At 72.1% G+C, this 57,207-nt stretch carries 46 protein-coding genes and 2 tRNA genes (1 of these 48 only partly in view); 18 read left to right on the top strand and 30 right to left on the bottom strand.

The window, feature by feature from the left end; translation table 11 throughout:
• Positions 1–1,242: the end of an AfsR/SARP family transcriptional regulator gene (locus OG490_RS20845; protein ID WP_330297814.1), read on the top strand. 1,734 nt of this gene lie to the left of the window's left edge; only the last 1,242 of its 2,976 coding nucleotides appear in the window; its start codon lies beyond the left edge, outside the window; its stop codon occupies positions 1,240–1,242.
• A gap of 8 nt (positions 1,243–1,250) precedes the next feature.
• Here the strand turns inward: OG490_RS20845 and OG490_RS20840 are convergent, their stop codons facing one another.
• Entirely contained in the window at positions 1,251–1,478 is a 228-nt protein-coding gene (locus OG490_RS20840) for a hypothetical protein (RefSeq protein WP_330297813.1), read from the bottom strand.
• A gap of 378 nt (positions 1,479–1,856) precedes the next feature.
• On the opposite strand from OG490_RS20840, the gene OG490_RS20835 reads away from it, so the two are divergent.
• Positions 1,857–2,057 (top strand): hypothetical protein, encoded by a 201-nt coding sequence (locus tag OG490_RS20835; protein ID WP_330297812.1) that lies wholly within the window; start codon positions 1,857–1,859, stop codon positions 2,055–2,057.
• A gap of 327 nt (positions 2,058–2,384) precedes the next feature.
• Here OG490_RS20835 and OG490_RS20830 read toward each other — a convergent pair.
• The 11 genes from OG490_RS20830 to bldG form a co-directional block, all read right to left on the bottom strand.
• A tRNA-Thr gene (locus OG490_RS20830) sits at positions 2,385–2,458 on the bottom strand.
• A 105-nt stretch (positions 2,459–2,563) separates the two neighbouring features.
• Complete coding sequence (locus tag OG490_RS20825; RefSeq protein WP_330297811.1) at positions 2,564–4,132, bottom strand: alpha/beta hydrolase; 1,569 nt, start codon at positions 4,130–4,132, stop codon at positions 2,564–2,566.
• Between the two features lie 280 nt (positions 4,133–4,412).
• Complete coding sequence (locus tag OG490_RS20820) at positions 4,413–5,624, bottom strand: DNA polymerase III subunit delta' (protein ID WP_330297810.1); 1,212 nt, start codon at positions 5,622–5,624, stop codon at positions 4,413–4,415.
• Positions 5,625–5,725: 101 nt separating this feature from the next.
• On the bottom strand, positions 5,726–9,022 hold the full coding sequence (gene tmk / locus OG490_RS20815) for a dTMP kinase (protein WP_330297809.1): 3,297 nt from the start codon (positions 9,020–9,022) through the stop codon (positions 5,726–5,728).
• A 247-nt stretch (positions 9,023–9,269) separates the two neighbouring features.
• Complete coding sequence (gene topA / locus OG490_RS20810; protein WP_330297808.1) at positions 9,270–12,083, bottom strand: type I DNA topoisomerase; 2,814 nt, start codon at positions 12,081–12,083, stop codon at positions 9,270–9,272.
• A gap of 408 nt (positions 12,084–12,491) precedes the next feature.
• Positions 12,492–12,689, bottom strand: coding sequence for a hypothetical protein (locus OG490_RS20805; RefSeq protein WP_330297807.1), 198 nt, complete (start codon positions 12,687–12,689; stop codon positions 12,492–12,494).
• A gap of 120 nt (positions 12,690–12,809) precedes the next feature.
• Complete coding sequence (locus OG490_RS20800) at positions 12,810–14,309, bottom strand: DUF7059 domain-containing protein (protein ID WP_330300993.1); 1,500 nt, start codon at positions 14,307–14,309, stop codon at positions 12,810–12,812.
• Positions 14,310–14,643: 334 nt separating this feature from the next.
• Positions 14,644–15,210 carry a small secreted protein gene (locus tag OG490_RS20795; RefSeq protein ID WP_330297806.1) on the bottom strand — a complete coding sequence of 189 codons (567 nt, stop codon included), beginning with the start codon at positions 15,208–15,210 and terminating at the stop codon, positions 14,644–14,646.
• A gap of 188 nt (positions 15,211–15,398) precedes the next feature.
• Entirely contained in the window at positions 15,399–17,825 is a 2,427-nt protein-coding gene (locus tag OG490_RS20790; RefSeq protein ID WP_330297805.1) for a sodium-translocating pyrophosphatase, read from the bottom strand.
• Positions 17,826–18,392: 567 nt separating this feature from the next.
• A complete protein-coding gene (locus OG490_RS20785; RefSeq protein ID WP_330297804.1) occupies positions 18,393–18,833 on the bottom strand; it encodes an ATP-binding protein in 441 nt (146 codons plus the stop codon).
• A 103-nt stretch (positions 18,834–18,936) separates the two neighbouring features.
• The gene (gene bldG / locus OG490_RS20780) at positions 18,937–19,278 is read right to left on the bottom strand and encodes an anti-sigma factor antagonist BldG (protein ID WP_066931187.1); all 342 of its coding nucleotides are present in this window, start codon (positions 19,276–19,278) and stop codon (positions 18,937–18,939) included.
• An 81-nt stretch (positions 19,279–19,359) separates the two neighbouring features.
• Between bldG and OG490_RS20775 the strand changes: the two genes are divergently transcribed.
• The gene (locus OG490_RS20775; RefSeq protein WP_330297803.1) at positions 19,360–21,813 is read left to right on the top strand and encodes a DEAD/DEAH box helicase; all 2,454 of its coding nucleotides are present in this window, start codon (positions 19,360–19,362) and stop codon (positions 21,811–21,813) included.
• A gap of 888 nt (positions 21,814–22,701) precedes the next feature.
• Here OG490_RS20775 and OG490_RS20770 read toward each other — a convergent pair.
• From OG490_RS20770 to ssd, 7 genes are all read right to left on the bottom strand, one after another.
• The gene (locus OG490_RS20770; RefSeq protein ID WP_330297802.1) at positions 22,702–23,187 is read right to left on the bottom strand and encodes an Rv3654c family TadE-like protein; all 486 of its coding nucleotides are present in this window, start codon (positions 23,185–23,187) and stop codon (positions 22,702–22,704) included.
• Positions 23,184–23,537 (bottom strand): TadE family type IV pilus minor pilin, encoded by a 354-nt coding sequence (locus tag OG490_RS20765; RefSeq protein WP_330297801.1) that lies wholly within the window; start codon positions 23,535–23,537, stop codon positions 23,184–23,186. The genes OG490_RS20770 and OG490_RS20765 overlap by 4 nt, the downstream gene beginning before the upstream one ends.
• Complete coding sequence (locus tag OG490_RS20760; protein ID WP_330297800.1) at positions 23,524–23,721, bottom strand: DUF4244 domain-containing protein; 198 nt, start codon at positions 23,719–23,721, stop codon at positions 23,524–23,526. The genes OG490_RS20765 and OG490_RS20760 overlap by 14 nt, the downstream gene beginning before the upstream one ends.
• Positions 23,722–23,796: 75 nt before the next feature.
• The gene (locus OG490_RS20755) at positions 23,797–24,576 is read right to left on the bottom strand and encodes a type II secretion system F family protein (RefSeq protein WP_330297799.1); all 780 of its coding nucleotides are present in this window, start codon (positions 24,574–24,576) and stop codon (positions 23,797–23,799) included.
• Complete coding sequence (locus tag OG490_RS20750; RefSeq protein ID WP_330297798.1) at positions 24,576–25,463, bottom strand: type II secretion system F family protein; 888 nt, start codon at positions 25,461–25,463, stop codon at positions 24,576–24,578. The genes OG490_RS20755 and OG490_RS20750 overlap by 1 nt, the downstream gene beginning before the upstream one ends.
• Entirely contained in the window at positions 25,460–26,608 is a 1,149-nt protein-coding gene (locus OG490_RS20745) for a TadA family conjugal transfer-associated ATPase (protein ID WP_330297797.1), read from the bottom strand. Before OG490_RS20745 ends, OG490_RS20750 begins: the two co-directional genes overlap by 4 nt.
• Positions 26,605–27,738, bottom strand: a complete 1,134-nt coding sequence (gene ssd / locus OG490_RS20740; protein WP_330300992.1) for a septum site-determining protein Ssd — start codon at positions 27,736–27,738, stop codon at positions 26,605–26,607. The genes OG490_RS20745 and ssd overlap by 4 nt, the downstream gene beginning before the upstream one ends.
• Positions 27,739–28,247: 509 nt before the next feature.
• Between ssd and OG490_RS20735 the strand changes: the two genes are divergently transcribed.
• Positions 28,248–29,120: an HAD family hydrolase gene (locus OG490_RS20735; RefSeq protein ID WP_330297796.1), complete on the top strand. Its 873-nt coding sequence runs from the start codon at positions 28,248–28,250 to the stop codon at positions 29,118–29,120.
• Between the two features lie 727 nt (positions 29,121–29,847).
• Here OG490_RS20735 and OG490_RS20730 read toward each other — a convergent pair.
• The gene (locus OG490_RS20730) at positions 29,848–30,729 is read right to left on the bottom strand and encodes an oxidoreductase (RefSeq protein ID WP_330297795.1); all 882 of its coding nucleotides are present in this window, start codon (positions 30,727–30,729) and stop codon (positions 29,848–29,850) included.
• A 109-nt stretch (positions 30,730–30,838) separates the two neighbouring features.
• On the opposite strand from OG490_RS20730, the gene OG490_RS20725 reads away from it, so the two are divergent.
• Complete coding sequence (locus OG490_RS20725; protein WP_330297794.1) at positions 30,839–31,900, top strand: ATP-binding protein; 1,062 nt, start codon at positions 30,839–30,841, stop codon at positions 31,898–31,900.
• On the opposite strand, the gene OG490_RS20720 is transcribed toward OG490_RS20725, so the two are convergent.
• The gene (locus tag OG490_RS20720; RefSeq protein WP_330297793.1) at positions 31,854–33,182 is read right to left on the bottom strand and encodes a hypothetical protein; all 1,329 of its coding nucleotides are present in this window, start codon (positions 33,180–33,182) and stop codon (positions 31,854–31,856) included. The two genes, OG490_RS20725 and OG490_RS20720, sit on opposite strands and share 47 nt — an antisense overlap.
• Before the next feature lie 234 nt (positions 33,183–33,416).
• Here OG490_RS20720 and OG490_RS20715 point away from each other — a divergent pair, with 234 nt between their 5' ends.
• From OG490_RS20715 to OG490_RS20695, 5 genes are all read left to right on the top strand, one after another.
• The gene (locus OG490_RS20715; RefSeq protein ID WP_330297792.1) at positions 33,417–35,864 is read left to right on the top strand and encodes a SulP family inorganic anion transporter; all 2,448 of its coding nucleotides are present in this window, start codon (positions 33,417–33,419) and stop codon (positions 35,862–35,864) included.
• A 199-nt stretch (positions 35,865–36,063) separates the two neighbouring features.
• Positions 36,064–38,061, top strand: coding sequence for an acetate--CoA ligase (gene acs, locus OG490_RS20710; protein ID WP_330297791.1), 1,998 nt, complete (start codon positions 36,064–36,066; stop codon positions 38,059–38,061).
• A 236-nt stretch (positions 38,062–38,297) separates the two neighbouring features.
• A complete protein-coding gene (nhaA, locus tag OG490_RS20705; RefSeq protein ID WP_330297790.1) occupies positions 38,298–39,731 on the top strand; it encodes a Na+/H+ antiporter NhaA in 1,434 nt (477 codons plus the stop codon).
• A gap of 66 nt (positions 39,732–39,797) precedes the next feature.
• Entirely contained in the window at positions 39,798–40,256 is a 459-nt protein-coding gene (locus OG490_RS20700; RefSeq protein WP_330297789.1) for a phage holin family protein, read from the top strand.
• Positions 40,253–41,221 carry an alpha/beta fold hydrolase gene (locus OG490_RS20695; protein WP_330297788.1) on the top strand — a complete coding sequence of 323 codons (969 nt, stop codon included), beginning with the start codon at positions 40,253–40,255 and terminating at the stop codon, positions 41,219–41,221. The genes OG490_RS20700 and OG490_RS20695 overlap by 4 nt, the downstream gene beginning before the upstream one ends.
• 369 nt (positions 41,222–41,590) lie before the next feature.
• Here the strand turns inward: OG490_RS20695 and OG490_RS20690 are convergent, their stop codons facing one another.
• The 3 genes from OG490_RS20690 to nth form a co-directional block, all read right to left on the bottom strand.
• The gene (locus OG490_RS20690; protein WP_330297787.1) at positions 41,591–42,793 is read right to left on the bottom strand and encodes a MarP family serine protease; all 1,203 of its coding nucleotides are present in this window, start codon (positions 42,791–42,793) and stop codon (positions 41,591–41,593) included.
• A gap of 13 nt (positions 42,794–42,806) precedes the next feature.
• Positions 42,807–43,598: an NUDIX hydrolase gene (locus OG490_RS20685; protein ID WP_330297786.1), complete on the bottom strand. Its 792-nt coding sequence runs from the start codon at positions 43,596–43,598 to the stop codon at positions 42,807–42,809.
• Positions 43,599–43,775: 177 nt separating this feature from the next.
• Complete coding sequence (gene nth / locus OG490_RS20680; RefSeq protein WP_330297785.1) at positions 43,776–44,582, bottom strand: endonuclease III; 807 nt, start codon at positions 44,580–44,582, stop codon at positions 43,776–43,778.
• A 398-nt stretch (positions 44,583–44,980) separates the two neighbouring features.
• On the opposite strand from nth, the gene OG490_RS20675 reads away from it, so the two are divergent.
• Both OG490_RS20675 and OG490_RS20670 read left to right on the top strand, forming a co-directional pair.
• The gene (locus OG490_RS20675) at positions 44,981–45,655 is read left to right on the top strand and encodes a Crp/Fnr family transcriptional regulator (protein ID WP_330297784.1); all 675 of its coding nucleotides are present in this window, start codon (positions 44,981–44,983) and stop codon (positions 45,653–45,655) included.
• 142 nt (positions 45,656–45,797) lie between these two features.
• Complete coding sequence (locus OG490_RS20670) at positions 45,798–46,607, top strand: nucleotidyltransferase domain-containing protein (protein WP_330297783.1); 810 nt, start codon at positions 45,798–45,800, stop codon at positions 46,605–46,607.
• Here the strand turns inward: OG490_RS20670 and OG490_RS20665 are convergent.
• The 4 genes from OG490_RS20665 to OG490_RS20650 all read right to left on the bottom strand — a co-directional run bounded on the left by OG490_RS20665 (position 46,604) and on the right by OG490_RS20650 (position 49,170).
• Complete coding sequence (locus OG490_RS20665) at positions 46,604–47,455, bottom strand: MBL fold metallo-hydrolase (RefSeq protein WP_330297782.1); 852 nt, start codon at positions 47,453–47,455, stop codon at positions 46,604–46,606. The genes OG490_RS20670 and OG490_RS20665 overlap by 4 nt on opposite strands.
• The gene (locus tag OG490_RS20660; protein ID WP_330297781.1) at positions 47,452–48,369 is read right to left on the bottom strand and encodes an NUDIX hydrolase; all 918 of its coding nucleotides are present in this window, start codon (positions 48,367–48,369) and stop codon (positions 47,452–47,454) included. The genes OG490_RS20665 and OG490_RS20660 overlap by 4 nt, the downstream gene beginning before the upstream one ends.
• 169 nt (positions 48,370–48,538) lie before the next feature.
• A complete protein-coding gene (locus tag OG490_RS20655) occupies positions 48,539–49,009 on the bottom strand; it encodes a RidA family protein (RefSeq protein WP_330297780.1) in 471 nt (156 codons plus the stop codon).
• A complete protein-coding gene (locus OG490_RS20650) occupies positions 49,006–49,170 on the bottom strand; it encodes a DUF4177 domain-containing protein (protein ID WP_107089134.1) in 165 nt (54 codons plus the stop codon). The genes OG490_RS20655 and OG490_RS20650 overlap by 4 nt, the downstream gene beginning before the upstream one ends.
• An 84-nt stretch (positions 49,171–49,254) precedes the next feature.
• Here OG490_RS20650 and OG490_RS20645 point away from each other — a divergent pair, with 84 nt between their 5' ends.
• Both OG490_RS20645 and OG490_RS20640 read left to right on the top strand, forming a co-directional pair.
• Positions 49,255–50,235, top strand: coding sequence for an ArsA family ATPase (locus tag OG490_RS20645; protein ID WP_330297779.1), 981 nt, complete (start codon positions 49,255–49,257; stop codon positions 50,233–50,235).
• Positions 50,232–51,536, top strand: coding sequence for an ArsA family ATPase (locus OG490_RS20640; RefSeq protein WP_330297778.1), 1,305 nt, complete (start codon positions 50,232–50,234; stop codon positions 51,534–51,536). The genes OG490_RS20645 and OG490_RS20640 overlap by 4 nt, the downstream gene beginning before the upstream one ends.
• Before the next feature lie 58 nt (positions 51,537–51,594).
• Here OG490_RS20640 and OG490_RS20635 read toward each other — a convergent pair whose 3' ends face one another.
• On the bottom strand, positions 51,595–51,945 hold the full coding sequence (locus OG490_RS20635; RefSeq protein ID WP_330297777.1) for a WhiB family transcriptional regulator: 351 nt from the start codon (positions 51,943–51,945) through the stop codon (positions 51,595–51,597).
• 386 nt (positions 51,946–52,331) lie between these two features.
• On the opposite strand from OG490_RS20635, the gene OG490_RS20630 reads away from it, so the two are divergent.
• Entirely contained in the window at positions 52,332–54,617 is a 2,286-nt protein-coding gene (locus tag OG490_RS20630; protein WP_330297776.1) for a transglycosylase domain-containing protein, read from the top strand.
• Positions 54,618–54,702: 85 nt separating this feature from the next.
• Here the strand turns inward: OG490_RS20630 and OG490_RS20625 are convergent, their stop codons facing one another.
• Positions 54,703–55,164 (bottom strand): GatB/YqeY domain-containing protein, encoded by a 462-nt coding sequence (locus tag OG490_RS20625; RefSeq protein WP_330297775.1) that lies wholly within the window; start codon positions 55,162–55,164, stop codon positions 54,703–54,705.
• Positions 55,165–55,345: 181 nt separating this feature from the next.
• Here OG490_RS20625 and OG490_RS20620 point away from each other — a divergent pair, with 181 nt between their 5' ends.
• The 3 genes from OG490_RS20620 to OG490_RS20610 all read left to right on the top strand — a co-directional run bounded on the left by OG490_RS20620 (position 55,346) and on the right by OG490_RS20610 (position 57,110).
• A complete protein-coding gene (locus tag OG490_RS20620; RefSeq protein ID WP_330297774.1) occupies positions 55,346–56,284 on the top strand; it encodes a metallophosphoesterase in 939 nt (312 codons plus the stop codon).
• 22 nt (positions 56,285–56,306) lie between these two features.
• Entirely contained in the window at positions 56,307–56,981 is a 675-nt protein-coding gene (locus tag OG490_RS20615) for a Pr6Pr family membrane protein (RefSeq protein ID WP_330297773.1), read from the top strand.
• Between the two features lie 55 nt (positions 56,982–57,036).
• Positions 57,037–57,110, top strand: a tRNA-Pro gene (locus OG490_RS20610).
• Positions 57,111–57,207 lie beyond the last annotated feature (97 nt).

Below are 57,207 nucleotides of genomic sequence, written 5' to 3'. Positions count from 1 at the left end.
GCCGAGGACCTGCTCGAATCACTGGTCGACGCCGCCATGCTGGAGGCGCCCGTACCCGGCCGCTACCGCTACCACAACCTGGTCAGGGCCTTCGCCCTGCAGCTCGGCGAGGACGCCGGTGCGAGCGCCCTGGCGCTGGCCCGGTTCCTGGACTTCCTGCTGGCCGGCGGCTGCTCGGCGTTCCAGCAGATGGTGCCGGGCGACCCGGTGGGCGTCTTCCTCGCCGCGAGCCCCGTCCCCGGTCCGCTGCTGACGGACCTGGCCGACGCCCGGGCCTGGGTGACCACGGAGTTCGACTGCGTCTCCAACGCGGTGATGCTGGCCGCCCGCGCCCCGGCGGGCAGCGACCCGCGGATCCTGCGCGCGGCCACCGACCTGGTCATCGCGCTCAGCCCGTTCGGCAAGGACATCCCCTACGGCCAGCTCGCCGCGGCGGCGCGTACGGTGGCCGAAGCGGCGGCGCTGCGGGGCGACGACCACGCCGCGGGCCGGGCCCGGTTCGTGTGCGGCAACGCCGCATTGCAGAACACCCGACTGGAGGAGGCCGAGGAGCAGTCCCGTCTCGCGGCCGAAGCCTGCCAGCGGGCCGGAGACACGGTCATCCTCCGCCAAACCCTCAACGATCGGGGCTTGATCGCACAGTTCCAGCACCGCTACGAGGACGCTGTGCGCTACTACGACCAGGCGATCGGCCTGGCCAGGGAGCTGGGCCAGCGCTCGGGCGAACTGGCGACCATGCTCAACGCGGCGCAAGCACGCCTGCGGAGCGGCCGTGCGGAAGAGGCCCTGCTGGTCTGCGAAGAAGCACTCGTGGCACTGCAAGCAGTGTCCGACCACCACGGCATCGCGTACGCCCTGTGCGTACAGGGCCTGGCCCTGCACGAGTTGGGCCGTCATGCGGACGCCGTCTCCAGCTACACCCGCTGCCTGGACGTGTGCGCGGCGGCGAGCATCAGGGGCCAGGAGGCGCAGGCCCGGTTCCGTCTCTCGGACACGCTGCGGGCCATGGGCAGGGCCGACGAGGCTCTGATCCAGGCCGGGCGGGCCCTGTTCCTGTGCGAGGAGCTGGGCTCCGAACGCGATCAGGGGCATTCCCTGCTGGCCCTGGGGCGCACCCTCTGCGACCTCGGCGACCAGGAGGCGGCCCTGGCGCGGGCCCGTCAAGCGTACGCGGTCTTCACGCGGCTGGGTCTTCCCGAAGCCACGCAGGCGAAGGAACTGATGGCAGCCCTGGAGGGCTGACCGAAGGCTCAGCCCTTGCTGTTCCACTCGGTGGGGCTCTGGCCACCACCCGCACCGCCCGAGATCACCGTCGTACCGGGGGCGACCGGCGCCGTCGTCCCACCGGTCGCCCCATCCGCCCGGACCTCCACGTCCGCCGAACCCACGGTGAGCACACCGGCCAGCGCGGCGGCGCATCCGGCGGCAGCAACGGCGGCGGTGGTGCGGACGATCAGGGACTGGAAGGAGAGCTTCACTTGAGTCACCGTTCACTCGAGGGGCTGATGAGTGAAACTCTCGCAATCGTCGATCTACGCCGGATAGACGCCGAATCCCGCAACCCCTATATCCCCCCTGGGACACCCCCTCGGACGAACGCCCCGCTCACACATCGCTCACGCACGTGATCGGCGCCCGAGAGCGGTAGTTACGGGCAGTCAGCATGCCAATCCGCTGATCAATCTTCACAGTGGACTGCCCCTCGGGGGCCCGGATCATTGCCACTCTCGCCACCGCGGCCACGCGATGCGCGAGAACGCATCCCAGACGCTGCCCCGCTACGGCAAGCGCGCACATCAACATCAACGGCGTGCGCCGGGTCAGCCAGTGCCACCACATCACGAAGTGAGCCACTCATGACCGCCGAGCCCACCCCCGAAGACCCCGCCTGGAAAACCAAACGCCGCCGCGCCGCCATCGCCGAGTCCTTCGCCTTCTTCCCCGGCCTCCCCCACGTCATCGGCTGGGGCGCCATCATCACCTCCCTCGCCGTCGGCGGGCTCGCCCGCTGGGCATGGCAGTCCCGCATGACGAGAAAACACATCGCCCCCAGGTGAGGCCCCACCCCTCCACCTGGAGGGGACGCCGACTTCGCGGCCCGGGCACCCGCGAGGCCGTGGAGCTGCTGGCGACGGTACTGAGCCAGTGCTCGAGCACCAACGCCAGGACGATCAGAAGCGGCATGCGGCTGCGGACGAACTCACGGCTTCGAACCAGGAGATGGGGCTGATCCGATCCCGCGGCGTTCACCGTCGTCCGGCCGATGACCCGCGCCCCCCACGCTCACGCAGGAGCCCCTCCGGCATCAGCACGAAGGGGCTCCTCCTTGAACGGAAATAGCAAAACCCCCAGGTCACGGCGAGTGAGTCCTGAGGGTTCTACAGAGCCGCCTTCGGGATTCGAACCCGAGACCTACGCATTACGAGTGCGTTGCTCTGGCCAGCTGAGCTAAGGCGGCACCGCTGGGAAGACAAGAATTTCCTTGGAAGGAGGCTCTCATCAGCAGCGGCGCCAAGTCTACAGGGTTAAACGGGGTGCCCCGAACCGGCCTCCGGGGGGTGGGTCAGCACTTCTTGCCGGCCGTCGGAGGGGTGCCCTCCAGGAGGTAGCGGTTGATCGTCGAGTCGATGCAGTCGCTGCCGCGGCCGTAGGCGGTGTGGCCGTCTCCGTCGTACGTGAGCAGGACGCCCGAGTCGAGCTGGCCCGCCAGGGCCTGGGCCCACTTGTACGGGGTCGCCGGGTCGCGGGTGGTGCCGACCACCACGATCGGCGGGGCGCCCTTCGCGGTCAGGGCGCGGGCCGTGCCGGTGGCCTTGACCGGCCAGTACGTGCAGTTCAGCGAGGCCCAGGCGAGGCCCGCGCCGAAGACCGGGGAGGCCTTCTCGAAGGAGGGCAGCGCCTTGTCGACCGCCTCTGGGCCGTCGAAGGCCGGAGGCTGGTCCAGGCAGTTCACCGCGGCGTTCGCGGACATGAGGTTGGCGTACTTGCCGTCCGGCTCGCGCTCGTAGTAGCTGTCGGCGAGCGCGAGGAGGCCGTTGCCGTCGCCGTTGTTCGCGGCCGTCAGGGCCTCGCGCAGCTGCGGCCAGGCGTTCTCGTCGTACAGCGCGGCGATCACCCCGGTCGTGGCCAGGGCCTCGCCGAGTGCGGGGCGGGCCCGGTCGGTGGTGGGGACCGGCTGGGCGTCGACCTTGCGGAAGAACTCCTTCAGCCGCTGCGCCACCGCGTCCGGGCTGCCCTGGCCGAGCGGGCAGTCGGCCTGCTTCGCGCAGTCGGCGGCGAAGGCGCGGAAGGCCGTTTCGAAGCCCTCGGTCTGGTCCCGGTTCAGTTCGAGCGCGGGGCGGGACGGGTCCATCGCCCCGTCCAGGACCAGCCGGCCGGCGCGGCTCGGGTAGAGGTCCGCGTACGTCGCCCCGAGGAACGTGCCGTACGAGGCCCCGACGTAGTTCAGCTTCTCGTCGCCCAGGGCCGCGCGCAGCACGTCCATGTCGTGGGCCACGTCCACGGTCGAGACGTGCGGCAGGACCCGCTGCGAGTGGGCCTGGCAGGCGGCCGCGAACTCCTTGAAGGCCGCCACGAGCAGGGCGCGCTCCGCCGCGTTGTCCGGGGTCTGGTCCACCTGCGTGTACTTGTCCATGGCCTGGCCGGTCAGGCATTCCACGGGGCTGCTGCGGTCCACGCCGCGCGGGTCGAAGGAGACCATGTCGTAGGCGGCACGCACCTGCGCCGGGTACCCGATGCCGGCGTAGGCCTGGAGGTATCCGATGCCGGATCCGCCCGGACCGCCCGGGTTGACCAGGAGCGAGCCGAGCCGCTTGCCGGGGCCGGTGGCCTTGTGGCGGGCCACCGCGATGTCGACGTCGCCGGCCTCGGGGTGCTCGTAGTCCAGCGGGGCCTTCATGGTGGTGCAGTCGAAGCCGGGAACACCGCAGTCGCGCCAGCTCAGCTTCTGGTCGTAGTACGAGCGCAGCGCGGCCGGGGTCGCGGCCGCGGGGGCCGAGGGGGCGGCGGAATCCCCGCGGGAGGACGCGGCGGCCTTCGGGCCCCCCGAACCGCCCGAAGTGCATCCGGAGAGCAACAGCCCCGCGGCGGCGATCACGGTCCCGGTGGTGCGCAGCAGGCGACTGGTGTCCATCCCCGGAGCCTACGGCCTGCGGGGGTCCCGGAGGCTTCGGGCCCCACGCCGGGCGGCGGACCGCCGCCCGGGGGCGGCCCTGCGTCCCGCACGGACCGACGGGGTCCCGGAGACACCCTCCGGACCGCTCGAACGGGTGAATCCGCCAACGGCAGGTGCAGCCCCGCGGAGTCGTGGAGAGCCCTGTGGAGTCACGGGGAGCCCTGTGGAGTCACGGGGAGCCGTGCGGGGTCGCGATCCCGGCCCACCCGCCCGGCCCACCCCGCCCGGGTCGGCCGCCTCAGCCCGCGCGCAGGGACATGGTCATCGCCTCGACCGCGAGCAGCGGGGCCACATTGCGGTCCAGCGCCTGTCGGCACGCGATGATCGCCTCGATGCGCCGCAGGGTGCGCTCGGGGCCCGACTCCCGGGCGATGCGGTCCAGGTCGTGCCGTATCTCCTCGTTCGCGATGGCCAGCGAGGAGCCGAGCTGCAGGGCCAGTACGTCGCGGTAGAACCCGGTGAGATCGGTGAGGGCCAGGTCGAGGCTGTCGCGCTGGGTGCGGGTGCGGCGGCGCTTCTGGCGGTCCTCGAGCTCCTTCATCACGCCCGCCGTGCCGCGCGGCATCCGCCCGCCCGTACCGGCTCCGGCGCCGAGCGCGGACCTCAGCTCCTCGGTCTCCTTGGTGTCCACCTCTTCGGCGACCTGCTTGGCGTCCTCGGCGGCGGCGTCCACCAGCTCCTGGGCGGCCTTGAGGCAGCCGCCCACGTCATCGACGCGCATCGGCAGTCTCAGCACGGTGGCCCGCCGGGAGCGGGCCGCCTCGTCGGTGGCGAGCCGACGGGCCCGGCCGATGTGGCCCTGTGTCGCGCGGGCCGCGGCCTGCGCCACGCTCGGCTCGATGCCGTCGCGCCGGACCAGCACCTCGGCGACGGCGGACACCGGCGGGGTGCGCAGCGTCAGGTGCCGGCAACGGGAGCGGATGGTGGGCAGCACGTCCTCCAGCGAAGGCGCGCACAGCAGCCACACGGTCCGCGGCGCGGGCTCTTCCACTGCCTTGAGCAGGACGTTGCCCGCGCCTTCCGTGAGCCGGTCGGCGTCCTCCAGGACGATGACCTGCCAGCGCCCGACGGCCGGGGAGAGCTGCGCCCGGCGGACCAGGGCCCTCGTGTCCTTCACGCCGATCGACAGCTGATCGGTGCGCACGATCTCCACATCGGCGTGCGTACCGATCACGGTGGTGTGGCAGCCGTCGCAGAACCCGCAGCCCGGCTCACCGCCCAGGGCCCGGTCGGGGCTGGTGCACTGGAGGGCGGCCGCGAAGGCGCGGGCGGCGGTGGACCGCCCGGAGCCGGGCGGTCCGGTGAACAGCCAGGCGTGCGTCATCTTCGAGGAGGCCGGCGGCTCCGTCCCCGCCTCGATGGCGGTGACCAGGCCGTCGGCGTCGCGGGCGGCGGCGGCCAGCTGCGTCTGGACCCGCTCCTGTCCCACCAGGTCGTCCCATACGGGCATCCCGCCCACCGCCTTTCCCTCGACTACCGTCCGTGCCTACTGCTCACCCAGTGTGGCGCCCCCCACTGACAATCCCTGCCGACGGTCCCCGCCGACACCCGTCAGCGACGGCGCGGACCGCGGCCCTGTTCGTCCTCGTCGTCCCGGCGCGGGCCCAGCAGCTCGTCCGCCAGCGTGGGCAGATCGTCCAGCGGGGTCTCCTCCGCCCAGTCCGAGCGCGCCCGGCGCGGCCGCCCGTCCTCGCCGAGCTGGGGCAGCTCGCGGGTCGCGTCGTTGCCCGCGTCCCGGAAGATCCCCGGCGGCACCCGGTCGGCCGGGTTCTCCGCGGGGCGCTGGGCCGTGGGCCTGGACGCGGAGTGCGCGGCCCGGTTCGGCCGCGTGGCCGCCTGGCCGCCCTCGGAACCTACGGCAGGCAGTACGGCCGTCTCGTCGGCCGGGCCCGTCGCGCGGACCGGCGGCAGCACCGAAGTCTCCGCGGCCGGGTCGGTCTTCGGAACGGGGACCGTCTGGGTGACGTCGTCCGGCTGCACGACCCGCTTCACCACCGGGGTCTCGACCGTCAGGGCCTCGTCCGGGTGCGGTTCCTTGCGCATGCCCACCTTGGACGCGGGCACGGCAGGGGCAGCGGGCGCAGGGGCAGCGGGCGCAGCAGGAGCCACGGGGGCCACCGGTGCCACGGGCGCGACAGCCGCCGGAACCGACGCCGGAGCCGCCGCCACCGGAGCGGACGCGGCTGCCGCGGCTGCCGCAGCAGCCGCCGCCGCGGCCTTGGCCGCCATCTCGGCCGCGGAGGCCTCGGCCAGCCGCCGGGCCTCCTCGGCCTTCAGCAGGGCTTCCTCGGCACGCCGCTGCTTCTCCAGCCGGCGCTCCTCGGCCTCGGCACGCAGCCGCGACTCCTCTTCCTCCTGCTTGCGCAGCCGCTCCTGCTCCGCGGCGCGGGCCTTCGCCTCGGCCTCCAGTCGCAGTCGCTCGGCCTCGGCCCGCTCCCGGGCCTCTTCCTCGGCGCGCAGTCGGGCCTCGCGCTCCAGACGCGCGGCCTCGGCCTCCGCCGCGATCCGGGCCTCCTCGGCCTCGCGGGCCTTGCGGGCTTCCTCCTCGGCCAGCAGCCGGGCCTCTTCGGCCTTGCGCGCCGCCTCTTCCTCGGCCTTGCGCCTGGCCTCCTCCTCGGCGCGCCGACGGGCCTCCGCCTGCGCGGCCACCTCGGCCTCCGAGAGCGGGAGCATCCGGTCCAGGCGGTGGCGTACGACGGTGCTGACGGACTCGGGGTCCTGGCCCGCGTCGACCACCAGGTACCGCCCGGGGTCGGCCGCGGCCAGCGTCAGGAATCCGGCGCGCACCCGCTGGTGGAACTCCGCCGGCTCCGACTCCAGCCGGTCCGGCGCCTCCGTGAACCGCTCCCGGGCCGCCTCGGGCGACACGTCGAGCAGCACGGTCAGGTTCGGTACGAGGCCGTCCGTGGCCCAGCGCGAGATACGGGCGATCTCGGTCGGGGACAGATCGCGGCCGGCGCCCTGGTAGGCCACCGAGGAGTCGACGTAGCGGTCGGTGATGACGACCGCGCCGCGCTCCAGGGCGGGCCGTACGACGGTGTCCACGTGCTCGGCGCGGTCGGCCGCGTACAGCAGGGCCTCGGCGCGGTTCGACAGTCCGGCGGAGGACACGTCCAGGAGGATCGAGCGCAGCCGCTTGCCGACGGGGGTTGCCCCGGGCTCTCGCGTGACGACGACCTCGTGGCCCTTGTCGCGTATCCACTCGGCCAGCGCCTGCACCTGGGTGGACTTGCCGGCTCCGTCGCCGCCCTCCAGGGCGATGAAGAACCCGGCGTCGGAAGCCGCCTGCACGGGCTCTCCGCCGCGCAGCGCCTCGCGCAGGTCGCGGCGCAGCGGTACGCCGCTGCGGTCGTCGGCCTTGGCCAGGACGACCACGGCGACGGGCAGCAGCAGGGCGCCGACCAGCATCAGCGTGAAGGCCGCTCCGCCGTGCGCGAAGACGACCTCGCCGCCGGCCAGCCGGTGCGGACCGATGCCGGCGGCCAGCAGCGGGGCCGCGACGGCCCCGACGGCCACGGCCACCCGGACGACGGCCTGAAGGTGCTCGGTGACCCGGGCCCGGCGGAACTCCTCGGTCTCCTGGTCCAGCAGGGTGTGCCCGGTGTTGGCGGCGACACCCGCGGCGCTACCGGCGAGCAGCGACAGGAACAGCACGGTCGCGGTGTCCGGGACGAGCCCGGTCAGCAGCAGCGCGAGCCCGGTCACCGCGATGGCCAGGGCCAGCAGCCGGCGCCGGGACAGCGCGGGCAGCACCTTGCCGGCCTGTGTGGCGCGGATGCCGAGGCCGGTGCCGCCGAGCAGGGCCAGTACGAGCAGCGAGAACGCGGCCGCTCCGCCACCCAGGTCGGCGGCGTGCAGGACGGCCACGGCGGCGGCGGAGGCGATCGCTCCGGTGACGGCCGCGCAGGCGAGGACGAGCAGCGGGATGGCTCCCGTACGCCCCTTCTCGGGCCGGTCCCCCGCCTTGGGGGCGCGCAGCCCCTCCAGCGGGGAACGCGGGCGCGGGGTCTTCGCGCCGGGCAGCACCAGCGGGAGCAGCAGCGACACGGAGGCGGCGAAGAGGCCGGAGGCCACGTACGAGCCCAGCGCGGCCTGGTTCTCGGCGAACCAGCCGATGCCGAGGCCGAGGGCCTTGCCGACCAGGGTCGCGGCGAGCAGCAGGGCCGCGGCGGCGGGCATGGCCGCGAAGGAGGTGCGCAGGTTCAGCCGGCGCAGGGTGTCGAGGTGGTCCGGCAGCGGCCGTACGGTCGCGCCTTCCGGCGGCGGGGCCGGCAGCAGCGCGGGCGCGGCGCTGTCCTTGGCCAGTGCCCACAGCCGCTCGGCGGCTCCCGAGACGAAGACGGTGGCGAGCAGGGCGATCAGCGCCTGGTCGGGAATCCAGTCGAGCCACAGCGGGGCGACGACGAAGAGGCCGAGCCGCAGGCCGTCGGCGCCGATCATCGTCCAGCGGCGGTCCAGCTTGCCGCCGGGGGCGGTGAGCTTGGCCAGCGGGCCGAGGAGGACGGCTCCGAACAGGACGGTGGCCAGCATCCGCACGCCGAAGACGGCGGCGACGGCCAGGGCCCAGCCGGTGTATCCACCGCCGAAGGCGTCCTGCTCGACGGCTGCCTGGAAGGCGAGCAGCACCAGCACCAGCAGGGCCAGGGCATCGCCGATGCCGCTGACCAGCTGGGCGCTCCACAGACGGCGTAGCCGGGGAGTGCGCAGCAGCGCGCGCACCGCGCGCTCGCGGGAGTCCGCGGCGAGGGCTTCGTCGTAGGTGGGAGCGGGGGTGTGCGGGGTGTTGGGGGTGGTCTGGGCGGTGGCGGTGGTGGCGGTCACGACCGTTGGCTGCTCGGCTCGCGTCATCCGCCCAGCCTATCCGCTGCGCTTGGCCGGTGCGGTGGGCTGTGGACAAGGTCCGGTGTGACCCCAGACCCACCTTCCGGGCCGCGGCCCGGGCGCTCGTGTCGGCCGCTGCGCGGGGCTGCTCCCCGCCCCGCCCTTCCACCGTTCCCCGGGGCTCCGCCCTGGACCCTGCGCCTCAAACGCCGGCGGGGCTGGGAGCGGCACCCGAGAGCGGGGCCCGTGCGCATCGCACGGGCCCCGTCGGCGACTACTCGTCCGCCGGAGCGGCGGCCGCCTTCTTGGCCACCGTCTTCTTCGCGGTCGTCTTCTTCGCGACGGTCTTCTTCGCCGCCGTCGTCTTCTTCGCGGCAGCGGTCTTCGTCGCCGTCGCCTTCTTCGCGGGGGCCTTCTTCGCCGCGGCCTTCTTCGCCGTCTTCTTGGCCGGGCCCTTCGCGCGCTTCTCCGCGAGGAGCTCGTAGCCCCGCTCCGGCGTGATCGTCTCGACGTCGTCCTCGCGCCGCAGCGTGGCGTTCGTCTCGCCGTCCGTCACGTACGGGCCGAAGCGGCCGTCCTTGACGACGACCGGCTTCTCGCTGACCGGGTCGGTCCCCAGTTCCTTCAGCGGCGGCTTGGCCGCGGCCCGCCCGCGCTGCTTGGGCTGCGCGTAGATGGCGAGGGCCTCGTCCAGCGTGATCGCGAACAGCTGGGCCTCGGTCTCCAGCGACCGCGAGTCCGTGCCCTTCTTCAGGTACGGGCCGTAGCGGCCGTTCTGGGCCGTGATCTCCACGCCTTCGGCGTCCACGCCCACGACCCTCGGAAGGGACATGAGGCGCAGGGCGTCCTCGAGGGTGACGGTGTCCAGGCTCATCGACGCGAACAGCGAGGCCGTCCGCGGCTTGACCGCGTTCTTGCCGGTCTTCGGCGTGCCCTCGGGCAGGATCTCCGTCACGTACGGCCCGTAGCGACCGTCCTTCGCGACGATTTCGTTCCCGCTGATCGGGTCCTTGCCCAGCTCGAACTCGCCGCTCGGCTTCGCGAAGAGCTCCTCCGCGTACTCCACGGTCAGCTCGTCCGGGGCCAGCTCCTCCGGGACGTCCGCGCGCTGGTGGCCCTCGGAGTCCTTCTCACCGCGTTCCACGTACGGCCCGTAGCGGCCGACCCGCAGCACGATGCCCTCGCCGACGGGGAAGGAGGAGATCTCCCGGGCGTCGATCGCGCCCAGGTCGGTCACGAGTTCCTTCAGGCCGCCGAGGTGGTCGCCCTCGGCCGGTACGACCTCGCTCGCGTCCTCCGAGCCGAAGTAGAACCGCTTCAGCCACGGCACGGACTGGGCCTCGCCCTGCGCGATGCGGTCGAGGTCGTCCTCCATCCTGGCCGTGAAGTCGTAGTCGACGAGCCGCCCGAAGTGCGTCTCCAGCAGGTTGACCACGGCGAAGGACAGGAAGGACGGCACCAGGGCCGTGCCCTTCTTGAAGACGTATCCGCGGTCCAGGATCGTGCCGATGATCGACGCGTACGTCGACGGGCGGCCGATCTCGCGCTCTTCGAGCTCCTTGACCAGCGAGGCCTCGGTGTAGCGGGCCGGCGGCTTGGTCGAGTGGCCGTCGGCCGTGATCTCCTCGGCCGACAGGGCGTCGCCCTCCGCGACCTGCGGCAGGCGCTTCTCGCGGTCGTCGAGCTCGGCGTTCGGGTCGTCCGCGCCTTCGACGTAGGCCTTCATGAAGCCGTGGAAGGTGATGGTCTTGCCGGACGCGCTGAATTCGGCGTCACGGCCGTCGGAGGAGCGGCCGCCGATCTTCACGGTCACCGAGTTGCCGACCGCGTCCTTCATCTGGGAGGCGACGGTGCGCTTCCAGATGAGCTCGTACAGCCGGAACTGGTCGCCGGTCAGGCCCGTCTCGGCGGGAGTGCGGAAACGATCACCCGAGGGGCGGATCGCCTCGTGCGCCTCCTGGGCGTTCTTGACCTTGCCGGCGTAGACGCGCGGCTTCTCCGGCAGGTAGTCGGCCCCGTAGAGCTGCGTGACCTGCGCACGCGCCGCCGACACCGCGGTGTCGGAGAGCGTGGTGGAGTCCGTACGCATGTAGGTGATGAAGCCGTTCTCGTACAGCTTCTGCGCCACCTGCATCGTCGCCTTCGCACCGAAGCCGAGCTTGCGCGAGGCCTCCTGCTGGAGCGTCGTCGTACGGAAGGGGGCGTACGGGGAGCGGCGGTAGGGCTTGGACTCGACCGAGCGGACCGCGAACGAGGTCTCGGCCAGCGCGGCGGCCAGCGCCCGCGCGTTCGCCTCGTCGAGGTGCAGCACCTCGCCCTTGAGCTGTCCGGTCGAGCCGAAGTCGCGGCCCTGCGCGATGCGCTTGCCGTCGACCGTGTTCAGGCGGGCGACCAGCGTCGAGGGGTCGGAGGCGTCACCGGCGCGGCCGGTGGAGAACGTGCCGGTCAGGTCCCAGTACTCGGCGGAGCGGAAGGCGATGCGCTCGCGCTCCTTCTCCACGACCATGCGGGTGGCCACCGACTGGACGCGGCCCGCCGAAAGCTTCGGCATGACCTTCTTCCACAGGACCGGCGAGACCTCGTAGCCGTAGAGGCGGTCGAGGATGCGGCGGGTCTCCTGGGCGTCGACCATGCGCTGGTTGAGCTCGCGCGGGTTGGCGACGGCGTCGCGGATCGCGTCCTTGGTGATCTCGTGGAAGACCATCCGGTGGACGGGGACCTTGGGCTTGAGGACTTCCTGCAGGTGCCACGCGATGGCTTCGCCCTCGCGGTCCTCATCGGTGGCGAGGAAGAGTTCGTCCGACTCGGCCAGCAGCTCCTTGAGCTTCCTGACCTGGGCCTTCTTATCGGCATTGACGACGTAGATCGGCGCGAAGTCGTGTTCGACGTCCACTCCGAGGCGACGGACCTCGCCGGTGTACTTGTCGGGAACCTCGGCCGCGCCGCTGGGGAGGTCGCGGATGTGCCCGACGCTCGCCTCGACGACGTACCCCGGGCCGAGGTAGCCCTTGATCGTCTTCGCCTTGGCAGGGGACTCGACGATGACGAGTCGGCGGCCGCCCTTTGCGGTCTCGCTAGTCGGGGACAACTTGGCTCTTCTCTCCGGTCGGCACTCGGTCGCAGTACGGCGACGCTGCGGAGTGTGACGGTACAACCCGCCCCCGTGTCAAACGGCAGAAGCCCGCAACGGCCACTCGAACGGTAACCCGACAAGTGCCATTTCTGCCGCCCGGATGCCACGGCGGACCCTCGGCGATCACCGGGCGGAGTGGCCAAAGGGCCGTCTGGCCCCGCCCCCGCACCCCTCTTCACGTCGGGGTTTACGGCCTGACGCGCACCTCGGAGGGAACCTCGGCGAAACCCGGCGCGCCGCTCGCGAGCGTGCCCGCGGTACGGCCGGGCCCGCGGCCGCGGCCGCGAGGCCGCCGGCCGGGCTTCACGAAGGCCCGGGCTTCACGACCGCCCGGGCTTCACGACCGCCCGGGTCGCCCCGGCGTCACAGTCGCCCGAGGCACCAGATGCCGAGGGCCAGCGACACCGCGCCGGCGAGCAGCGCCAGCGGTACGGCAATGACGGGGCGCACGCCCTCGGCCACCGGCGCGCCGTGCCGGGCGCGCGCCCCCGTCCAGACCAGCAGAGCGGCCCCGAACAGCAGGAACACGGTCGCCGCGAAGATCGCAGGTCCGTCTTCCATGCCGTTCCCCTCAAGCCCCTGGGCCGCTCTCGGGATCCCCCCGGATCCCGCTGAGCAGGAGCCTGCCAGCCGGGGGGATACACCAGGCGAACCCCGGGTTACATCCTGGTTCCGACTGCCCTACGCCCCCCGCTCCCCGCCCGGCTCCGCCACCGGCTCCGTCACCGGCTCCAGGAACCCCTGCTCCACCAGCATCCGGATCGCCTCCGGCGTGCGGTCCCGCAGCACCACCGGGTCCTGCGCCATCAGCTGCGCGATGGCGTCCAGAATCCGACCCGCGCTCAGTGATCCGTCACACACCCCGGCGAAGCCGGCGCCGACCGTGTCGACCTTGGTGGCGCGCCGCATCCCGCGGTACTGCCGGAGCACCACGTGCTCCGGATCCTCCGCCCCGGGCGCCCCGACCTGCTCCTGGACGACCTCCTCGGTCAGCTGGAAGTAGCCGGTCAGCAGGGCCGCGTCGTCGTGGTCGCGGAGGTAGTCCTGCCGGGCGAAGTGCGCCACGACGGTGTCCCCGAGCGGCTGTTCCACCGAGTGCGGCCACTCCTCCACCACGATCGACGGCTCGGCCGCGTCGCTGCGCCGCAGCGTGATCCAGCCGAATCCGACGGCCTTGGTCTTGCGGGCCTCGAACTCGTCCAGCCAGTCCTCGTAGCGCCGCGCGTACTCGGCGGGATCGGTGCGGTGGTCGCCCGCGTCGCGCAGCCACAACTCCGCGTACTGCGTGACGTCCTGCACGTCACGCTGCACGATCCAGGCATCGCAGCCGCGCGGCACCCAGGCCCGGACCCGGTCGTGCCAGTCCTCGCCGTCCACGTGCTGCCAGTTGCCGAGGAACTGCGCGTACCCGCCCGGGTTGAGCCGGGCTCCGGCCTCCTGGACCAGGGTCCGGCACAGGTCGTCGCCGCCCATCCCGCCGTCCCGGTACGTCAGCCGGGCTCCGGGGGAGATCACGAACGGCGGATTCGAGACGATCAGGTCGTACGTGGCCTCGCCGACCGGCTCGAACAGCGAACCGGTGAGCAGCTCGGCCTCCGGGGCCCCCGACAGTGCGAGCGTCAACCGGGTGAATTCCAGGGCCCGGGGGTTGACGTCGGTGGCCGTCACCCGGGTGGCGTGCTGGGCCGCGTGCAGCGCCTGGATCCCGGATCCGGTGCCGACGTCGAGGGCCGAGCCGACCGGGGTGCGGACGGTGATCCCGGCGAGCGTGGTGGAGGCGCCGCCGACCCCGAGGACCACGCCCTCCTCGCGACTGCCGATCCCGCCGGCCCCGCCGACGGCGCAGCCGAGGTCCGAGACGATGAACCAGTCCTCGCCCTCGGGCCCGCCGTACGGGCGCACGTCCACGGTGGCGTGCACCGTGTCCCCGCCATCGGCGGCCTGCTCGCGCCGCAGCCAGCCGTCGGCCAGCGCCGCTTCGACGGGCAGCGCGGCCGAGGCGTGCACGTACGGCACCGGCTGCTGGAGCAGGAAGAGCCGCACGAGGCTGGCGAGCGGCCCGTCGCCGCCGCTGCGCGTGGCGCGCAGTGCGGGGACCGTCTCGCTGCGGGCGAGCGCGGCATAGGCGGGGGCGCCGAGCAGTTCGAGCAGCCCGTCGGCGGTGAAACCGGCGTCGAGCATCGCGGCGCGGAGCCCGGCGGCGCCGTCGGACGAGGGGAGGCGGGCGGGCAGACCGGAGGGAAGGCTGGTGGTACTCACCCGCCCATTGTGGCCGCTGTCACCGGCATTCCCCGCGCCACACGGCCTTCGGCGTGGACGGCCGCCGCCGTCGGAGCCGCCGTCCGGGCGCGCCGCCGCGAAGGGACCCCGGGCGCACGCAGTTCCGTACGGCCTACGGAGCCTCGTGCGCCCCGGAACGCGCCGGGGCGGCCGGAGCCCCGAGGGGTTCCGGCCGCCCTGACGGCCGACGCCGTCGCGGACAGGTCCGCGGCCGCGACCGGGACTTCGACTACGGCTACGACTTCGACGGTGACGGCGTCGTCACCTGGCAGCCCTTCTGGCTGTTCATCGACTTGTCCAGACCGCCCGCCTTGAGCTGGTCCAGGGCTTCCTTGCCGCCCTTGGTCGCTTCCTCCAGGCCGCCCGCCACGTCCTTGAGGCCCTCGGCGAACTTGCCCTGGTCCTTGGGGTCGAGGGCGTCCATCTTCGTCTTCAGGGCCGTGTAGCCCTGCGAAGTCGCCTCGAAGCCCTTGACCGCCGCGCTCTGAGTCTTGTCGCCGTCCTTGACCGGCGGAACACCCGCCCCCTGCAGGGCCGTACCCATCGACTTGTACGACTCGGACATGGTCCCGAAGGCCGCCGAGTCGGTCGACTGGACCTCCTCGGGCTTGCTGCTCTCGGTGGCCACCCGCTTGATGTCCGCGTTGGCCTGCTCGATCTTCTTGAGCTCTGGCTGCCAGCTGTCGCAGACCTTCTTCGCCCAGGCGTCGGTCTTCTTGTCGCCGTCGTCCCCGCCGCAGCCGGACAGGACGAGCATCAGCACCGCACTGCCCGCCATGGCGGCCGCAAGCTTCTTGTTCACCGGATTGGTCCCTTCGAAGACTCTCGGCCCGGAAGATACACGCCCGCCATCCGGGAAACGCAAAGGCGGACGGACGGCGCGTCAGTCCGCGCCGCCTGTCCGCCATTCGGGCGTACGATCGAGTCCGACCGTGGTATGCGAGTACCCGTCAGGTCCTCAAGACCTCAGAGCCTCAGCCCCTCAAGGCCTCAGGAGGAGATCACCGCCGCCGGGTCGGCCTGCTGGCCCACCCGCTCGGCCGGAGCGCTCCCGCCCTCGCCCTCGCCTTCGCCGTCGTCGCCGACCGCGATGCCGCGGCGCTTGGAGACGTAGACCGCACCGACGATGACGCCGATCGCGAGGACCGCGACGACGGCCCGCACGGTCGCGCTGGCGTCCGTGCCGTAGCTGAACTGCACGATCGCCGGGGCGATCAGCAGGGCCACCAGGTTCATGACCTTGAGCAGCGGGTTGATGGCCGGACCGGCGGTGTCCTTGAACGGGTCGCCGACGGTGTCGCCGATGACCACGGCCGCGTGGGCCTCGCTGCCCTTGCCGCCGTGGTGCCCGTCCTCGACGAGCTTCTTCGCGTTGTCCCAGGCGCCACCGGAGTTGGCGAGGAAGACCGCCATCAGGGTGCCGCAGCCGATGGCTCCGGCGAGGAACGAGCCGAGCGCGCCGACGCCGAGCGAGAACCCGACGGCGATCGGGGTGAGGACGGCGAGCAGGCCGGGCGTGGCGAGTTCGCGCAGCGCGTCCTTGGTGCAGATGTCCACGACGCGCCCGTACTCGGGCTTCTCGGTGTAGTCCATGATCCCGGGGTGCTCCCGGAACTGGCGGCGCACCTCGTAGACCACCGCGCCGGCCGAGCGGGCGACGGCGTTGATGGCGAGGCCCGAGAACAGGAACACGACCGCGGCGCCCAGGATCAGGCCGACGAGGTTGTTGGGCTGCGCGATGTCCAGGCTGAGGTTCATCGACTTGGCGTCGGCGCCGACGGACTTGACCGCGTTGGCGATGGCGTCGTTGTACGAGCCGAAGAGCGCGGCCGCGGCGAGCACGGCGGTGGCGATGGCGATGCCCTTGGTGATGGCCTTGGTGGTGTTGCCCACCGCGTCCAGGTCGGTCAGCACCTGCGCGCCGGCGCCCTCGACGTCGCCGGACATCTCCGCGATGCCCTGGGCGTTGTCGGAGACGGGCCCGAAGGTGTCCATGGCGACGATGACGCCGACGGTGGTGAGCAGGCCGGTGCCGGCCAGCGCGACGGCGAAGAGCGCCAGCATGATCGAGGTGCCGCCGAGCAGGAACGCCCCGTAGACGCTGAGGCCGATGAGCAGCGCCGTGTAGACGGCGGACTCCAGGCCCACCGAGATGCCGGCGAGGATGACGGTGGCCGCGCCGGTCAGGGAGGACTTGCCGATGTCCCGGACGGGACGGCGGCTGGTCTCGGTGAAGTAGCCGGTGAGCTGCTGGATCAGGGCCGCGAGCACGATGCCGATGGCGACGGCGACCAGGGCCAGGATCCGCGGGTCGCCGGAGTGGTTGGCGATCGCGGCGTCGTCGACGCCGGCGAGCTCCTTGTAGGTGGCCGGCAGGTACGCGTAGACGGCGATCCCGACGAGCACCAGCGAGATGACGGCGGAGATGAAGAACCCGCGGTTGATGGCGGTCATGCCGCTGCGGTCGGTGCGCCGCGGGGAGACCGCGAAGATGCCGATCATGGCCGTGACGACCCCGATGGCGGGGACGATCAGCGGGAAGGCCAGTCCCAGGTCACCGAAGGCGGCCTTGCCGAGGATCAGGGCCGCCACGAGGGTGACGGCGTAGGACTCGAAGAGGTCGGCGGCCATTCCCGCGCAGTCTCCGACGTTGTCGCCCACGTTGTCGGCGATGGTCGCGGCATTGCGCGGGTCGTCCTCCGGAATGCCCTGCTCGACCTTGCCGACCAGGTCGGCGCCGACGTCGGCGGCCTTGGTGAAGATGCCGCCGCCCACGCGCATGAACATGGCGATCAGGGCGGCTCCGAGGCCGAAGCCCTCCAGGACCTTGGGGGCGTCGGCGGCGTAGACGAGCACGACGCAGGAGGCGCCGAGCAGGCCGAGGCCGACCGTGAACATGCCCACCACGCCGCCGGTGCGGAACGCGATCCGCATGGCCTTGTGGGAGACCTCGGTCAGGTCCTTGGCGGGCTCGCCCTCGGCGGGTGTGGCCTCTCTCGCGGCCGCGGCGACGCGGACGTTGGCGCGGACCGCGAGGCGCATGCCGATGTAGCCGGTCGCGGCGGAGAAGAGGGCGCCGACGAGGAAGAAGGCGGAACGTCCCGCCCGCTGCGTCCAGTCGTCGGCGGGGAGCAGGAAGAGCAGGAAGAACACGACGACGGCGAAGATGCCGAGGGTGCGCAGCTGACGTCCGAGGTAGGCGTTGGCGCCTTCCTGGACGGCGGCCGCGATCTCCTTCATGGAGTCGGTTCCCTCGTCGGCGGAGAGGACCTGGCGGACCAGGATCTGCGCGACGACGAGCGCGGCGATGGCCACGCCCGCGATGACCATCACGATGAGCCGGTTGTCATCGGTGAGTACTGCGGATGCCAGGTCAGTGGTGCGACCGGGCGCAATGGGGGTGAAGAGCCCCGTCATTCGTCCTCCTTGACGTCATGAGCTCAAGATGTGGACGGATTGTAGGGAGCGCGACCCGATCAAAACAGTACGCGGGAAACGGAATTGGCCTGCACATGCTCCTCACCAATAGATCCGGTCACTCCATTACCCCCGAAAGTAGTAATGGGGCAAAGGCATTGACGCCTCGTCATCGATCTAGGAATTCGGGGGGAGCGGCGCCGCAATTGATCTACGACGACAGAAAAGGCCCTGCTCGGCAGGGCCTTGAATAAGATCAGAAGATACGTCGGCACGCGCGGCCGTTCCCTCCCGGAAGCCACCGGCCCGGGGCCTCCCCCGCTTTCCCGGCACCCACCCGGCCTCCCGCCGCCGGACGACCCCGCGCCGAAACTCACCGCACGGCACGCCGACCCGGCGGCTGCGCCGGCCCGGGCACCGGCCGGGGCACCGGGTCAGCGGGCGGCGTGAGGGCATGGCGTCAGGGCATGGCTTCGGAGCGTGACCTCGGGTCCAGGCGTCAGGGCATGGCAAAGCCCGGACCGTGGCGCGCCGGGGGCGCGACGGACCGGGCGGGCCCGTGCGGGCCTAAGCCAGCTCGGAGGTCCCCGAGACGGGCCACCTCATCCGGATGGTTCCGCCGGTCTCCCCGTTGATGACCTCGACGTCGTCGACCAGGCCGCTGATCACGGCCAGGCCCATCTCGTCCTCACCCTCGACGTCCGGGTCCAGGACCGCCTCGATCCCGGGCATGCCGCCGGACGGACCGCCGGCCGGTCCGGGCACTTCGTCGCCGACCTCGATGGAGAACACCTTCTCCTCCTCGGTCAGCACCACCCGGACGGGCGCGGTCAGCCCGTTGCTGCGGTGTAGTCCGACGGCGCGCGAGCAGGCCTCGCCCACGGCGAGGCGGACCTCGTCGAGGACGGCTTCCTCCACACCGGCCCGGCGCGCCACGGCGGCCGCGACCAGGCGGGCCGTCCGGACGTGTTCGGGCTGGGCGCTGAAGCGCAGTTCAACGGTGGCCATGCGCGTCCCCCTCGGACTACGGGCGTGCCTTACAGGGGCCCGGACCGCCTGTGGCCCGGTACCCCTCGCTCCTCATCGGCCGTACGCCGCCGAGAGCCGTTGGTCAGTCGGTGGCGTTGACCGCTTCCTCCACCGAGGTGTGGATCGGGAACACCTTGGTCAGACCGGTGATTCGGAAGATCTTCAGGATGCGCTCCTGGTTGCAGACCAGACGCAGCGAGCCCTCGTGCGCGCGGACGCGCTTGAGGCCTCCCACGAGCACACCAAGTCCGGTGGAGTCGAGGAAGTCCACTCGCTCCATGTCGACAACCAGGTGGTAGCTGCCGTCGTTCACCAACTCGACCAACTGCTCGCGCAGCTTGGGCGCGGTATACACATCAATCTCGCCACCGACCTCCACGACCGTACGGTCGCCGACAGTGCGAGTCGACAGGGACAGGTCCACGGATCCTCCAGCACCTTGCTATCGAGCGGCGCCCCCCAGGGGCCTCCCCACCCGAAGGTAGGCGAGGGATTGGCTGCCGCGATGGCATTCAATCACTTACCGGCAGGCGCGCACGACGCCTTGGGACCATTGTCCCGCACGCCGGTGACACACTCGGTTCCAATGGCCAACACTCACCGTCCCGGTCGGCCCACGGCACCCGAGGACGCCCGACCCACCCCCGGCACGGTCCTGGACCGGCTGTCACGGGGGTCTTCCCGGTCTGCGCGCATCACCCATACGGAGCACTTGCCCCCTCGGGAGGGTCGTCATGCAGTCTGGCCGGATCGCATCCGAACTGATGTCGTAGCCGCCATCCAGGCCGCCGGGATCGAACATCCGTGGGAACACCAGGCCGCGGCCGCCGAGCACGCCCTCGACGGCGAGTCCGTGGTCGTCGCCACGGGCACCGCCTCGGGCAAATCGCTGGCCTACCTCGCGCCCGTGCTCTCGGCCCTCGCGGACGGCGCCGAGGCCCCGAACGGGCGCGGCGCGACCGCCCTGTATCTGGCTCCTACCAAGGCCCTGGCGGCCGACCAGCGGCGCGCCGTGCGGGAGCTGGCCGGTCCGCTGGGCAACGCGATCCGCCCGGCCGTGTACGACGGCGACACCCCCGTGGAGGAACGCGAGTGGGTGCGCCAGTACGCCAACTACGTCCTCACCAACCCCGACATGCTGCACCGCGGGATCCTCCCGGCCCACCCGCGCTGGGCCTCCTTCCTGCGGGCGCTGCGCTACGTCGTGATCGACGAGTGCCACACCTACCGCGGGGTCTTCGGCTCCCACGTCGCCCAGGTCCTGCGCCGGCTGCGGCGGCTGTGCGCCCGCTACGGCTCCGATCCCGTCTTCCTGCTGGCCTCGGCCACCGCGAGCGATCCGGCGGCCGCAGCGTCCCGGCTGACGGGCCTGCCGGTGGTCGAGGTGGCCGACGACGCCTCCCCGCGCGGCGAGGTCGTCTTCGCCCTGTGGGAGCCGCCCCTGACCGACCTCAAGGGCGAGAAGGGCGCACCCGTACGCCGTACGGCCACCGCCGAAACCGCCGACCTCCTGACCGACCTGGTAGTCCAGGGCGTCCGGACGGTCGCCTTCGTCCGCTCCCGGCGCGGCGCGGAGCTGATCGCCGTCATCGCGCAGGAAAAACTCGCCGCCGTCGACCGCTCGCTGCCCGGGCGCGTCGCGGCCTACCGCGGCGGCTACCTGCCCGAGGAGCGCCGGGCCCTGGAGAGGGCCCTGCACTCCGGCGAGCTGCTCGGCCTGGCCGCCACGACCGCCCTCGAGCTGGGCGTGGACGTCTCCGGCCTCGACGCCGTCCTGATCACCGGCTACCCCGGCACCCGCGCCTCCCTGTGGCAGCAGGCCGGCCGGGCCGGGCGCTCGGGCCACGGCGCGCTGGCGGTGCTGATCGCCCGCGACGACCCGCTGGACACCTACCTGGTCCACCACCCCGAGGCCCTCTTCCAGCAGCCGGTGGAGGCCACCGTCCTGGACCCCGACAACCCGTACGTCCTGGCCCCCCACCTGTGCGCGGCGGCGGCCGAGCTGCCCCTGACGGAGCCGGACCTGGACCTCTTCGGCCCGGCGGCGCGCGAGCTGCTCCCGCAGCTCGAGGCCGCCAAACTGCTGCGCCGCCGGGCGACGGCCTGGCACTGGACCCGCCGGGAACGGGCCTCGGACCTCACCGACATCCGGGGCGGCGGCGGCCGCCCGGTGCAGATCGTGGAGGCCTCCACCGGCCGGCTGCTGGGCACGGTCGACGAGGAGGCCTCGCACACGGCCGTCCACGACGGCGCCGTCCACCTCCACCAGGGCCGCACGTACCTGGTGAAACACCTGGACCTGGAGGACTCGGTGGCCCTGGTGGAGGAGGCGAACCCGCCCTTCTCCACGACGGCCCGCGACACCACCGCCATCTCCATCCTGGAGACCGAGACGGAGATCGCCTGGGGCCGGGCCCGGCTCTGCTTCGGCTCCGTCGAGGTCACCAACCAGGTGGTCTCCTACCTCCGCCGCAAGCTGATCACCGGCGAGGTCCTCGGCGAGGCCAAACTGGACCTGCCGCCCCGCACCCTGCGCACCCGGGCCGTGTGGTGGACGGTGACCGAGGACCAGCTGGACGAGGCCCGGATCAACCCGGAGATCCTCGGCGGCGCCCTGCACGCCGCCGAACACGCCTCCATCGGCCTCCTCCCGCTCTTCGCCACCTGCGACCGCTGGGACATCGGCGGGGTCTCCGTCCCGCTGCATCCCGACACCCTCCTCCCGACGGTCTTCGTCTACGACGGCCACCCCGGCGGAGCCGGCTTCGCGGAGCGCGCCTTCCACACGGCCCGCGCCTGGCTGACGGCGACCCGCGACGCGATCGCCGCCTGCGAGTGCGAGGCGGGCTGCCCGTCCTGCATCCAGTCCCCCAAGTGCGGCAACGGCAACGACCCCCTCCACAAACGCGGCGCCATCCGCCTCCTCACCCACCTCCTCAAGGCCGCCCCCACCCCGTGACCCCGGGGGTCCCGGGCCTCCTGGCCGCTGGCAGAGCGGGGCCAGGCGGGGCGGGGCCCGGGTCGGGCGGAGCAGTTCCGGCGGGCCCAGCAGGTCAGCCGTGCGGGGCAACCCCGGCTGGCGTCCGACCGGGGCACCGGTGGGCGACCGAAGTGCCCCCAGGCGACCAGAGCGCCGGTGGGCGGCGAAGCGCAGGTAGGCGGCCTGACTGCCGGAGGGCGGCGAAGCGCCGGTAGGCGACCTGAGTGCCGGTCCGCGGCCGGAGCGTCGGTGCGCCGCTGAGTGCCAAGGTGTCGCCGGGCGGCCGGAAGGTCGCCAAGCGGCCGGGGTGTCGCTAAGCGGCGGAGGGTCGCTCGACGACCGAAGGCCGACGGGCGGCCGGGGTGTCGCTGAGCAGCGGAGGGTCGCTCTACGACCGAAGACTGGCGGGCAACCCGAAGGCCGGCAGGCAGCCGGGGTGTCGCTCGACGACCTGAGTGCCGGCGGGCGCCCCGAAGGCCGGTGAGCGACCCGAGTGCCGCCGGGCAGCCGGAGTGTCGCCGGGCGACCCGCGTGCGGCCGACGACCGGGGCGCCGGTGGGCGGACGTAGGGGCCGCTGCGTGTCGTGGTCCCCGTCTGCCGGAGGAGGCGCGGATGACCGCCCAGCCCGTCCTGCCGGCTCCGCCCACGTAGCCCGCGCGCCTTCTCGCCACGTTTGCCGCGCCCTGGACCGGCCGGGGCCGACAGGCTGCGCCCGCGGCGGCCGGCGGGCACCGCGCTGCTCGGACACCGGGCTTGTCACCGGCGAAGGCGAGGAGGTCCGCGTCCCCGTCCCCTGGCCGCGCCGATACGGCACCGACGCGGTGGCGCCCGTCCGGGACCCGGCCGTCTTCGCCGGAGTCCACGGCCTACGGGCCGTCGCCCCGGACGGCACCACCGACTCCGTGCACCCGTGGACCCTGGCCTGGGCCACCGCCTCGCCCGGGCTCCGCAGCCAGCGGCGGGCCCGCGCGGGAGTCCAGTTCCGGCGCGAAGGGGCCCGTCGGGGCGCGGGCCCGGATCTCCGCGACCTCGCCCGACACCACGCACCCGGTGACCCGAGCCCCCTGCGCCACCGCCACCCGTATCGCCGTGGCGCAGGCGGCCTCCGGGCCGTGGGCCCAGGTCGCCGCCGCGGCGAGGGCCGCCAGGTCCGCGGCCGCTGCGGCCCTGTGGCGGGCGACCACCGCCTGCCCGAGCAGGAGCACACCGCCGAACACCGCCACCAGCACGGTCGCCACCACGACGCCCCACACCGTCGCCGACCCCCGGTCCCGGTCCCGCGCCCATGGCCCCGCCCGGTCCCGCGCCCCCGCCTCCGCCCCGACTCGCGCCCACTGCCGGGCCCCGGTCATGGCGGTGGGCCTACGGAGTCTTCGGCCAGGGACGCGGCCTGGGCGGTGAGGCGGAGCGGCAGGGCGGCCGGGCCCGGGGCGGGGGCCGATACCTGGATCCGCCAGAGGTCGCCCGTGCGCGACAACTCCACCCGGGCGCCGGGCGGGGCGGCCGCCTCGGCCACCGCCACCGCCTCGTCCTCCGGCTCCGACCGGGCCGCCGCCCGGGCACCGGCCCGGGCCGCGTCCACACAACGGATCTGCGCGGCGGCCGCCATCAGCGCCCACACCAGCAGCGTCGCGAACAGCACCAGCGCCGGAATCACCAGGGCCGCCTCCGCCGTCACATATCCCCGGTCAGAACGGCGCATCGAGTGCCTTGCCGATGGTCGACTGGAGTGCCGTGGAGACCACTTCACTCGTCACCACCTTGTACAGGACCGCCGCGAATGCACACGCGGCGATCGTCCCCATCGCGTATTCCGAAGTCGACATTCCCGCATCGCCCGCACGACCCTGCAGCGCCGCCCGCACACGAAACCAGATGATCCTCATGACAAACCTCCTGTTGATTCAACTTCTTGACGTGATCTCGGATGGTGATCTCAGCTGTTTATTTCCGTCGCCATTTCAGCTGCCGGAGAGAAGACCGGAAGCCATGCCGATCACCACGGGCGCCACTCCGATCGCGAGAAAGGCGGGGAGGAAACAGAGCCCCACAGGCGCGGTGACCAGGACCGCCGCCCGCTGAGCCCTGGCTCCCGCCTGCCGCGCCCGGTCCGCCCTGAGCATCGCCGCGAGCCGGGAGACCGGTTCGGCCGCGGGAGCCCCCGTACGGGCCGAGCGCTCCAGGGATTCGGCCAGGGCGCGGGCGCCCGGTATCTCCGCCAACCTCCCCCACGCGGCTCCCGGTTCGCCGCCGAGCCGCAGCTCGGCCCCGGCGGTCGCCAGCCGCTCCCCCACCGGGCCGCCCAGCGAGTCCCCCACCACCTCGGCGGCGTCCACCGGCCCGGCTCCCGCCGCCAAGCAGGCGGCCAACAGGTCGGCGGCGAAGGGCAGCTGACGCTCCACCTCCCCCGGGTCCACCCCGGCGGGCGGCCGGGCCCGCGCCTGCCACCACCGGACCCCGAAGGCCGCCGCGCAGCCCGCCGCCACGCCCCCGAGCCCGCCGATCAGCACCCAGGCCGCGACCAGTGCCCCGACCGGCCCGGCCCAGGCCGCCGCCGCTCCCCGCAGCCGGGGTCCGCACCGTGGTGGCCGCCGCGGCGCCGGGTCCGGCGCGAGCAGGGCCGTGAGTCTGCGCCGGGCCGCCCGCTCCCGCATGCGCGCCGTCACCGCCGATGCCGTCCACAGGGCCGCCGCCGTGAGGCACGCGGCCGTCCCCAGCCTGTGGATCGCGATTGGGTCCATCACCGCTCACCGGCCCGGACGATGCTGCGGCACCACAGCAGTCCCAGCGCCTCCAGGGCCCCGCCCGCCAGCAGGCAGCCCCACCCGACCGGCGTGTGCAGCAGTACCCGCAGCGGGTCGGCCCCCAGCCCGGTGCCGATCGCCAGCCCGGCGACGGGCAGCAGGGCCAGTACCACCGTGGTCGATCTCGCTCCGGCCAACTGGGCGCGCAGCGACTCCTCCCGGTCCCGCTCGGCCCGCAACGCCCCCTCCAGCCGGTCCAGTCCGGCGGCCAGTCCCGCGCCGCCGTCCACCGAGACCCGCCAGCAGGCCGCCATCCCGGCCAGCCCTTCCGCTCCGGGTTCCCGCGAGGCCTGGCGCAGCGCCCCGGGGACGTCTCCGCCGAAGGCCGCCGCTGCCAGGACCCCGGCCTCCGCGGCCCCCGGACCGCCGGGGCCCGCCACCGTCCGGCGCATGGCCGCGGTCAGCGCCTGGCCGGGCTGGGCGCCCGAGCGCAGCTCCCCCACCACCGCTGCGCACAGGGACACCACCTCGGCGGCCCGCGCGGACCGGGCCCGCGCCCGCTCCCGGGCCCGCAGCCACCGGCGGACCAGCGGCAGCACCGCCGCCCCCGCCAGCAGCGGGATCACCGACCCGCCGAGCAGGGCCAGCGCCAGGCCGGCCGCGAGGCAGAGCAACTCCCGCCTGTGTGCGGCCCGGAGCCGTACGGCCACGACCAGCCGCTCCCAGCGCACCGACCCGCCGGGCGCCACCGGACCCGCGCCGGCCAGTACCGCCCTGGCCCGCCGGGACACCCGGTCGCCACCGGCCAGCGCCCAGGCGGCCGCCCCGGCGCACAGCACCCCGGCGAACACCGGCAGCGGCACCGCGGCCGCCTGGGCGCTCACCGGGCACCTCCGAGGAGCGGGCGCAGCCGCTCCCAGCCCCGCTCCCGTACGAAGCCCCGCGCGGCCCATCGCAGCGCCGGCACGGTGACCACGAGCCCGGCGGGATCCCGCTCCAGCACGTGCACCTCCGCGACCCGGCGCCGGCCGGCCCGGTCCCGTACGAGGTGGACCACCAGGGTCAGCGCGGCGGCCAACTGACTGTGCAGGGCGGCCCGGTCGAGCCCGGCTGCGGTCCCGAGGGCCTCCAGTCGGGCCGGGACGTGGGCGGCGGCGTTCGCGTGGACGGTTCCGCAGCCTCCTTCGTGGCCGGTGTTGAGCGCGGCCAGCAGGTCGGCGACCTCGGCGCCCCGGACCTCGCCGACGACGAGGCGGTCGGGCCTCATCCGCAGCGCCTGGCGGACCAGGTCGGCGAGGGTGACCAGGCCGGCGCCCTCCTGATTGGCCGGACGGGTCTCCAGCCGCACCACGTGCGGATGGTCGGGCCGCAGCTCGGCCGAGTCCTCTGCGAGCACGATCCGCTCACCGGGACCGACCAGTCCCAGCAGGGCGCTGAGGAGGGTGGTCTTGCCGGTGCCGGTCCCGCCGGAGACGAGGAACGACAGCCGGGCCTCCACCATGTCGCGCAAGAGCCGCTGACCCCCGGGCGGCAGTGTCCCCGCCGCCACCAGCTCCTCCAGCGTGAAGGCGCGCGGCCGCACGACCCGCAGGGACAGACAGGCCGAGCCCACGGCCACCGGGGGCAGAACCGCGTGCAGCCGGGTGCCGTCCGGCATCCGGGCGTCCACCCAGGGCCGGGCGTCGTCCAGGCGCCGGCCCGCGACGGAGGCGAGCCGCTGGGCGAGCCTGCGCACGGCCTCGGCGTCCGCGAAGGTCACCCCGGTGAGCTCCAGCCCGCCGCCGCGGTCCACCCACACCCGGTCGGGGGCCGCCACCAGGACGTCGGTGACCTCCGGATCGGCGAGCAGCGGCTCCAGCGGGCCCGCTCCGACCAGTTCGGACCGTAACGCGGCAGCCACGCCGAGCACCTCCGTATCGCCCAGCAGCCTGCCCTGGGCCCGCAGGGCCGCCGCCACCCCTGCCGGGGTCGGATCCACCCCGCTCTCGGCGAGCCGCTGGCGCACCGCGTCCAGGAGTACGGCGCTCATGCCGTCACCCCCTGGGCGGCGCCCAGTGCCCGCTGCCAGAAGCCGTCGCAGAAGCGGGCCAGGGCGCCCCGCCCGTGCGATCCCGGCGGCTCCCCGCCGGCGACCCGCCCCGGGAGCCCCACCTCGACCCGTACCTCACCGGCCAGCGGCACCCCCAGCAGTCCGGCGACCGTGTCCGGGTCGAGTCCGCCGGGCACGGGGCCCCGTACGACCACGCGGACGTCGCGGGCCACCATCCTGACTCCGGCCGCCACCCGGCCGGCCGCGGCCACCGCGCGCAGCTCGCCCGGCACCACCATCAGGACCAGGTCCAGCTGCGCGAGCACCTCGGCGACGGCTTCGTCGACCCGGCGCGGCAGGTCGACCACCACGACCCCGCCGCGGCGGCGCGCCGCGGCCACCACCGAGCGCACGGCGGCGGGCGGCACCACGATCCGGTCCCCGCGGTCCCAGCTGAGGACGCGCAAGGCGTGCAGTTCGGGCAGGGACTCCTCGAGGGCTCCGGCACCGACCCGGCCGCGCGAGCCCGCGAAGTCGGGCCAGCGGAGCCCTTCGGCGGTTTCGCCCCCGAGCAGGACGTCCATGCCGCCGCCGAGCGGGTCCCCGTCGATGAGGATGGTCCGCTCCCCGGCGCGGGCGGCCCGCAGGGCCAGGGCGCAGGCGAGGGTGGATGCTCCGGCGCCGCCGCTGCCGCCGATCACCCCGACCGTGAGGGCGGGCCGCCCGGCTCCTTCCACGACGTCGGCGATGCGGTCGACCAGCCAGCCCTCCGCGTCGGGGAGGGTGAGCACTTCCTCGGCGCCGATCTCCACGGCGCGCTGCCATACGTGGGGGTCGTCGGGATCCCGGCCGACGAGGAACACCCCCTCCCGCCGGGGCGCCCCGCGCACCCGCCCGGCGGCGTCGTCCCCGACGAGGACGAGCGGCGCGGACTCCCATCCGACGCCTGCCGCACTGCGGCCACTCCCGTCGTCACCTGCTCCGCTTTGCTCGGGCACCGCATGGTGCACATGCGGCTCGGCTCCCGCGGCGGCGCACAGCCGCAGCAGATCGTCGAGCAGCAAGGGGTCCTCGGTGATGATCAGCGGCCGTCCACCGCCGGGTACGGGCCCTGCGGTACCGGGATTCAGCCTGTCCCCGCCCGCGACCACGAGGTCCCGGACTTCACACGACTTCGATCCAGCCACGATCTCCGCCTCCTTCTCACCGCATATCCAGCGCCGCGGACTTCGCGGCCGGAATCACCGTGACGCGATCGGAGAAAAGAAGTGGATCTTGGTCGAAAACTGTGGACTCCCCGCCCATTGCGAATAACCCGCTCACCCCAACAGGTGAGTTCCGGAGCGCGCCGGAACCACTACGCACAGTCACGAGTTCGAGAGGGTGAGGGCCTTCGCCGCGCAGGCCCCGGACAGGGGAAGGGGCCTGAGGGATGATCACTTGGGGTCGAAGGCAGGGACGCAAACTGCGTCCGGACATGCGACGACCCCCGCCGGGGGGGAGAGCGGGGGTCGTCCCCACGGTCCGACTCGGGGGGGGAGGAGCCAGACCGGGTTAGCACGGTCGCGAACGATCCGTGACTTCCATGGTGTACCCGAGAGGCTTCTCAGGCAAACCCACGCGCCACACTTTACGCCGAATGGTGGGCGCATATGCTCGGGTCGTGGAAAATCAGCCCTTGCCGCACTCCGCGCCTCGTACCGCAGCCTTCTTCGACCTGGACAAGACGGTCATTGCGAAGTCGAGCACTCTGACGTTCAGCAAGTCCTTCTACCAGGGCGGCCTGATCAACCGACGGGCCGTGCTGCGCACCGCCTATACCCAGTTCATCTATCTGGCCGGCGGCGCCGACCACGACCAGATGGAACGGATGCGGGAGTACCTGTCCGCCCTGTGCAAGGGGTGGAACGTGCAACAGGTGCGGGAGATCGTCGCCGAGACCCTGCACGACCTCATCGACCCGCTCATCTACGACGAGGCCGCATCCCTCATCGAGGCCCACCACACGGCGGGCCGCGACGTCGTGATCGTGTCCACCTCCGGCGCCGAAGTGGTCGAACCCATCGGGGAGATGCTCGGCGCCGACCGGGTCGTCGCCACCCGGATGGTCGTGGGCGAGGACGGCTGCTTCACGGGCGAGATCGAGTACTACGCCTACGGGCCCACGAAGGCGGAGGCGGTACGCGAGCTCGCCGAGTCCGAGGGGTACGACCTCGCGCGCTGCTACGCCTACAGCGACTCGGCGACCGACATCCCGATGCTCGAAGCGGTTGGGCACCCGCACGCGGTCAATCCCGACCGAGCGCTGCGGCGGGAGGCGGTGGCGCGGGAGTGGCCGGTGCTGGTGTTCAACCGGCCGGTGCGGCTGAAGCAGCGGCTGCCGGGGCTGTCCATGCCGGCGCGGCCGGCGTTGGTCGCGGCGGCGGCGGTGGGTGCGGCGGCGGCTACCGCCGGGCTGGTCTGGTACGCGAGTCGGCGGCGGGCGCTTGCCGCTGCCGCCGCCTCTGCCTGATCCCGCCCGTCTGGGCCGCCAGGCCCGTCTGGCCCCGCGCCTCGGACCCCGGGTCCCGGCGCCTCGGACCCCGGACCCCCGGGTCCCGGCCCGTCCCGGCTCGCCCCGGATCACGGCCGGGGGCGGCGTTGAGCGTGGGGCCGGGGTCGGGCTGGGGTTGCCGCTGCGCGGGGCTGGTCCCCTACCCGCCCTTCCACCGTTCCCCGGGCTCCGCCCGGACCCGGTCCTCAAACGCCGGACGGGCTGGAGAAGACCTGGGGCTCCGCCCCGGACCCCGGTCCTCAAACGCCGGCGGGGCTGGGAGGGCGCGGGTGGGGCCGATTCAGGGCCGGAAGCAGGATGGGCTGACCTGCGGTGATATCGGGTGTCCGATATGCACGGGGATCTGCTGGAAAGCAAAGAAATGTGGCCAGGGGTTTCGCTCGGCTCCGAAGCGGAGTACAAAGGAGTCAACGGCCCGCGAGACCAAAGAACATCCGAGAGGATCATCTTTCAAACGCAGTAAGGCCCACGGACCGAAGCATGAACGCCGAGCACCCACGCGACGTCGACCCGTCGATTACGGGCCAGCCGCACCAGGTGACGGGCAAAGTTCCCGACCTGATGGGCAATTTTCGAGGACGCTTGGTAACTGGGCGTAAATGCCAGCGGCGACACCAGAGCAGTACGGGTGTCGCCGCAACCCATGTCCGGCCGGCCTCTGGTCTGAGACCTCAGGCCTAAGACCTCAGGCCGCGCCGCGCTGGAGCGCCTCGCAGACCGCCGTCGATTCGCGGGCTCCGAGGACGATCGCGCGGCCGCAGTGCGCGATCCACGCCGACATTCCCTCCGCAGTCCCCGAGACGTAGCCCTCGAAGGCCTCCAGGTAGGCATCCCGGCCCTGTTCGGCGTGGCCGACCTCCGCCGGGCAGATCGCCTTCGGGTCGAGCCCGCTGTTGATCAGCACGATCCGTTCCGCCGTCCGCGCCACGAGGCCGTTGTACGAGGTGAACGGGCGCAGGGCGAGCAGTTCTCCGTGGACCACCGCCGCCGTGATCAGTGCCGGGGCGGAGCCGCCCGCGATGATCAGGCGGGAGAGTCCGTCCAGCCGGCCCGCCACCTCCTCCGCGTCCGGGGCGGGGAAGCGCGCGAGGAGCGGCTCGTCGACCCGTTCGCCCGCCAGTCGCGGGCGGCCGACCACGTCGCCCTCGGCCGTGGAGCCCGACGCCACCAGGTGGAGCCGCGCCAGTACCCGGAGCGGGGACTGACGCCAGATGCTCAGCAGCTGGCCCGCCTCGGCCGACAGGCGCAGGGCCGCGCCCACCGTGCGGGCCTCCGGGTCCAGGCTGAAGTCGCTGCGTCGGCGGACCTCCTCCAGCGCCCAGTCGGCTCCCGACAGCGCCGCGCTGCCGCGCGCGCCGCGCAGCCCGGCCTCCGAGGCGATCGCCCCGGAGCGGCGGCGCATGACCCGGTGGCCGTAGACCCGGTCCACGGCCTTGCGTACGGAGTCCACCGACTCGGCGACGCCCGGGAGGGCACCCAGCGGGGCGAGCGGGTCGGCGGCGGATGCGGCACCGGAGGCATTGGACGCACCGGAGGCCGCGGCGGCGGAAGCAGAAGCGCTACTCATAAGTAGGGAGCCTACGCACTGCTCCCCCATAGCACCGACCCCTCCTTGGAGTGGTCTTCTTCACTCAGGGATACAACACAAAGCCACCAACCCACTACCCTTCGTGAACATGAAGATCGCTTTCGTGGGGAAGGGCGGCAGCGGCAAGACCACGCTGTCCTCCCTTTTCATCCGCCACCTCGCTGCCAATGAAGCTCCGGTCGTCGCGGTGGACGCCGACATCAACCAGCACCTGGGCGCCGCGCTCGGGCTCAGCGACGAGGAGGCGGCCGCGCTGCCCGCGCTGGGCGCGCACCTGCCCCTCATCAAGGACTACCTACGGGGGTCCAACCCGCGCATCGCGTCCGCCGACACCATGATCAAGACCACCCCGCCGGGCACCGGCTCGCGACTGCTGCGGGTCGACGAGGACAACCCGGTCTACGAGGCCTGCGCGCGCAGACTGCTGCTCGACGGCGAGCCCGTCCGGCTGATGGCCACGGGGCCGTTCACCGAGTCCGACCTGGGGGTGGCCTGCTACCACTCCAAGGTCGGCGCGGTGGAGCTCTGCCTCAACCACCTGGCGGACGGGCCGGACGAGTACGTGGTCGTCGACATGACGGCCGGCTCGGACTCCTTCGCCTCCGGCATGTTCACCCGCTTCGACGTGACCTTCCTGGTCGCCGAACCGACCCGCAAGGGCATCTCCGTCTACCGCCAGTACAAGGAGTACGCGCGGGACTTCGGGATCACGCTCAAGGTGGTCGGGAACAAGGTGCAGGGCCCCGAGGACATCGAGTTCCTCCAGGACGAGGCCGGCGACGACCTGCTGGTCACGGTCGGGCACTCGGACTGGGTACGGGCGATGGAGAAGGGCCGCCCGGCCGCCTTCGAGCTGCTGGAGGCCACCAACCGGCTGGCCCTGCAGTCGCTGCAGGACGCGGCCGACGACTCCTACGCGCAGCGCGACTGGGCGCGGTACACGGAGCAGATGGTCCACTTCCACCTGCGCAACGCGGAGAGCTGGGGCAACGCGAAGACCGGGATCGACCTGGCGGAACAGGTCGATCCCGGTTTCGTCCTACGGGAGCACCAGGGCGGCCCCGGCAGCGGGGGCGACGGCGACGCCGCGGCCGCCGGGCTGCTCAGTCCTCGCTCTGACCGGCTTCGGCCGGCTCCGCAGCCGGCTTGACCCCGGCGGGGGCGGCCGGCTTCGCCGGCGGCCCCGCCGTCAGGAACTTGTTCCAGCCCTCCTTCGGCGCCTCGCCGACGTCGAGGGTGCGCATCCACTCCAGGGTCTTCGGGTCCTGCGCGTCCAGCCAGTCCGCCAGCTCGCGGAACGGCACGCAGCGGACCTCCTTCTGGGTGCACATGGTCTTGATGGACTCCTCGACGGCGTGCATGTAGGTGCCGCCGTTCCAGGACTCGAAGTGGTTGCCGATGATCAGCGGCGCGCGGTTGCCCTGGTAGGTCCGCTCGAAGGCCTTCTGCAGGCCGTCGCGCATCTGCTCGCCCCAGTACGCGTGCTGGGAGGGGTCTCCCTGCGTGGTCGTACCGGACTGGTTGACGAGGTAGTTGTAGTCCATCGAGAGCGTCTCGAAGGCGCGGCCCGGCATGGGCACCAGCTGCAGCGGGATGTCCCAGAGGCCGTCGGTCTTCTTCGGCCAGATCTGCTTGCTGATCCCGCTGGAGTCGTACCGGAAGCCCATGTCCTTCGCGGCCAGCATGAAGTTCTTCTGGCCTTCGAGGCAGGGGGTGCGGGCGCCGACCATCTCCTTGTCGTAGTCGAACGGCAGCGCCTCCATGTCCTTGAGGGCCGGCGAGTTGGTCTTCCAGTTCTTGACGAACGACTTCGCCTGGTTGATCTCGCTCTTCCACTCGTCCACGGACCAGGTGCCGACGCCGCCCTCGGGTCCGCAGAAGTGGCCGTTGAAGTGGGTGCCGATCTCGTTGCCCTCCAGCCAGGCCGCGCGGACCTGGGTGGCGGTGTCCTTGATGCCCTGGGGGTCGCCGAAGCCGATGTCGGAGCGGCCCGCGGAGTGCTGGGGCGCCGTGTAGAGGGAACGCTTCTCCTCCGGGAGCATGTACACGCCACTGAGGAAGTACGTCATGCGGGCGTTGTACTTCTTGCCGACCTCACGGAAATGCGAGAAGAGTTTCTGGCTGTCCTCGCCGGCCCCGTCCCAGGAATAGACGACGAACTGCGGCGGCTTTTCGCCCGGCTTCAGCTTCTCCGGCTTCGTCACGTTCGGCTGGCGCCCGGTGTACGCGGTCGAGCCGTCGCCGATGAGCTGCTTGACGCTGCCGGGGGCCGGGGCTTCCGGGGCGGCGGGGGCCTTCTTGGCCGCCTGACCTCCCGGGGACCCCTGCCGGGCGGGCTCCGAGGTGCTGCACCCGGCCGCTCCCAGGACCAGCGCCGCGGCGACCACACCGCCGGCGATCTTCTTCTTGGCGGCCTTCTTCGTGGCTGTCATCCGCACACCTCTTCCCTCGCAGTTCCGTCGCAGGACTTCCGCGCCGCAACGTCCCATGTGGTCCGTTTTTAGGAAGGTGTGACAAGCCGGACTAAATGCTTAATCACTCTTGAGCGCTAATTCCTAGGCCGTTTGCCCGTATTACCTACCACCGGCCTTTACTCTCCATTACCGTTCATTTACCGAGTGTTGAGACTCCCGCCGCTTCACCCCTCCTCCGAGGAGACGGGACCTATGAAAGCCACCTCCCTCCCCGCCCCCGCCGAGAACGACCCCACCGAGGACGTCCCGAGCAAGGACGTCCAGGCCAAGGACGTCCCCACCAAGGACCTCCGGGCCAAGGACCTCCGCGCCGAAGCCCTCTCCGCCGACCTCTCCGCCTCCGTCGCCGTCTTCCTGATCGCCCTGCCGCTCTCCCTCGGCATCGCCCTGGCCACGGGCGCCCCGCTCCAAGCGGGGCTCGTGGCCGCGGCCGTCGGCGGGATCGTGGCCGGGCGGCTCGGCGGGACCCCGCTCATGGTGAGCGGACCCGCGACCGGACTCACCGTCGTCACCGCCGAGTTGATCCAGCACTACGGATGGCGCACCACCTGTGCCATCACCGTGCTCGCGGGCTGCTGCCAGCTCGGCCTCGCCGCCCTGCGGACCGCCCGGTCCGCGCTGATGGTGAGCCCGGCCATCGTCCAGGGCCTGCTCGCGGGCATCGGCGTGACGATCGCGCTGGCCCAGCTGCACATCGTGCTCGGCGGCACCCCGCAGAGCTCCGCTCTGGCCAATGTCCGCGGGCTGCCCGGCCAGTTGGCCGACCTCCACCCCGCCGCACTCGGTGTCAGCGTGCTCACGCTGACCGTCCTGCTCGGCTGGCCCCGGCTGCCCGGCCGGGTGGGGCGGGCCCTGCGCAAGGTGCCGGCCGCACTCGCCGCCGTCGCCGTCGCCACGGCCTTCGCCGCGCTCACCGGACTGAGCCTGCCCCGGGTGGACCTGCCGTCCTGGCGCAGCCACGCGCTCCCCGAACTGCCCGAGGGGCCGGTCCTGGGCATCATCGCCGCCGTGCTGACCATCACCATGGTCGGCAGTGTGGAATCGCTGCTTTCGGCGGTGGCCACCGACAAGCTGATCGCCACCGAGCGGAGTACGGACAACCGCCCCGCGCGGGCCGACCTCAACCGCGAACTGCGGGGCCAGGGCATGGCGAACATCGTCTCCGGGGCACTGGGCGGGCTGCCCGTCGCGGGCGGAGCCGTCCGCAGCGTGGCCAACGTCAAGTCCGGGGCCGCCGGCCGCCGGTCGGTGATGCTGCACGGGCTCTGGGTGCTGCTCGCCGCCGGGCTGCTCGTCCCGGTCCTCGACCTGATCCCGCTCGCCGCGCTGGCCGCCCTCGTGCTGGCGGTGGGCGTGCAGATGGTCAGCGCCACGCACCTGCGCACGGTCACCCGGCAGCGCGAGATCCTGGTCTACGTGACCACTATCGCGGCCGTGGTGCTCGGCGGGGTGCTGGAGGGCGTCGCCATCGGCATCGCGGTGGCCGTGGGCCTGGCCCTGCACCGGCTCGCCCGGACCCGGATCACCATCGAACAGCTCGACAGCGGGGTCCACCGGGTGTGGGCACGCGGCCAGTTGACCTTCCTCGCGGTACCGCGGCTGAGCCGGGTGCTGAACCAGATCCCGCACGACGGGCACGCGGTCATCGAGCTCGACGGCTCCTTCATCGACCACGCCGCCTTCGAGACCCTCCACGACTGGCAGACCTCCCACCTGGCCCACGGGGGCACGCTCGAGGTCACCGGCCGGTCCGGGGCCAAGATCGCCGAAGCCGAGCAGGCCCAGAGCTCCGAGCAGGCCGAGCGGGCCCACCGGGGTGAGCAGCGCGGGGGCCACCACTGCTGCCGGCCCTGGACGCCCTGGCAGAACCACTGCGACCACCGGGCCACGACACCCCGTACGGCCGTCGACCAGGCCAGCGGCCAGGCCGGGGGCCGGACCTCCGGCCGGTCGGCAGGACCGGGCGCCGGTCAACTGGCCAACGGGATCAGCGCCTTCCAGCGGGACACCGCCCCGCACGTACGGGACGAACTGGCGCGGCTGGCCCGTGAGGGGCAGCGGCCCTCGCAGCTCTTCCTCACCTGCGCGGACTCCCGGCTGGTGACCAGCATGATCACGGCCAGCGGCCCCGGGGACCTGTTCACGGTCCGCAACGTCGGCAACCTCGTACCGCTCCCGGGTGCGGAGTCCACGGACGATTCGGTCGCGGCGGCCATCGAGTACGCGGTGGACGTCCTCCAGGTCGACAGCATCACGGTGTGCGGCCATTCGGGGTGCGGGGCCATGCAGGCGCTGCTCAACTCCTCGCCGGGCGCGCCGATGACCCCGCTGCGGCGGTGGCTGCGGCACGGGCTGCCGAGCCTGGAGCGGATGGCCAGCCGCCATCACGCCTGGGCCCGGATCTCGGGCCGGCTGCCGGCGGACGCCGTGGAGCAGCTGTGCCTGACCAATGTGGTGCAGCAGCTGGAGCACCTACGGGCCCACGAATCGGTGGCCCGGCGGCTCGCCGAGGGGACGCTGGAGCTGCACGGGATGTACTTCCACGTCGGCGAGGCCCAGGCGTACCTGCTCTCGGACGGCGAGGACTTCTTCGACTGCCGGGTCTTCGACACCGTCTACGCGGAGTCGGTGCGCGGCTGACCGGAACTCGCCGTGCCCCGCCGGACGGGTGAACCGATCGGGCGGATGAACCGATACCCTCCCGTATCCGTGCCACTCGGTGGCCCCTTTCCGCGCCCCTGCAGCGGGAAGGGGCCACTCGTGCGTCGGCCCAGCGGAATAATAGGTCTACACCAATTTCCGGCAACCCCTTGTCACCTGGGCCATTGACTGATGAGCTATGCCCGGGGACACAACGGACACCCTGGGAAAGGGAGATGTCGTGAGCAATGAAAGCCTGGCCAATCTGCTCAAGGAGGAGCGGCGGTTCGCACCGCCCGCCGATCTGGCCGCCGCTGCCAATGTCACTGAGGCTGCGTACTCACAGGCCGACGCGGACCGGCTGGGCTTCTGGGCCGAGCAGGCGCGGCGGCTGAGCTGGGACACCGAGCCGACCGAAACGCTCGACTGGAGCAACCCGCCCTTCGCGAAGTGGTTCGCGGACGGCAAGCTGAACGTCGCCTACAACTGCGTCGACCGCCACGTCGAAGCCGGGAACGGCGACCGCGTCGCCCTCCACTTCGAGGGCGAGCCCGGCGACAGCCGCGCGATCACCTACGCCGAGCTCAAGGACGAGGTCTCCAAGGCCGCCAACGCCCTGACCGAGCTGGGCGTACAGGCGGGCGACCGGGTCGCCGTCTACCTGCCGATGATCCCCGAGGCCGTCATCGCGATGCTCGCGTGCGCCCGGGTCGGCGCCGCGCACTCCGTGGTCTTCGGCGGTTTCTCCGCCGACGCGGTGGCCTCCCGCATCCAGGACGCCGACGCGAAGCTGGTCATCACCGCCGACGGCGGCTACCGCCGCGGCAAGCCTTCCGCTCTGAAGCCCGCCATCGACGAGGCCGTCGCCAAGTGCCCCCAGGTCGAGCACGTCCTCGTGGTGCGCCGCACCGGCCAGGACACCGACTTCACCGAGGGCCGCGACGTCTGGTGGCACGAGATCGTGGAGCGGCAGAGCGCCGAGCACGCACCGCAGGCCTTCGACGCCGAACACCCGCTCTTCATCCTCTACACCTCGGGGACCACGGGTAAGCCCAAGGGCATCCTGCACACCTCCGGCGGCTACCTCACGCAGGCCTCGTACACCCACCACGCGGTGTTCGACCTGAAGCCGGAGAGCGACGTCTACTGGTGCACGGCCGACATCGGCTGGGTGACCGGGCACTCCTACATCGTCTACGGGCCGCTCGCGAACGGCGCCACCCAGGTGATGTACGAGGGCACTCCGGACAGCCCGCACCAGGGCCGGTTCTGGGAGATCGTGCAGAAGTACGGCGTCACGATCCTCTACACCGCGCCCACGGCGATCCGCACGTTCATGAAGTGGGGCGACGACATCCCCGCGAAGTTCGACCTCTCGAGCCTTCGCGTCCTGGGCTCGGTCGGCGAGCCGATCAACCCCGAGGCATGGATCTGGTACCGCAAGCACATCGGCGGCGACCGCTGCCCGATCGTGGACACGTGGTGGCAGACGGAGACCGGCGCGATGATGATCTCGCCGCTGCCGGGCGTCACCGAGACCAAGCCCGGTTCGGCGCAGCGCGCCCTGCCCGGCATCGCCGCCACCGTCGTGGACGACGAGGCGAACGAGGTCCCGAACGGCGGTGGCGGCTACCTGGTCCTCACCGAGCCGTGGCCGTCGATGCTGCGCACCATCTGGGGTGACGACCAGCGGTACATCGACACCTACTGGTCGCGCTTCGAGGGCAAGTACTTCGCGGGCGACGGCGCCAAGAAGGACGAGGACGGCGACATCTGGCTGCTCGGCCGCGTGGACGACGTGATGCTGGTCTCCGGCCACAACATCTCGACCACCGAGGTCGAGTCGGCCCTCGTCTCACACCCCTCGGTCGCCGAGGCGGCCGTCGTGGGCGCGGCCGACGAGACCACCGGCCAGGCCATCGTGGCCTTCGTCATCCTGCGCGGCAGCGCCTCCGAGACGGACACCCTGGTCGCGGAGCTGCGCAACCACGTGGGTGCGACGCTCGGCCCGATCGCCAAGCCGAAGCGGATCCTGCCGGTGCAGGAGCTGCCGAAGACCCGCTCGGGCAAGATCATGCGGCGACTGCTGCGCGACGTGGCCGAGAACCGTGCGGTCGGTGACGTCACCACCCTCGCGGACTCCTCGGTCATGGACCTGATCCAGAGCAAGCTGCCTGCCGCGTCCAGCGAGGACTGAGCTGCCGGCCGGGCCGGACAGGGCCCGGCCGGACAGGTACGACACGGTGAGGAGGGGCATCCGGCGCGACGCGCCGGATGCCCCTTTCGCACATAAAGTGATGATCGCCGGATACGCCCTTGCGTACACCCTGTAAAGTGTTAGGCACTTAAAGCATTACTCCACAGGGTGCGCCGGGAAGTCTGGTCGGCAACGCGTTTCGTCATGCCGTCCAACCCACCCCGGAGGTGCCACCCGTGGCCGCGCCCCGCCCCACCGACAACCAGAGCCGCACGTTCCTCGGCCGCCTCTCGCTGCCGGAGCGCCGCTTCGTGGCCGACGCCCTGCGCGCCGAGACGGTCGGCGGCGTCCTGCTCCTCGTGGCCGCGATCGCAGCCCTCATCTGGGCGAACGTCCCGGCCATCTCGGCGAGCTACGACAGCGTCCGGTCCTTCCACATCGGCCCCTCCGCCCTCGGCCTGGACCTCTCGCTCCAGCACTGGGCGGCCGACGGCCTGCTCGCCGTCTTCTTCTTCGTCGCCGGCATCGAGCTCAAGCGCGAGCTCGTCGCGGGCGACCTGCGCGACGCCAAGGCGGCCGCCCTCCCGGTGATCGCCGCCGTCTGCGGCATGGCCGTGCCCGCGCTGGTCTACGTACTGGTCAACGTGCTGGGCGACGGTTCGACCGACGGCTGGGCGGTTCCCACCGCCACCGACATCGCCTTCGCGCTCGCCGTCCTCGCCGTCATCGGGACCTCGCTGCCGTCCGCGCTGCGCGCGTTCCTGCTGACCCTGGCCGTGGTCGACGACCTCTTCGCCATCATGATCATCGCGGTGTTCTTCACCAGCGACATCAACTTCCTGGCACTCGGCGGCGCGGTCGCCGGCCTGGTCCTCTTCTGGTTCCTGCTCCGCGTGGGCGTCCGCGGCTGGTACATCTACCTCCCGCTCGCACTGGCCGTCTGGGGCCTGATGTACAACAGCGGGGTCCACTCCACCATCGCCGGTGTCGCCATGGGCCTGATGCTGCGCTGCCACCGCAAGGACGGCGAGGACCACTCCCCCGGCGAGCACATCGAGCACCTCGTACGGCCCATCTCGGCCGGTCTCGCCGTCCCCCTCTTCGCGCTCTTCTCCGCCGGCGTCTCCCTCTCCGACGAGTCCATCGGCCAGGTCTTCACCCGGCCCGAGACCCTCGGCGTGGTCCTCGGACTCGTGGTCGGCAAGACGGTCGGCATCTTCGGCGGCACCTGGCTCGCCGCCCGCTTCACCAAGGCCGAGCTCAACAAGGACCTCGCCTGGCCGGACGTCTTCGCCGTCGCCTCGCTCGCCGGCATCGGCTTCACCGTCTCGCTGCTGATCGGCGAACTCGCCTTCGCCGGGGACCCGGTCCTCACCGACGAGGTCAAGGCCGCCGTCCTGATCGGCTCGCTCATCGCCGCGATCCTCGCGGGCATCATGCTCAAGATGCGCAACCGCAAGTACCAGGCGCTCACCGAGGACGAGGAGCGCGACGAGGACCTCGACGGCATCCCGGACATCTACGAGCAGGACAAGCCGGACTACCACCTGCGGATGGCGAAGATCTACGAGGCCAAGGCCGCCGAGCACCTGCGCAGGGCCGAAGCGGCGGCGGCCGGTGAGTCCGAAGCCGCGGCCGGGTCCCGCAAGGACGGCGTCCGTCCGGCATGATCTGACCTGACGGAGGACGGCGACGACAGGACCGCCGTCGCCGACGGACGACAAAGGGAGAGAGCGATGAGCGCAGTGGACCAAGGGGCACCGGGAGCCGAGCGCACACTCGGTCAGCTGGTCGCCTCGGCCACCGCCGAGATGTCCGCCCTGGTGCACGACGAGATCGCGCTCGCCAAGGTGGAGATCCGCCAGGACGTCAAGCGGGCGGGCATCGGCAGCGGCGCCGCGATCGTCGCGGGCGTGCTCGTGCTCTTCTCCCTGCCCGTACTGAGTTTCGCCGCGGCCTACGGGCTCCACGCGGCCGGGCTCGGACTCGCCTGGTGCTTCCTGATCGTCGGCGTCGCGTTCTGGCTGATCGCGGGCCTGCTCGGACTGATCGCCATGGTGAAGTTCAAGAAGGTCAAGCCGCCGACCAAGACCATCGCCTCGGTCAAGGAGACCGCGACGCTCATGGGCACGGTCAAGCCGCACGCCCGCTCGGTCAGTGACCAGGCTGTGGGTGTGGCACGCTCGTCTTCATGACAGCGCCCTCCGCGGACCCCGGCACCCCCGGCACACCTCCCACCGCCGCTTCCGCGGTACGGCTCGCCATCCCCGGCGGGCGCGAGGTGCTCCACCGGGACGTCGCGGCCAACGGGGCCCGGTTCCACGTCGCCGAAGTCGGTGACGGGCCGTTGGTGCTGCTCCTGCACGGTTTCCCGCAGTTCTGGTGGACCTGGCGGCACCAGCTGACCGCCCTCGCCGACGCCGGCTACCGCGCGGTCGCGATGGACCTGCGCGGGGTGGGCGGCAGCGACCGCACCCCGCGCGGCTACGACCCCGCCAACCTGGCGCTCGACATCACCGGGGTCGTACGGTCCCTCGGCGAGCCCGACGCCGCCCTCGTGGGGCACGACCTGGGCGGATACCTCGCCTGGACGGCGGCCGTGATGCGGCCCAAGCTGGTGCGCCGGCTGGTGGTCTCCTCCATGCCGCACCCGCGCCGCTGGCGCTCGGCGATGCTGTCCGATCTCGGGCAGACCCGCGCCAGTTCGCACATCTGGGGGTTCCAGCGGCCCTTCGTGCCGGAGCGTCAGCTCGTCGCCGACGACGGTGCACTCGTCGGGGAACTGATCCGGGACTGGTCCGGGCCCCGACTGCCCGAGGAGGAGGACCTCCAGGTCTACCGACGGGCGATGTGCATCCCCTCCACCGCGCACTGCTCGGTCGAGCCGTACCGCTGGATGATGCGCTCCATGGCCCGGCCCGACGGGCTGCAGTTCAACCGGCGCATGAAGCGGCCGGTGCGGGTGCCGACGCTGCACCTGCACGGTTCGCTGGACCCGGTGATGCGGACCCGCAGTGCGGCGGGGTCCGGGGAGTACGTCGAAGCCCCGTACCGCTGGAGGCTGTTCGACGGGCTGGGGCACTTTCCGCACGAGGAGGACCCGACGGCCTTCTCGACCGAGCTGGTCAACTGGCTGAAGGATCCCGAGCCGGACCGCTGAGCCGGAGTGCCGGGTCGGCGCCACGCCCCGAGTGACTTGTATGACAAGCATTCAATTGCCTGGCGCATAGGCCAATTGGCCGCCCCCGACACGATTACCGACCTTGGGCCCCGGGCACAGCTCGAAGTATGGCTTGGACGCACGACCACGGTGACACCGCACACGAACGCCGCTCGACGAGTACGCCGGGCACGCACAGGGGGCACGGCCAGAGCGGCCACGACCCCCGACTGGGAATTCCGCGCATCCTGCGCCGGCGGGCCCGCTGGGTCTCCGCCCGACTGAGGCACCAGCGCACGTAGACCCGGGTCCGGGTGTCCGGGTGGCCCTCGGGAGACTCCCGAGGGCTCCAGAAGGCGCCGGAGAGCTCTAGAGGGCGCAGCCCTGGCTGTCGACCCGCCGGTCGGACGTCTTCCCGATCCGGATGTCGTCGCGGATCTCGTCCGCCGTCAGGGCGTAACCGGTGTTGGGGTCGTCGAGGGACTTCGCGAAGACGACCCCGTACACCTTGCCCTCGGGCGTCAGCAGCGGGCCGCCGGAGTTGCCCTGGCGGACCGTCGCGTACAGCGAGTAGACGTCCCGTCGGACGGTGCCCCGGTGGTAGATGTCCGGGCCGTTGGCGTTGATCCGGCCGCGCACGCGCGCCGAGCGGATGTCGTACGAGCCGTTCTCAGGGAAGCCGGCGACGATCGCGTCGCTGCCGCTCGCCGCGTCCTTCTCGGTGAACTCCAGCGCGGGCGCCTTCAGCTTCGGCACGTCGATGACGGCGATGTCGCGCTCCCAGTCGTAGAGCACGACCTTGCCGTCGTAGAGCTTGCCCTCGCCGCCGACCTGCACGGTGGGCTCGCCGACCCCGCCGACCACGTGTGCGTTGGTCATCACCTTGCCCGGCGCGAAGACGAAGCCGGTGCCCTCGAGCACCTTGCTGCACGCGGGCGCGGTGCCGACCACCTTCACGATCGAGTGCTTGGCCTGCTCGGCCACGGGGCTGCGCGCGAGCATCGGGTCGGGCGCCTTGACCTCGGTGATCGGCTCGTTGGAGAACGGGCTGAAGACCTGCGGGAAGCCGTTGCGGGCGAGGGTGGAGCTGAAGTCCGAGAACCAGCTGTTGGCCTGCTGGGGAAGGACCCGCGAGACGCCGAGGAGCACCTTGGAGTTGCGGACTTCCTTGCCCAGTGTGGGAAGTGACGTACCGGCGAGCGCGGAGCCGATCAGCCACGCCACCAGCAGCATCGCGACCACATTGACCAGGGCGCCGCCCGTCGCGTCGAGCGCGCGGGCCGGTGACCAGGTGATGTGGCGCCGGAGCCTGTTGCCCAGGTGCGTGGTCAGCGCCTGGCCGATCGAGGCACAGATGATGATCACGACCACGGCGATCACGACGACCGTGGTGGACACCTGGGTGCCGTTGTCGGTGACCCGGTCCCAGATCAGGGGCAGCAGGGACACGGCGAGGAGACCACCGCCCAAGAAGCCGATCACCGACAGGATGCCGACGACGAACCCCTGGCGGTAGCCCACGATCGCGAACCATACGGCGGCGAGCAGCAACAAGATGTCCAGCACGTTCACGTGGGCCACCGTCTCATGCGCTCCAGTCGAGCGGGACTTCCCGGGACCGGTCCCAGGGAAGCTCCCAGCCCGCGAAGTGCAGGATCCGGTCGATCACTCCGGCGGTGAAACCCCAGACCAGAGCCGATTCGACGGTGAAAGCCGGGCCCTGGAAGCCGCCGGGATGCACGACGGTGACCCGGTGCGCCGGATCCGTGAGATCGGCCACGGGAACCGTGAAGACGCGGGCGGTCTCGGCCGGGTCCACGACGCCGACCGGGCTCGGTGCCCGCCACCAGCCCAGCACCGGGGTCACCACGAACTCGCTGACCGGGATGTAGAGCCGGGGCAGCACCCCGAAGAGCTGGACCCCCGCCGGGTCGAGGCCGGTCTCCTCCTCCGCCTCGCGCAGGGCGGCGCGCAGCGGGCCGGTGGTGTGCGGATCGCCGTCCTCGGGGTCCAGGGCGCCGCCGGGGAACGAGGGCTGGCCGGGGTGCGAGCGCAGGCTTCCGGCGCGCTCCATGAGCAGCAGCTCGGGGCCGCGGGGGCCTTCGCCGAAGAGGATCAGCACGGCCGACTGGCGGCCGCGGCCGTCCTCCGGGGGCAGGAACCGGCTCAGCTGGGTCGGCCGGACCGTGCGGGCCGCCGTCACGACGGGGTCGAGCCAGGCGGGCAGGCCTTGGGTGCGCAGCGCCGTGCTGCCGCGGCCCTGGGCCTCGTACGGAGCCTCGCGCGGGCTCTCGTACGAGGCCTCGCGCGGGCCCTGGCCCTGCCTCGGGGGCGTGGCGGCCTCCGTCACGCTCTCGTCCCGCGTACCGCGCGTCATGGGCACCCCTGTCCGTGTTCCCCCGCACACCGCCAAACGCGGCGCGGGTAGCGATTCGTTCCTTGCGGGTGCGGCTCCGCTGCCGGGGCTCCGCCCCGGACCCCGCGCCTCAAACTCCCCCAGCTACCGCTGGGAGGTGCCCCCGGGCGGGGCTGGATTTGGCGGGATTTGCCGGGGTCAGCCGCCCAGTGGCGGGGCCGGGAGGCCCGGGTAGTCCGGCGGGGGGCTCAGGCGCTGGCCCGGCTGGCCGCCCTTCTCGTACTTCAGGAGCTTCGCCGCCTTCTCGGGGTCGGTCTCGCCCTCCCCGTAGGCGGGGCAGAGCGGGGCGATCGGGCAAGCGCCGCAGGCGGGCTTGCGGGAGTGGCAGATCCGGCGGCCGTGGAAGACGACGCGGTGCGAGAGCATCGTCCACTCGCTCTTGGGGAAGATCGCGCAGATCTCCGCCTCGACCTTCTCCGGATCCTCCTGCTCGGTCCACTTCCAGCGCCGCACGAGGCGGCCGAAGTGGGTGTCGACGGTGATTCCGGGGACTCCGAACACATTGCCGAGGACGACGTTGGCCGTCTTGCGGCCGACGCCGGGGAGGGTCACCAGGTCCTCGATGCGGTTCGGGACCTCGCCGCCGAAGTTGTCGCGCAGGGCCTGGGAGAGGCCGAGGAGGGACTTGGTCTTCGCCCGGAAGAACCCGGTCGGGCGGATCAGCTCCTCCATCGCCTCGGGATCGGCCGCGGCCATGTCCTCGGGGGTCGGGTAGGCGGCGAACAGGGCCGGGGTCGTCTGGTTCACGCGCAGGTCGGTGGTCTGCGCGGACAGGACGGTGGCGACCAGCAACTCGAAGGGGTTGCGGAAGTCGAGCTCCGGATGGGCGTAGGGGTAGACCTCCGCCAGTTCGCGGTTGATCCTGCGCGCCCGCCGCACCATCGCCAGGTGGCTCTCCGGCTTCGCCCCGGCCTTCCCGGCCTTCTTGACCTTGCTCTCTGCCATCCCCGAAGGCTACGCCGGACAGTGCGCCGCCCGTGGCCGGACGTGACCTTGCCCCCGGAACGGGTTTCTTGGCCGAAACTTTGCCTTGGGGTGCGGGTGACGGCACCGGAAGGGCCTCCGGCGGGGCTTGTTCGCCCACGGCTGAATTTGGGCTCCCCGTCACTCCCCCGGAGCCCTTGGCCTGTGCTCCCACCGGCCTGTTGGACACCCGGCGGGGTCGGGGCCGAGCACCCGCGGCCGCCCCGGACCTCAGGTAACACCACCCCGATCGGCCTCTCGCCGCACAGCACACCCGTACGTCCGGCATCCTTGTGATGAACGTGATTGATCGCACTGTTTGAGCCGTCCGGCAAAATAGGGGAGCGATCCCCTGGCCGGTCGACATAGGAGAGAGACTCGTGGACGACGTACTGCGGCGTGCCCCGCTCTTCGCGGCGCTCGATGACGAGCAGGCCGCGGAGCTCCGCGCCTCCATGGGCGAGGTGTCCCTCGCGCGCGGTGACGCACTGTTCCACGAAGGCGACCCAGGCGACCGGCTCTACGTCGTCACCGAGGGCAAGGTGAAGCTCCACCGCACCTCCCCCGACGGCCGCGAGAACATGCTGGCCGTCCTCGGCCCCGGCGAGCTGATCGGCGAACTGTCGCTCTTCGACCCGGGCCCGCGCACCGCCACGGCGACCGCGCTGACCGAGGTCAAGCTCCTGGGCCTCGGCCACGGAGACCTCCAGCCGTGGCTGAACGCCCGGCCCGAGGTCGCGACCGCGCTGCTGCGCGCGGTGGCCCGGCGCCTGCGCAAGACCAACGACCAGATGTCCGACCTCGTCTTCTCGGACGTCCCGGGCCGTGTCGCCCGCGCGCTCCTCGACCTGTCGCGCCGCTTCGGCGTGCAGTCGGAAGAGGGCATCCACGTGGTGCACGACCTCACGCAGGAGGAGCTGGCCCAGCTCGTCGGCGCGTCGCGCGAGACCGTGAACAAGGCCCTGGCCGACTTCGCGGGCCGCGGATGGCTCCGCCTGGAGGCGCGCGCGGTGATCCTGCTGGACGTCGAGCGACTGGCGAAGCGGTCTCGCTGACGCTGGTCTCAGCCGGTTGAGGGGTCCTGCCCATTGGGCGGGGCCCCTTTGGCGTGCCCGGTGCTGCGCCGTTGGGGGGGCTCTGCCCCCGCGCCCCCGCGCCTCAAACGCCGGCGGGGCTGGATGTGGGCACAGTGGGGCCATGGAGCACAGAGGGCTGGACGCGTACGGGTACTTCGAGCGTGAGGGGTCGCTCGGGCAGGTGCAGGTGGAGTTCAGGGGGCTCGTGGCTGCCGCGCGGGAGCGGATCGCGGAGGCCTACGGGCACCGGCTGCACAGCGCGTACCTGTACGGGTCCGTCCCGCGCGGGACGGCGCGGCCCGGGTGGTCCGACCTCGACCTGCTGATCGCCCTGCACCACGAGCCCTCCGGCGAGGACCGGGACACCGCCGAGGTCCTGGCTCGCGGGCTCGACGAGGACTTCGCGGAGATCGACGGGGTCGGCCTCCTGCTCCACAGCAAGGACCAGGTGCTCAGCGAGGCGGAACGATTCGACTTCGGCTGGTTCGTCGCCTGCCTGTGCACCCCGCTGCTCGGCGCGGACCTGGCCGAGCACCTGCCCCGCTACCGCCCCGACAGCCTGCTGGCCCGCGAGACCAACGGCGACCTGGCCGATCTGCTGCCTGCCTGGCGGGCCAAGGCGCAGTCCGCGTCCACCCCGGAGGAGTACCGGAAGCTGAGCCGGCTCTTCTCGCGACGCCTGGTGCGCACCGGGTTCACGCTGGTCATGCCGCGGTGGGGCGGCTGGACCAGCGACCTCGTGGAGTCGGCGGAGGTCTTCGGCCAGTACTACCCCGAGCGCGCCGCGCAGATGCGGGCCGCGGCCTCGGCCGCGCTGGACCCGGTCGAGGATCCGGCCGTGCTGCGCGGGTACGTGGAGGACCTGGGCCCGTGGCTCGCGGACGAGTACACGGCCCGGCACGGGACGAAGACGCCCCGGCCGCCGCTCTAGAAGTCTTCCGGCCCGCCGGGGATCAGTCCGTGGTCCTGGAGGTACTCGAGCTGCGCCCGGACGGACCATTCCGCCGCCGGCCACAGCGACCGGTCCACGTCCTTGTAGACGTGCTCGACGACCGCCGCGGGAGTGGAGAAGCCGTTCTCGACGGCCGTCTCGATCTGGGCGAGGCGGTGGGCCCGGTGGGCGAGGTAGAACTCCACGGCGCCCTGCGCGTCGTCCAGGACCGGCCCGTGGCCCGGGAGCACCGTGTGGACCCCGTCGTCGACGGTCAGGGAACGCAGCCGGCGCAGGGAGTCGAGGTAGTCGCCCAGGCGCCCGTCGGGGTGGGCCACGACGGTGGTGCCGCGCCCGAGGACCGTGTCCCCGGTCAGGACCGCCCGGTCGGCCGGCAGGTGGAAGCAGAGCGAGTCCGCGGTGTGGCCGGGGGTGGGGACCACCCGCAGTTCCAGGCCGCCGGTGCGGATGACGTCCCCGGCGGCCAGGCCCTCGTCGCCGAGGCGCAGGGCGGGGTCCAGGGCGCGGACCTTCGTACCGGTCAGCTCGGCGAAGCGGGCCGCGCCCTCCGCGTGGTCGGGGTGCCCGTGGGTGAGGAGGGTCAGCGCGACCCGCTGCCCGGCCTGCTCGGCGGCGGCGATGACCGCCCGCAGGTGTACGTCGTCCAGCGGGCCGGGATCGATGACCACGGCCAGGTCGGAGCCGGGCTCCGAGACCAGCCAGGTGTTGGTGCCGTCGAGGGTCATCGCGGAGGCGTTGGGGGCCAGGATGTTCACGGCGCGGGCGGTGGCGGGCCCGGAGACGACCATTCCGCGGGGCTGGCCGGGCAGGGCGGCGGCGTCGGTCATGCGGGTGCTCCTCCAGCCCGTCCCAGTCCCAGTCGGACGCGCTTGGTGAACTCGTCGTGGCCCGGCCAGCTCAGCACCAGCTCGCCGCCCTCGAAGGAGGCCTGGGCCAGGACCGGGGTCAGGTCCTGCGCGGCGGCCGCGGCGAGGGCCCCGGCGGCGCTCGCGTACGGCTCCAGGGAGCGCAGGGTGGAGATGGTGGGCGGCATCATCAGCAGCTCGCCCTTGTCGTACCCGGCGGCGGCGTCGGCGGGCCGGATCCAGACCGTGCGGTCGGCCTCGGTGGAGGCGTTGCGGGTGCGCTGGCCTTCCGGGAGGGCCGCGACGAAGAACCAGGTGTCGTAGCGGCGCGGCTCGAACTCCGGGGTGATCCAGCGGGCCCACGCGCCGAGCAGGTCGGAGCGCAGGACGAGGCCGCGGCGGTCGAGGAACTCGGCGAAGGACAGCTCGCGGGCGACGAGGGCCGCGCGGGCGGCCTCCCAGTCCTCGCCCGTGGTGTCGCCGACGACGGTGTCCGCGGACTCCCCCGCGAGCAGTACCCCGGCCTCTTCGAAGGTCTCGCGGACGGCTCCGCAGACGATGGCCTGGGCGGTGGCGGGGTCGGTGCCCATCCGCTCGGCCCATGCGGCGCGGGTCGGGCCGGCCCAGGCGATGAGGTGGTCCTCGTCGCGGGGGTCCACGCCGCCGCCGGGGTAGGCGTACGCACCTCCGGCGAAGGCCATGGAGGCGCGGCGGCGGAGCATGTGGACGGTGGGGCCGGTGTCGCCGTCGCGCAGCAGCATGACGGTGGCCGCGCGCTTGGGCTCCACCGGGGTGAGGGCGCCGTCGGCGAGCGCGCGGATGCGGTCCGGCCACTCCGGCGGGTACCACTGGCCTCCGGCGGGGGGCCCTTGCTCAGCGTTCTGACCATTCGGCATGGCGGGATGCTACGGGCATCCGGGCCGATGTTCGAGGGTTGCCCTCGCGTGGGGGCCGCTGCGCGGGGCCTTCCCCACCCCGCCCCTTCCCGAAACCGGGGCTCCGCCCCGAACCCCGCGCCTCAAACGCCGGCGAGGCTGGATCTTCTCGCCGGCGTTTGAGCAGGGGTCAGGCTCCGGCGACCAGCTCGACCTGGATCTCGACCTCGACCGGTGCGTCCAGCGGGAGGACCGCCACGCCGACGGCGCTGCGCGCGTGGACGCCGCGGTCGCCGAGGATCTCGCCCAGCAGCTCGCTCGCGCCGTTCAGCACGCCCGGCTGGCCGGTGAAGTCGGGGGCCGAGGCCACGAAGCCGACGACCTTGACGACACGCGCGATCTTGTCGAGGTCGCCGATCACGGACTTCACCGCGGCCAGCGCGTTGAGTGCGCAGATCGCGGCCAGTTCCTTGGCCTGCTCCGCCGAGACCTCGGCGCCCACCTTGCCGGTGACCGGCATGCTGCCCTTGACCATCGGGAGCTGGCCCGCGGTGTAGACGTAGGCGCCCGAGCGGACGGCCGGCTGGTACGTGGCCAGCGGCGGGACGACGTCCGGCAGGGTCAGCCCGAGCTCGGCCAGCCTGGCCTCGGTGGCGCTCATGCCGACTTCTCGCGCTTCAGGTAGGCCACGAGCTGCTCGGGGTTGTTCGGGCCGGGCACGACCTGGACGAGCTCCCAGCCGTCTTCGCCCCAGGTGTCGAGGATCTGCTTGGTGGCGTGGACCAGCAGCGGGACGGTCGCGTATTCGAACTTCTTGGTCATGGAGGCGAGCGTAGTGCCTGCCGCGCGGCGACCGGGCCCCCCGCCCCCACCGTCACGGCGGCGGAGGAATTAGGCTCGGGCCCTGTGAGCAGGCTCCAGGTGGTCAGCGGCAAGGGCGGCACCGGCAAGACCACGGTCGCCGCAGCACTCGCGCTCGCCCTCGCACGCGAGGGCAGGCGGACACTTCTGGTGGAGGTCGAGGGCAGGCAGGGCCTCGCGCAGCTCTTCGGCGCGGAGGCGCTCCCGTACGAGGAGCGGAAGATCGCCGTCGCCTCGGGCGGCGGCGAGGTGTACGCGCTCGCCATCGACGCGGAGCGGGCGCTTCTCGACTACCTCCAGATGTTCTACAAGCTCGGTTCGGCCGGCCGCGCCCTGAAGAAGCTCGGCGCCATCGACTTCGCGACGACCATCGCGCCGGGGCTGCGGGACGTGCTGCTGACCGGCAAGGCCTGCGAGGCGGTGCGGCGCAAGGACAAGGCCGGGCGGTTCGTCTACGACCACGTGGTCATGGACGCTCCGCCGACCGGGCGGATCACCCGCTTCCTGAACGTCAACGACGAGGTGGCGGGCCTGGCCCGGTTCGGGCCGATCCACAACCAGGCGCAGGCCGTCATGAAGGTGCTCAAGTCCCCGGAGACGGCCGTCCACCTGGTCACCCTGCTGGAGGAGATGCCCGTGCAGGAGACCGCCGACGGAATCGCCGAACTCCAGGGCGCGGGGCTGCCCGTGGGGCGGGTCGTCGTCAACATGGTGCGGCCGCACCACCTGGACGAGGGCGCGCTGCGCGCGGCCTCCGGGGAGCGCCGCGCGGACGTGGCCAAGGCGCTGTCCCGGGCCGGTCTGGGCGGGGCCCGGCGCGGCGGGCTGGCCGAGCGGCTGGTGGACCCGCTGCTCGCGCAGGCCGCGGAGCACGCGAGCCGGGTGGAGCTGGAGCGGGCCCAGCGGACGGTACTGGAGGGGTTGCAGGTGGCGACGTACGAACTTCCCCTGCTCGGCACGGGGATGGACCTGGCCGGGCTCTACGGGCTCGCCGCGGAGCTGCGCAAGCAGGTGGGCGAGGAATGAGCGCAACCAGCGGAGCCGCGGGCGCGAGCGTGGGTACGCCGCCGCGGCTGGACGTCGACCGGCTGCTGGACGACCCGCAGACCCGGATCATCGTGTGCTGCGGCTCCGGCGGGGTCGGCAAGACCACGACCGCCGCGGCGCTCGGCGTGCGGGCGGCGGAGCGCGGGCGCAAGGCGGTCGTCCTGACCATCGACCCGGCGCGCAGGCTGGCCCAGTCGATGGGGATCGACTCGCTCGACAACACCCCGCGCCAGGTGAAGGGCGTCCAGGGCCCCGGCGGCGGCGAACTGCACGCCATGATGCTCGACATGAAGCGGACCTTCGACGAGATCGTCGAGGGCCACTCGGATCCCGAGCGGGCGCAGGCCATCCTGGCCAACCCCTTCTACCAGTCCCTGTCGGCCGGGTTCGCGGGCACGCAGGAGTACATGGCGATGGAGAAGCTGGGGCAGCTGCGGGCCAGGGACGACTGGGACCTGATCATCGTGGACACGCCGCCGAGCCGGTCCGCGCTGGACTTCCTGGACGCGCCGGGGCGCCTGGGGTCCTTCCTGGACGGGAAGTTCATCCGGGTGCTGATGGCTCCGGCGAAGGTGGGCGGCCGGGCCGGGATGAAGTTCCTCAATGTCGGCATGTCGATGATGACGGGCACGCTGAGCAAGCTGATGGGTGCCTCGCTGCTGAAGGACGTACAGACCTTCGTGGCCGCCATGGACACCATGTTCGGCGGTTTCCGCACCCGCGCGGACGCCACCTTCCGGCTGCTCCAGGCCCCGGGCACGGCCTTCCTCGTGGTCGCCGCGCCCGAACCGGACGCCCTGCGCGAGGCGGCGTACTTCGTCGAGCGGCTGGCCGCGGAGAAGATGCCGCTGGCCGGGCTCGTACTGAACCGGGTGCACGGCAGTGGCGCCGACCAGCTCTCCGCGGAGCGGGCGTTGGCCGCGGCGGAGAATCTTGAAGAGGCCGGCATTGTCGATCAGGAGTCCGGGAAAGCTGGACTTCGTGACCCCTCCCCCGCCGAGACCGAAGACAGCGTCGAGACGACCGAAGACGGCGTCGACTCGGACGCCGACGTGGACTCGGACGCCGACGTGGACGAGATCACGGCAGGGCTGCTGCGCCTGCACGCGGAGCGCATGCAGGTGATCGCGCGCGAACAGCGCACGCGTGACCGCTTCACCTCGCTGCACCCCGAAGTGGCGGTGTCCGAAGTGGCCGCCCTGCCCGGCGATGTACACGACCTCGCCGGGCTACGGGCCATCGGAGAGCGACTCGCGGCCGGGGTGCCGGCCGGAGCGTAGGCGTCCGTACGCTGCCCCCTGGTCGGGGGCGGTCCGCACGCGGGATGGCTCGGGTGATCTACCCGGCCGCCGCGTAGGCCTCGTACGGAACGTCGATCTCTCCGTCGACATCCATGGTGAGGATGCCCGTACTGCGCTCGTACTCCGTGCGGGCGGTTTCGAGCAGTCGCCGCCACGAGGTGACGGTGGGACGCCGGCGCAACAGCGCACGTCGTTCCCGCTCGGTCATTCCGCCCCACACTCCGAACTCGACACGGTTGTCGAGCGCGTCGGCCAGGCATTCGGTCCGCACCGGACATCCGGTGCACACCGCCTTGGCCCTGTTCTGTGCCGCTCCTTGAACGAATAGTTCATCCGGATCGGTAGTGCGGCAGGCTGCCTGCGCACTCCAGTCGGTAACCCAGCCCATCCCGGCGCCGTCCTCTCCCGAATCGAGGCTCCCCCACGGCGGTAGCGGCATATTCACCGCTGCCAGTTGAGGACGTTACGGAAGGCGGGCACAGTGCAACACCCCCGACGGGCCCAATCTTGAATGGCCCGAACGGACTATGGGTAAGCGGCAGATCACCCGACGGAGTGATCGTGCGACATGCCCGACCATTCCGGCGATTTGGGTGAAATCGGCGGCGCAACGCGATCACAGGGGGCGAGATTCGGACATGCGTCCACCCCATTCGGAAAGGGTGAAAAACAAGCCGAGGGGTTGATGTCCCACCGCACTGCTGTGACAGTTGAGGGCAGCTTAGGCCAAGGCATTCGCGTGTGTCCGGCGAATGAGAACGTAGGCTGCCCTCCATGGGAAAGAAGCGCCCGGGCGGCGGGCTCACGGGACCACAGCAGGCCGCCAAGTTCCTCGGTGTGTCCGTTCTCTCCGGAGTTGTGCTCGCGGGCATCGCGATCCCGGGCGCAGGCGCGCTGGGACTCGCGGCCAAGGGCACGGTCGAAGGGTTCGATGAGATCCCGGCCAATCTCAAGACGCCGCCCCTGAGCCAGCGCACCACGATTCTGGACTCCGAGGGTGGCTTGATCGCCACGGTCTATTCGCGCGACCGGCAGGTGGTCCCCCTCACGGCCATCTCCCCGTACATGCAGAAGGCGATCGTCGCGATCGAGGACTCCCGCTTCTACGAGCACGGAGCCATCGACCTCAAGGGCATCCTGCGCGCGGTCAACCGCAACGCGCAGGAGGGCGGCGCGGCGCAAGGCGCCTCGACGCTGACCCAGCAGTACGTCAAGAACGTCTTCGTCGAAGAGGCGGGCGACGACGAGACGAAGGTCCGCGAGGCCCAGGAGAAGAGCCTCGGGCGAAAGGTCCGCGAGCTCAAGTACTCGATCCAGGTCGAGGAGGAGCTCGGGAAGAAGAAGATCCTCGAGAACTACCTCAACATCACGTACTTCGGGCAGCAGGCGTACGGAATCGAATCCGCCGCCCAGCGCTACTTCAGCAAGCCCGCCAAGGACCTGACCCTGGAGGAGTCGGCGATGCTCGCCGGCATCGTGCAGTCGCCGAGCCGGTTCGACCCGGTCAACGACTCGCAGGAGGCGATGAAGCGCCGCAACGTCGTGCTCCAGCGCATGGCCGACATGAAGGACGTCTCGCAGGCCGAGGCGGACGCGGCGAAGCTGAAGCCGGTCCAGCTCAAGGTGACCAAGCCGAAGAACGGCTGCATCACCGCGGTCAAGGGCGCGGGCTTCTTCTGCGACTACGTGCGCAACTCGTTCCTGGACGACACGGCCTTCGGCAAGACCCGCGAGGAGCGGGCGAAGGTCTGGAACCAGGGCGGCCTGACGGTCCGCACCACCCTGGACCCGCAGTCCCAGGACTCGGTCAACGACTCCATCAAGGACCACGTCGACCAGGACGACAAGGTCGCGACGGCCGTCACCCTCGTCCAGCCCGGCACCGGGCGGGTCCTGGCCATGGGGCAGTCGAAGCCGTACGGCTTCGGCAAGAACGAGACGCAGATCAACTTCTCGGTGGACAAGAAGATGGGCGGCTCGAACTTCGGCTTCCCGACCGGCTCCACCTTCAAGGCGTTCGTCGCGGCCGCCGCCATCGAGGGCGGTCTGCCGCCGACGAAGACGTACCTGTCCCCGCACGACATGGAGTATCCGAGCCCGGTCAAAACCTGCGGCGACAAGCCCTGGGTCAACTCCGACAACCCGCCCGCGCGGGTGGAGAACGAGACCGAGTCCGAGAACGGCCCGTACGGGATGAAGGAGGCGATGGCCAAGTCGGTCAACACCTACTTCGTCGAGATGATCTCCGAGATGGGCCTGTGCCCCGTTACGGAGATGACCTCCAAGCTCGGCGTGATCCCGGCCAACGGCGCCAAGCTCCCCGAGGTCCCGGCCATCGCGCTCGGCAGTGAGGGCATGTCCCCGCTGACCATGGCCAACGCCTACGCCACCTTCGCCAACCGGGGCGTCTACTGCACCCCGGTCGCCATCGAGTCGATCACCGACTCGCACGGCAAGGCCCTGACGGTGCCGAAGTCCAAGTGCGGCCGAGCGATGACCGAGAAGACCGCCGACACCATCAACACGCTGCTGCTCGGCGTGGTCGACTCGGGTACGGGCCAGCAGTCGGGTCTGACCGACCGCCAGAGCGCGGGCAAGACCGGTACCACCGACAGCCGATACAACGCCTGGTTCGTCGGCTACACGCCGAACATGGCCGGCGCGACCTGGGTCGGCTCGGGCGGCGCCAAGCAGGTGTCGATGGAGAACATCACCATCGGCGGCCAGTACTACGACAAGGTCTTCGGCGGCGGGCTGCCCGGCCCGATCTGGAAGCAGGCGGTCTCGGGCGCGCTCTCGGGCCGCGAGGCTCCGACCTTCACCACGGTGTCCATCGCCGACACCCCGAGCCCGGCGGCCGGCGGCAAGCCCAGCACGGGCAAGCCCAACAAGCCCGGCAAGCCGGGCCGCGACGGCAAGCCCGGTGACGGGCAGCCCGGCGGACAGCAGACGGTCGCCGGGGGCACGACGACCGGCGCCACGGGCGGTGACGCGGGCGGGACGAATCCGTTCCCCGGGATCAGCATCCCGCCGGGCATCATCGGCGGCCGCGGGCAGTAGGAGTAGACGCACAAGAGGGCGGGGCCCCACCGGATCCGGTGGGGCCCCGCCCTCTTGCCGGCTTACTTGCTCCGGCTTGCCAGCTCTAGGAGAGGTGCTTCTTGACGGCGGCGGCGACGCGCCCGCCGTCCGCCAGCCCGGCGACCTTCGGGTTCACGATCTTCATGACGGCGCCCATCGCCCGCGGGCCCTCTGCTCCGGCCGCCTTGGCCTCTTCGACGGCCTGCGCCACGATCGCGCCGAGCTCGTCGTCGCCGAGCTGCTTGGGGAGGTAGGTGTCGAGGAACTCGCCCTCGGCGGTCTCGCGCGCGGCCTGCTCGGGACGGCCACCCTGCGCGAAGGCGTCCGCGGCCTCGCGGCGCTTCTTCGCCTCCTTGGCGATCACCTTGAGGACTTCCTCGTCGGAGAGCACACGGGCTTCCTTGCCCGCGACCTCCTGGTTGGTGATGGCGGAGAGGGTCAGGCGCAGCGTGGACGAGTGCAGCTCGTTCCGGGCGCGGATGGCGGTGGTGAGGTCTTCCTGGAGCTTGGCCTTGAGCGTGGTCATGCCCCCGAGTCTGCCAGGTGCGGCCCCTTCGGCGCCCGCCGGTTTTCCCGGGACGGCCTTGTCCATGCGCTCCGTGCCCGGCGTCCATGCGCTCCGTGCCCGGCGTCCATGCGCTCCGTGCCCGGCGTCCATGTGCTCCGTGCCCGGTCCGCCCGCCCTCCGGGTCTGCGAACATGTGCACATGCGTGCGCGTTACGGAGTACCTCTGAAGGTCACCGCCGGGATCGCCGCGGCGGGGGCCGCCGGTCTGGCCTATGCCGCCGGCTTCGAAGCCCGGTCCTTCCGCCTGCGCCGGGTCACGGTCCCCGTGCTCCCGCAGGGGATGCGCCCGCTGCGGATCCTGCAGGTCTCGGACATCCACATGGTCGGCGGGCAGCGCAAGAAGCGCGCGTGGCTGCAGTCCCTGGCCGGCCTGCGGCCCGACCTCGTCGTGAACACGGGCGACAACCTCTCCGACACGGAGGGCGTGCCGGAGGTGCTCGACGCGCTCGGCCCGCTGATGGACTTCCCCGGCGTGTACGTCTTCGGGTCGAACGACTACTACGGCCCCCGGCTGCGCAATCCCGGACGCTACCTGCTGGAGAAGACGCAGGGACGGCACGGGCTGAACGGCAACGCGCCGGTCGTCGGCGCCGTCCACAACCCGTGGGAGGGCCTGCGGGACGCCTTCGACGCGGCCGGCTGGCTCAACCTCACCAACACCCGGGGCCGCCTCAAGCTCGACGGGCTGGAGCTGGCCTTCACCGGCCTGGACGACCCGCACATCAAGCGCGACCGGTACGAGCGGGTCGCGGGCGGGCCGGAGGCGGACGCCGACTTCTCGCTGGCGGTGGTCCACGCCCCGTACCTGCGCGTCCTCGAAGCCTTCACCGCCGACCGGTACCCGCTGATACTGGCCGGCCACACGCACGGCGGGCAGCTGTGCATCCCCTTCTACGGGGCCCTCGTCACCAACTGCGACCTGGACACGAAGCGGGTCAAGGGCCTCTCCACCCACGAGGCGGAGGGGCACCGCTCCTACCTCCACGTATCGGCGGGCTGCGGCACCAACCGCTTCACCCCGGTGCGGTTCGCGTGCCCGCCCGAGGCGACACTGCTCACGCTGACCCCGAAGGCGTAACGGCGGCCAGTACGTTGGTCGGATGACCACACCAGCCGCCCTCCGCCTCCCCACCGCCGCCTTCCGGGCGCTGATCGCGGCCGCGGCCCTCACCGGCCTCGTCATCGAGTGCGCGTACGGCAGCGTGCCCGTCGTCCTGAGCTTCTTCACCATCTGGACGAACATCCTGGTCGCGGTCGTCTTCACCCTCTCGGCCGTCCGCACCTACCGGGGGCTCCCGGACGTGGACCCCCTCTGGCGGGGCGGGGTCCTCCTCTTCATCCTGGTCACCGGGCTGGTCTTCCACCTGGTCCTGGCCAACCCGTCCAGCCCCTTCAACGTGGTCGAGGACCTGGACAAGCTGACCGGAGCGAAGGCCGTCTCCAACCAGCTCCTCCACACGGTCACCCCCGTCGGGGCCGTCCTGGACTTCCTCTTCCTGACCGCCCCGCGCCGCCTGCGCCCGCGCCACGCCGCGCAGTGGCTGGCGTACCCACTGGCCTACGTGGTCTTCGCGCTGATCCGGGGCGCCCTCCTCTCCCCAGGCGCCCCGGCCCGGTACACGTACCCCTTCATCGACGTGGCCCAGTACGGCTACGCCCGGGTCGCCGTGAACTCCCTGGTCCTCGGTCTCGCCTTCTACGCCCTCGGCCTCGCCCTGGTGGCGGCGGACCGCTACCGCCCGCCGCGCGAAAACCGGATTTCGTCTCCGGCCTAGGGTCCGCTAAAGTAATCGATGTCGCCAGGGCAGCAAGCGCTGCAAGGGTGGACATCGGGGTGTAGCGCAGCTTGGCAGCGCGCTTCGTTCGGGACGAAGAGGTCGTGGGTTCAAATCCCGCCACCCCGACGCTGAAGTACCAGGTCAGGCCACCTACTGATTCAGTAGGTGGCCTGACCCGTTTCGGTGAGTGACTAACTGAGTGACTACGCCCTCAGGCCGATCT

The organism is Streptomyces sp. NBC_00503, assembly GCF_036346895.1.
Classification (GTDB): domain Bacteria; phylum Actinomycetota; class Actinomycetes; order Streptomycetales; family Streptomycetaceae; genus Streptomyces.
Note: the sequence above shows the minus strand (reverse complement) of the source record. Positions and strands in the feature narration are given on the sequence as shown.

What these genes read in the sequence shown, in the direction of transcription:
- OG490_RS20630 (WP_330297776.1), top strand. Translation starts at nt 52,332, where the DNA reads ATGGGAAAGAAGCGCCCGGGCGGCGGGCTCACGGGACCACAGCAGGCC.
- acs (WP_330297791.1), top strand. Translation starts at nt 36,064, where the DNA reads ATGCCCGGGGACACAACGGACACCCTGGGAAAGGGAGATGTCGTGAGC.
- OG490_RS20745 (WP_330297797.1), bottom strand. Translation starts at nt 26,608, where the DNA reads ATGAGCGCCGTACTCCTGGACGCGGTGCGCCAGCGGCTCGCCGAGAGC.
- OG490_RS20615 (WP_330297773.1), top strand. Translation starts at nt 56,307, where the DNA reads ATGACCACACCAGCCGCCCTCCGCCTCCCCACCGCCGCCTTCCGGGCG.
- OG490_RS20755 (WP_330297799.1), bottom strand. Translation starts at nt 24,576, where the DNA reads ATGGACCCAATCGCGATCCACAGGCTGGGGACGGCCGCGTGCCTCACG.
- OG490_RS20820 (WP_330297810.1), bottom strand. Translation starts at nt 5,624, where the DNA reads ATGCCCGTATGGGACGACCTGGTGGGACAGGAGCGGGTCCAGACGCAG.
- OG490_RS20660 (WP_330297781.1), bottom strand. Translation starts at nt 48,369, where the DNA reads ATGCCGAATGGTCAGAACGCTGAGCAAGGGCCCCCCGCCGGAGGCCAG.
- OG490_RS20760 (WP_330297800.1), bottom strand. Translation starts at nt 23,721, where the DNA reads ATGAGGATCATCTGGTTTCGTGTGCGGGCGGCGCTGCAGGGTCGTGCG.
- OG490_RS20695 (WP_330297788.1), top strand. Translation starts at nt 40,253, where the DNA reads ATGACAGCGCCCTCCGCGGACCCCGGCACCCCCGGCACACCTCCCACC.
- OG490_RS20700 (WP_330297789.1), top strand. Translation starts at nt 39,798, where the DNA reads ATGAGCGCAGTGGACCAAGGGGCACCGGGAGCCGAGCGCACACTCGGT.
- tmk (WP_330297809.1), bottom strand. Translation starts at nt 9,022, where the DNA reads ATGACGCGAGCCGAGCAGCCAACGGTCGTGACCGCCACCACCGCCACC.
- OG490_RS20640 (WP_330297778.1), top strand. Translation starts at nt 50,232, where the DNA reads ATGAGCGCAACCAGCGGAGCCGCGGGCGCGAGCGTGGGTACGCCGCCG.
- OG490_RS20635 (WP_330297777.1), bottom strand. Translation starts at nt 51,945, where the DNA reads ATGGGCTGGGTTACCGACTGGAGTGCGCAGGCAGCCTGCCGCACTACC.
- OG490_RS20735 (WP_330297796.1), top strand. Translation starts at nt 28,248, where the DNA reads ATGGTGGGCGCATATGCTCGGGTCGTGGAAAATCAGCCCTTGCCGCAC.
- OG490_RS20765 (WP_330297801.1), bottom strand. Translation starts at nt 23,537, where the DNA reads ATGCGCCGTTCTGACCGGGGATATGTGACGGCGGAGGCGGCCCTGGTG.
- OG490_RS20685 (WP_330297786.1), bottom strand. Translation starts at nt 43,598, where the DNA reads ATGACGCGCGGTACGCGGGACGAGAGCGTGACGGAGGCCGCCACGCCC.
- OG490_RS20770 (WP_330297802.1), bottom strand. Translation starts at nt 23,187, where the DNA reads ATGACCGGGGCCCGGCAGTGGGCGCGAGTCGGGGCGGAGGCGGGGGCG.
- OG490_RS20715 (WP_330297792.1), top strand. Translation starts at nt 33,417, where the DNA reads ATGAAAGCCACCTCCCTCCCCGCCCCCGCCGAGAACGACCCCACCGAG.
- OG490_RS20655 (WP_330297780.1), bottom strand. Translation starts at nt 49,009, where the DNA reads ATGAGCGCCACCGAGGCCAGGCTGGCCGAGCTCGGGCTGACCCTGCCG.
- OG490_RS20805 (WP_330297807.1), bottom strand. Translation starts at nt 12,689, where the DNA reads ATGGAAGACGGACCTGCGATCTTCGCGGCGACCGTGTTCCTGCTGTTC.
- OG490_RS20835 (WP_330297812.1), top strand. Translation starts at nt 1,857, where the DNA reads ATGACCGCCGAGCCCACCCCCGAAGACCCCGCCTGGAAAACCAAACGC.
- OG490_RS20825 (WP_330297811.1), bottom strand. Translation starts at nt 4,132, where the DNA reads ATGGACACCAGTCGCCTGCTGCGCACCACCGGGACCGTGATCGCCGCC.
- OG490_RS20620 (WP_330297774.1), top strand. Translation starts at nt 55,346, where the DNA reads ATGCGTGCGCGTTACGGAGTACCTCTGAAGGTCACCGCCGGGATCGCC.
- OG490_RS20800 (WP_330300993.1), bottom strand. Translation starts at nt 14,309, where the DNA reads ATGCTCGACGCCGGTTTCACCGCCGACGGGCTGCTCGAACTGCTCGGC.
- OG490_RS20670 (WP_330297783.1), top strand. Translation starts at nt 45,798, where the DNA reads ATGGAGCACAGAGGGCTGGACGCGTACGGGTACTTCGAGCGTGAGGGG.
- OG490_RS20665 (WP_330297782.1), bottom strand. Translation starts at nt 47,455, where the DNA reads ATGACCGACGCCGCCGCCCTGCCCGGCCAGCCCCGCGGAATGGTCGTC.
- OG490_RS20775 (WP_330297803.1), top strand. Translation starts at nt 19,360, where the DNA reads ATGGCATTCAATCACTTACCGGCAGGCGCGCACGACGCCTTGGGACCA.
- OG490_RS20725 (WP_330297794.1), top strand. Translation starts at nt 30,839, where the DNA reads ATGAAGATCGCTTTCGTGGGGAAGGGCGGCAGCGGCAAGACCACGCTG.
- OG490_RS20730 (WP_330297795.1), bottom strand. Translation starts at nt 30,729, where the DNA reads ATGAGTAGCGCTTCTGCTTCCGCCGCCGCGGCCTCCGGTGCGTCCAAT.
- OG490_RS20785 (WP_330297804.1), bottom strand. Translation starts at nt 18,833, where the DNA reads ATGGCCACCGTTGAACTGCGCTTCAGCGCCCAGCCCGAACACGTCCGG.
- OG490_RS20790 (WP_330297805.1), bottom strand. Translation starts at nt 17,825, where the DNA reads ATGACGGGGCTCTTCACCCCCATTGCGCCCGGTCGCACCACTGACCTG.
- nth (WP_330297785.1), bottom strand. Translation starts at nt 44,582, where the DNA reads ATGGCAGAGAGCAAGGTCAAGAAGGCCGGGAAGGCCGGGGCGAAGCCG.
- OG490_RS20625 (WP_330297775.1), bottom strand. Translation starts at nt 55,164, where the DNA reads ATGACCACGCTCAAGGCCAAGCTCCAGGAAGACCTCACCACCGCCATC.
- OG490_RS20720 (WP_330297793.1), bottom strand. Translation starts at nt 33,182, where the DNA reads ATGACAGCCACGAAGAAGGCCGCCAAGAAGAAGATCGCCGGCGGTGTG.
- OG490_RS20650 (WP_107089134.1), bottom strand. Translation starts at nt 49,170, where the DNA reads ATGACCAAGAAGTTCGAATACGCGACCGTCCCGCTGCTGGTCCACGCC.